Raw genomic sequence first — 57,116 nt, 5'->3', positions numbered from 1 at the left:
TCCGCACGCCCCGCTGTTCCCCCTCGGCCCCAAGAAGGACGACGCCTGAGTCTCGGCACACCACGGCGGCAAACGCGAGTGATCCCGTCATGGTGTGCCACTCAGTGTCCGGGAATGGCGAGAGGGCCGCTGACAACGTGTCACCGGCCCTCTCGGGTCTTCTGATCAGCCGCGGAACGGGTACCGCTGGTCGAGGTCGAGGTTCAGCTCGACCACGTTGACGCGCGGTTCACCGAGGAAGCCGAGGGTACGGCCGCTCGTGTGCGCGTCCACCAGCGAACGCACCTGGTCAACAGAAATGTTGCGCGCCTTGGCAATTCGCGCGATCTGGATATCGGCATACCGGGGCGAGATGTGGGGGTCGAGCCCGCTGCCACTGGCGGTGACCGCGTCGCTCGGCACCGGGGTGTCGACGGGAGCAGCACCGAAGATCGGGACGATCCGCCCCGCCGAGTAGTCCTCGCCGGGCTTGGCGCACTCGACCTGAACACCCTTGTAGGTGGTCAGGAACGGCGTCGCCGGGCACGCCTCGTTGACGCTCACCACCTGGGTCGGATGCGAAACCTGACCGTCGGTATCGCGCGGTCCGATCACCGAGAGCACCGCGCCGACACCGTCTTTGGTGCAGAACGGACGTCCGCCGTCGACCCCCTCACGGTCGCCGACCTCCTTGCTGCGGGCGCACACGGTGGACAGCAGGCTCAGCTTCACGTTCTTCGGGTCGGCGTCGAGGGTGTCCACGATGCTCTCGGGCCCGAGGTTGCTTGCCGCGGTGGCCATCGGGTCGTATCCGTTGCTGCCCGCCGCGGACGGACGGCTCTGGAAGTACTGCACCAGCGCCTTGCCGTCGGGGTCGGTGAAGGACTGCCCGATCAGGCTGGAGCCGACCACCTTGTCGTCGACCTTGATCAGCGACCCGTCTGCCTTGTCGTGCAGGCCCGGTATCTGAGCGACCGCGAAAACCGCTAGGGGATAGACGATTCCGGTGATCACGGTGAGCACGAGCAGCGCACGCAGTGCGGCCAGGTGCTGCCGGATCCAAGTTGAAAACTGCATGTCAGGACATCCCAGGGAGGAGTTGGACGACGAGGTCGATGATCTTGATGCCGATGAACGGCGCGATAATGCCGCCGAGGCCGTAGATCAACAGGTTGCGGCTCAACAACTTCGACGCATTGGACGGCGTGTAGTTCACGCCGCGCAGCGACAGCGGGATCAGCGCGACGATGATGATCGCGTTGAAGATCACTGCGGACAGGATCGCCGACTGCGGGCTGTGCAGCCGCATGATGTTCAACGCGTCCAGCCCGGGGAACAGCGCGATGAACAGCGCGGGCAGGATCGCGAAGTACTTGGCGATGTCGTTGGCGATCGAGAAGGTGGTGAGCGCACCGCGGGTGATGAGCAGCTGCTTGCCGATCTCGACGATCTCGATCAGCTTGGTCGGATCGGAATCCAGATCGACCATGTTGCCTGCCTCTTTGGCCGCCGAGGTGCCGGTGTTCATCGCGACACCCACGTCGGCCTGGGCCAGCGCCGGTGCGTCGTTGGTGCCGTCACCGGTCATCGCGACCAGCCTGCCGCCGTCCTGCTCCTTCTTGATCAGCGCCAGCTTGTCCTCCGGCGTGGCCTCGGCGAGGAAGTCGTCCACGCCCGCCTCGTCGGCGATCGCCTTGGCGGTCAACGGATTGTCGCCGGTGATCATGACGGTGCGGATACCCATCCGGCGCATCTCGTCGAAGCGCTCCCGCATGCCTTGCTTGACAACGTCTTTGAGGTGGATCACGCCGAGCAGCCGGGCGGTGCCGTCCCGGACCTCGCCGACGACCAGCGGCGTGCCACCGGAGGCGGAGACGCCGTCGACGGTCACGCCGGCCTCGGTGGGCACGTTGCCGCCTTGCGCGCGAACCCATTCGATGACCGCGCTGGCCGCACCCTTGCGCAGCTGATGCCCGTCGTTCAGGTCGACACCCGACATCCGGGTCTGCGCGGTGAACTCGACCCAGGTCGCGCCCTTCAGCTCGCCGGGCGTGCGCTCGCGCTTGTTGAACGCCTGCTTGGCGTACACCACGATGGAGCGGCCCTCGGGCGTCTCGTCGGCGAGGCTGGACAGCTGCGCCGCGTCGGCCAGCTCGTCGGCCGAAATGCCCGGCATCGGAACGAAGTCCGAGGCCTGCCGGTTGCCGAGGGTGATGGTGCCGGTCTTGTCCAGCAGCAGCGTGTTCACATCGCCCGCGGCCTCGACCGCGCGGCCGGACATGGCGAGCACATTACGCTGCACGAGCCGGTCCATGCCCGCGATGCCGATCGCGGACAGCAATGCGCCGATGGTGGTCGGGATGAGGCACACGAGCAGCGAGACCATGACGATGCCGGTGATGCCGTTGACGTCCAGCGCCGAAGTGTCCGGCACCCCAGGGTTGTTCGCCTTGGAGAAGATCGCCAGCGGCTGCAGGGTGACCACCGCGAACACGAAGATGATCGTCAGCGAGGCGAGCAGGATGTTGAGCGCGATCTCGTTCGGCGTCTTCTGCCTGCTCGCGCCCTCGACCAAGGCGATCATCTTGTCGATGAAGCTCTTGCCGGGCTCCTGGGTGATCTTGACGACGATCCGGTCGGACAGCACGGTGGTGCCGCCGGTCACCGCGGAACGGTCACCGCCGGATTCCCGGATCACCGGCGCGGATTCACCGGTGATCGCCGATTCGTCCACCGAGGCAATGCCTTCCACGACATCACCGTCGCCGGGGACGACCTGTCCGGCCTCGACGACGACATGATCGCCGCGCTGCAGTTCCGGTGCCGCGACACCCTCCTCGACCACCTGGCCGCCGGGCGTCCAATCCACCAGACGCCGGGCGATGGTGTCGGTCTTGGCCTTACGCAGCGTGTCGGCCTGCGCCTTGCCGCGCCCCTCGGCCACCGCTTCGGCGAGATTGGCGAAGATCACGGTGAGCCACAGCCACACCACGATCGCCCAGGCGAAGAAGGTGGGATCGGCGATCGCGAGCACGGTCGACCAGACGGCGCCGAGCTCGACGATGAACATCACCGGGTTGCGCCACATGGTGCGCGGGTCCAGCTTGCGTACCGCGTCGGGCAGCGAGGTGAGCAGCATCTTGGGATCGAGCGCGCCGCGAGGGACGCGACCCGACTTGCTGTCCAGCTGCTTCTTCGACTCGTTGAACTCGTCGGGAACGGTGATTTCGGTAGTGGGACTGGTCATTTCAGTGGATTCCTTCGGCGAGCGGCCCGAGCGCGAGTGCGGGCAGGAAGGTGAGCGCGACCAGGATCACGGTGGTGCCGACGACCATGCCGATGAACTGCGGCCGGTGCGTCGGCAGCGTGCCGATCGACTCGGGGGTGTTGCCCTGCTTGGCCAGCGAACCGGCGAGCGCGAGCACGAAGATGATCGGCAGGAACCGGCCGAAGACCATCGCGAGGCCGAGCGCGGTGTTGTACCACTCGGTATTGCCGGTCAGGCCCGCGAACGCGGAGCCGTTGTTGTTCGCCGCGGAGGTGAAGGCGTACAACACTTCCGAGAGCCCGTGCGGCCCGGAGTTCGCCATTCCGGCGCGCTGTCCCGGCATGGCCATCGCGATCGCGGTGCCTATCAACACGATCAGCGGGCTGACCAGGAAATAGGAAGCGGCGAGCTTGATCTCGCGCGGCGTGATCTTCTTGCCGAGGTATTCCGGTGTGCGCCCGACCATCAGGCCAGCGACGAACACGGTGATCACCGCGAGGATGAGCATGCCGTAGAGGCCGGAACCCGTTCCGCCCGGCGCGACCTCGCCCAACTGCATGTTGAACATCGTCATCATGCCGCCGAGGCTGGTGTAGGAGTCGTGGAACGAGTCGACCGCACCGGTGGACGTCAGCGTGGTCGCGCCGGAGAAGGTCGCCGAATCGGCTACGCCGAAACGGGTTTCGACGCCCTCCAGGGACGCGCCGATCGCGGTGGGCACCGTGCCGTGGTGCGCCAGCTGGAAGATGTTGCTCAACGTCACGCTGATGATCGCGATGGTGCCCATCACGGCGACGATGGCGACGCCCTGCTTCTTGCTGCCGACCATCCGGCCGAAGGTGCGTGGCAGCGAGAAGCTGACCACCAGCAGCAGGAAGATCTCGATCCAGTTGGTCCAGGTGGTCGGGTTCTCGAACGGGTGCGCAGAGTTGGCGTTGTAGAAGCCGCCGCCGTTGGTGCCGAGCTCCTTGATCACTTCCTGGCTGGCCACCGGCCCGCCGGTGATCGTCTGCTCGGTCCCGTTCAGCGTCTGCGCGACCTGATCGTGCAGGTGGAAGTTCTGGATCACACCACCGGCGACCAGCACGATCGCGAACACGAACGCGATCGGCAGCAGGATGCGGATGGTACCCCGCACCAGGTCCACCCAGAAGTTACCGAGATCGCCGGTGTGCCTGCGGGCGAAGCCGCGCACCAGCGCGACCGCCACCGCCATGCCCACGGCCGCGGAAACGAAGTTCTGCACGGCGAGCCCGGCCATCTGCACCAGGTGACCCTGGGTCGATTCACCGGAATAGTTCTGCCAGTTCGTATTCGTGACGAAGCTGACCGCGGTGTTCCAGGCCAGCGCCGGAGTCATCTCGGTGCCGGGGTCGTTCAGGTGCAGCGGCAGCTTGCCCTGGACCAACTGCAGGAAGAACAGGAACAGAATGCTGACTCCGGAGAACGCCAGCACACTGCGGGCATACACGCCCCAGGTCTGCTCGACCTCGGGCTGCACGCCGATGGCCTTGTAGAGGACGCGCTCGGCGCGGGAGTGCTTGGTGTTGTTGTAGACCCGGAACATGTAGTCGCCGAGCGGTACGTGCACCAGGGCAAGCGCGATGATCAGGGACGCCCCGAAGGCAATCCCTGCGGTAGTCGTGTTCACCTAGAACCTCTCGGGGAAAAGCAGCGCCGCGACCATGTAGATCGCGACAGAGATGGCGAGAACCAAACCGATCAGGTTCGCGATCACAGCTTCTCCACCCCTCGCTGGATCAAGCCCAGCAGGGCGAAGATCGCCACTGTGAGCACCGTGAACACCACGACAGACATGTTTGACCAACCTCCATCAAGCGCTCGTGTTGTGGAGCGCGCCTTGGCGAGTCAAGTCTTCGATCCGGCGCGTGCCGAGGTTCCTTACGACTCCTTTGCGCGGCGAATGGTTGCCTTTGCGCTTCGTTTACACCCCGCATTCGATAGCTGAAAGGATGCCGTCAAAGTCTGCGGCGATGCCGTCAACACACCGTAAAGATCGGCGCGATCTTGCGATGTGGCGGTAGTAGTGGAGGGCCGGCCAGGCGGACCACTCCAGCGCAACCGGTTGTTCGCATTGGTCGCAAGAGAGGATCGAAATGTCGGCTGTCACCGTCGCCGTCATCGTGGGATTCGTGTGTTGCGCGCTGCTCATTCGCGCGCTGGGGGCACGGAGCGAGGACAGGGACGTGCAGAGCGTTGTCGTCGAGGACGACCGCGTGCGGGCGTTTCGCGCCCCGGATCGGGCACCGTTCGATGCGTGAGGATCTGGCGCAGCGCGCCGGTACGTCCGAGGGGTACTCGGTTCGGGGACCGCGACGCGCAATGATGAACGAGTGAAACGCGGGCAACTCCGCATCTACCTCGGCGCCGCGCCGGGAGTCGGCAAGACCTACGCCATGCTCGGCGAGGCGCACCGGCGGATCGAGCGCGGCCGCGACGTGGTGGCTGCGGTAGTGGAAACACACGGGCGGGCCAAGACCGCCGCCCTACTGGAGGGCATCGAGCGGATTCCACCCAAGGTGGTGGAGTACCGCGGTGCCGAGCTGTCCGAGCTCGACGTCGACGCGGTGCTGCGGCGTCATCCGACCGTGGCACTGGTGGACGAGTTGGCACACACCAACGCGCCGGGCGGCAAGAACGAAAAGCGTTGGCAGGACGTCGAAGAACTCCTGGATGCGGGCATCGACGTGATCTCGACGGTCAACGTGCAGCACCTGGAAAGCCTGAACGATGTCGTCGAGCAGATCACCGGCATCCAGCAGCGCGAGACGGTGCCGGACGCGGTGGTGCGCGGCGCGGATCAGGTCGAGCTCGTCGATCTCACGCCGGAAGCGTTGCGGCGCAGGCTGTCTCACGGAAACGTCTACGCCGCCGATAAGGTGGATGCCGCGCTGCGCAACTACTTCCGGCCCGGAAACCTCACCGCGCTCAGGGAATTGGCGCTGCTGTGGTTGGCCGATCAGGTCGACGCCGCGTTGTCGAAGTACCGGGCCGACCACAAGATCACCGATCTGTGGGAGGCCCGCGAGCGGGTCGTCGTCGCGGTGACCGGCGGGCCGGAGTCGGAGACGGTGGTGCGCCGGGCCAGTCGCATCGCGAGCAAGGCCAGCGCCGAACTCGTGCTGGTGCACGTGGTGCGCGGCGACGGATTGGCCGGGGTGTCCACCGAACGGCTGGCCCGGTTGCGTGAACTCGCGGCCAGCCTGGATGCGTCGCTGCACACGGTCACCGGTGACAACGTGCCGACCGCGCTGCTGGAGTTCGCCCGCGAGGTGAACGCGACGCAGCTGGTGCTCGGTACCTCGCGGCGGTCCAGGTGGGCCAGGATGCTCGACGAGGGCATCGGCTCCACCGTGGTGCAGCAGTCCGGCAAGATCGACGTGCACATGGTGACGCACGAGGAAGCCCACCGCGGTCTGCGCCGGTATTCGCTCATGCCGCGTCAGCCGATCCGGGCCTGGCTCGCCGCGGTGCTGGTGCCGCTCGCGGTGTGCGGATTCAGTTACGCGTTCCTCGACGGCTACCTGCAGCTCGGCGGCCTCAGCGCGGTGTTCTTCATCGGCGTCGTCGCCGTCGCGTTGCTCGGTGGTGTTGTGCCGGCGGCCTTTTCGGCGCTGCTGTCCGGTCTGCTGCTGAACTGGTTCTTCGCCGATCCGCGCTATAGCCTGACCATCGCCGCGCCGGACAGCTTCGTCACGGTGGTGGTGCTGCTGTTCGTCGCGGTCGCGGTGGCGGCACTGGTCGACGTGGCCGCGCGGCAGACCCGGCAGGCGCGCCGGGCCTCGCAGCAAGCCGAATTGCTGACGCTGTTCGCCGGTGCCGTGCTGCACGGCGCGGATCTGCCGAACCTGCTAGAGCAGGTCAGGGAGACCTATGGGTTGCGCGCGGTCAGCATGCAGTGCGGTGAGCAGGTGATCGCCGCGGTGGGCACGAATCCGCCGCAGCGGGCCGCCGACGCCGACACCGCGATTCAGGCCGGCGACGCGTCGAGCTGGCTGCTGCTGGCCGGACGGCCGCTGGCCGCCGCCGACCGGCCGGTGCTCAACGCGGTCGCCAACCAGGCGGCCGGGCTGGTGCGCCAATCCAGGCTCGCCGAGGAGGCCAGCGCCGCCGCCGCACTGCTCGAGGCCGATCGGTTGCGCCGGGCGCTGCTCTCCGCGGTCAGTCACGACCTGCGCACGCCGCTGGCCGGGGCGAAGGCGGCGGTGTCCAGCCTGCGCAGCGACGACATCGAGTTCTCCGCCGAGGACACCACCGAATTGCTGGAGACCATCGAGGAATCGGTGGATCAGCTGACCGCACTCGTCGGCAACCTGCTCGACTCGTCCCGGCTCGCCGTCGGCGTGGTGAAACCGCAGCTGCACCGGGTGTACATGGACGAGGTGGTGCATCAGGCGCTGGTCAGCGTCGGCATGGGCGCGCGCGGGTTGCGGCGCGCGGCGATGGATCGGGTGAAGGTGGAGGTCGGCGACGTCTCCGTGCGCGCGGACGCCGGGCTGCTGGAGCGAGTGGTGGCCAACCTGATCGACAACGCGCTGCGGCACGCCACGCGCGACACGCCGGTGCGGGTCACCGCCGAACGCGAGGGCGACCGCGTATCAATCGCCGTGGTGGATGTCGGTCCCGGCGTGCCGCAGGGCACCGAGGAACAATTGTTCGAGCCGTTCCAGCGGCTCGGCGACCGTGACAACACCACCGGCGTCGGGCTCGGCCTCTCGGTGGTGCGCGGTTTCGTCGAGGCAATGGGCGGCACCGTGCACGCCGAACCGACCCCTGGCGGAGGATTGACCATGATCGTGGACCTGCCTGCCGACGAAACGGAAGCGAGCAGCTGATGATGAGTACATCGACAGTGGGAGCACCGCAGCCCCGGACCACACAGGAAGCCGTGATGACCGACAAGAAACAGGATGCCCCGGCGATCAAGGTGCTGGTGGTCGACGACGAACCGCAGATCGTGCGCGCGCTGCGGATCAACCTGTCCGTCCGCGGCTACGAGGTGATCACCGCGGGAACCGGCGGCGCCGCGCTGCGTGCGGCCGCCGACAAGCACCCCGACGTGGTGATCCTCGATCTCGGGCTGCCCGACATCGACGGCATCGAGGTGCTCGCCGGGTTGCGCGGCTGGACCTCGGCGCCGGTGATCGTGCTTTCCGCGCGCACCGACTCGGCGGACAAGGTCGAGGCGCTGGACGCGGGCGCCGACGACTACGTCACCAAGCCGTTCGGCATGGACGAGCTGCTGGCCCGGCTGCGCGCCGCGGTCCGGCGCGGCGCCGCCGACACCGACTCGTCCGATCCGGTGGTGGTGACCTCGTCGTTCACCGTCGACCTCGCCGCCAAGAAGGTGACCAAGAACGACGAGACGGTGCATCTCACACCGACCGAGTGGGGCATGCTCGAGATGCTGGTGCGCAACAAGGGCAAACTGGTCGGGCGCAAGGAGCTGCTGCGCGAGGTGTGGGGTCCGTCGTACGCGACCGAAACCCATTACCTGCGCGTGTATTTGGCGCAGTTGCGGCGCAAGCTCGAGGACGATCCGTCGCACCCCAAACACCTGCTGACCGAGGCGGGGATGGGGTACCGGTTCCAGGAGTGAGTGGGCGAGATCGCGCCGTCCGCCGGAATGCGTGCACGCCCTCGCCGCGTTGCCACGCGTGAGTGGAACCCGACGAGAATGGCAGGATCGAGCTCATGGCTGAACAGACACCCGCGACTGCGGCAACACAACCGACCGAACTATGGGTCGAGCGCACCGGGACGCGGGCGTACACCGGGCGCAGTTCGCGCGGCGCCGAGGTATTGATCGCTTCACAGGGCGTGCCGGGCGCTTTCACCCCCGGCGAGCTGCTGAAGATCGCACTGGCCGGTTGCTCGGGGTTGAGCGCGGACTTCTCGCTCGCGCGCAAACTCGGCGACTCCTTCGACGCGACCATCCGGGTGTCCGGTGACGCGGATCGGGAGAACGAGCTGTACCCGCAGCTGGACGAGACGTTCGAGCTGGACCTCAGCGAATTGGACCAGGAGGCGAGGGAGCGGTTGCTGGTTACCGTGCAGCGCGCCATCGACAAGGCGTGCACAGTGGGCCGGACTTTGCAGGCGGGGACGAAGGTGACATTGTCCTTCGATATCGAAGCCTGATGGGCGAAGCCGCTGAGCTGGTCCGGCTGAGCGCGTGGGTGCACGGCCGCGTCCAGGGCGTGGGATTCCGCTGGTGGACGCGGTCACGTGCGTTGGAGCTCGGGTTGACCGGGCACGCGACCAATGCGCGGGACGGGCGGGTGCACGTGGTCGCGGAAGGGCTGCGAGACGACTGCGAGCGGTTGCTCGAACTGCTACGTTCCGGTGATACTCCTGGTCGGGTGACCTTGGTTGTGGAAAGCTGGGAGCCCGCGCGGGGTGATTTGACCGGATTCGAGGAGCGGTAGTGGTGGGCCGGGATAGGACGAGGACTCGACAGTGAGCACGCACAATCCCGGTGACGAGCGTCCGGGAAACGAGCCGAACGAACCCGCCGCCGCGGCGGAGCAACCGTCGAGCACGCCCGGGACGCACGAAGCGAATACTCCCGGACCTGGCAATACGGCCGCCTCCGGCGCGGACGATCCGACTCCCGGCGCGGCGCCAGCGCCCGTCCCCGGACCGCCCACCGTGATTCCGGAATCTTCTGCACCGCAACAGGTCCCACCGCGCCGCGGTAGCGTGCAGCGGCAGGAGCCCGGCATCACCCAGCCGCGCCCGCCGACGGTGGCCGAGGCGCGGGCCCGGGACAAGGCGCGCAAGCGAGCCGAGGAAGCGCAGCAGGCCGCCGTCGCGGCGGGAGAGGCCAAGAAGCGCACGCGCAAGCGGGTGATGATCGGCGGGGTCGCGATCGTCGGCGTCGCGGCGCTGGTCGGTGGCGGGTACCTCGGCTACCGGGCGTTCACCGCGCCCGACAAGGTCACCGCGTCGTGCGTGAAGACCGAGAACGGTCAGGACATCGTCGTCGACGACCGCTTCTGCGGGGACGGGCGTCAGGGCTTCGTCAGTGACGGCGGCATCGGACCCGGTCTGATCCTGCTCGGCGGTGGCCCGCAATACCGCTACTACTACGGCGGCACGCCGACCATCGGCAAACCACCGACCGGCGGCACCACTGTGAAGCCCAAGAGCGCGGAGATAAAGACCAAGAGCGGCACCACAATTCAGCGCGGCGGACTGGGTAGCAAGAGCACCGGCGGAGGGTCGTAGTGCGGCGAGTACGCAGTACGCCCCGGCCGGATTGGCAGCAGATCACCGAGAGCCAGGGCCTCGTCTACGGTGTGCCCGGCCGCGATGCCGGCGGTCGGCCACGGCCGTACTGGGACGAGTCGGTGTACTACGAGTTCGAGATGAACGAAATCCTCGCGCTGGAAGCCGATGTCGAGTTGCTGCACTCGATGTGCCTGGACGCCGTCGAGCACGTCGTGCTGACCGAGCGGTTCAAGGATTTCGGTCTGCCCGAATGGAGTTGGGGGCCGATCGCCGAATCCTGGCGGCGCAACGACCCTTACGTGTACGGACGGTTCGACCTGCGCTACGACGCGCGGCGTCCGGCGAAACTGCTGGAGTACAACGCCGATACGCCGACCTCGCTGCTGGAGGCGGCGATTGTGCAGTGGCACTGGCTGACCGCGCTGTACCCCGGCGGTGATCAATGGAATTCGTTGCACGAGAAGCTCGTCGAGCGCTGGACCGAGCTGCGCGACATCCTGCCGACCGCGCAGCTGCACTTCAGCTGGTCGGGGGCCGACGCCACCGGTGAGGACAACGTCACCACCGCCTATATGCAGGAGACCGCGGCCGAGGCCGGGTTCGACACCATCGCGTTGCCGATCGAAGAGGTCGGATTCGACACCGAGCTGGCACGTTTCGTCGACCTGGCCGAGGCGCCGATCGAGGCGATCTTCAAGCTCTACCCGTGGGAATGGGCCCTGGACGACGACTTCGGCAAGCGGGTGGTGGGCAGCCTGCCGCAGACCATGTGGATCGAACCGCTGTGGAAGACGTTGCTCAGCAACAAGGCGATCCTCGCGATCCTGTGGGAGATGTACCCCGGGCATCCGAATCTGTTGCCCGCCTACCTCGATCAGCCCAACGAGCTCACCGAATACATCCGCAAGCCGAAGCTCGGCCGCGAGGGCGCCAACATGACCATCGTCGGCGCAGGCCTGGAAACCGCCACCGGCGGCGTCTATGGCGAGGAGGGCTACGTCTACCAATTGCTCGATCCGCTACCGGAATTCGACGACATGCGGCCCGTGCTGGGCGCCTGGATCGTCGGCGACACCGCCGCGGGCCTCGGCATCCGCGAGACCGCCGGACTGATCACCGACGACGGCTCCGCCTTCGTCCCGCACCGCATCGCCCAATCCGCCTCGGAAGGATCATGATGACCACAGTCGCCCTCGAATCGGGGTACTGGAGCTCGCTCGGCGAGGGCGTGGGAGCGATCATCCTCTACGCCCTGATCGGCTTGGTACTGATGCTCGTCGGCTTCTACGCCATCGACCTGACCACTCCCGGCAAGCTGCGCGCACTGGTCGTCCAGGGCAAGCCCAACGCCATCATCGTCGCCGCCGCAGGCATGATCAGCATGGCCTTCATCGTCGTGCTCGCCATCCTCGCGGTCGGCACCGGCGGCAAACTCTCCGAAGGTCTCATCGCCGCCCTCATCTTCGGCCTCGTCGGCATCATCGCCCAGGTGGTCTCGGTCCGCGTCATCGAAAAGGCCCTCGGCATCGACATCGGCGCCACCCTGCACGCCGACACCTACACCACCGAAGTCCTGTTAGTAGCCGCCGCCCACTTCGCCCTCGGCCTAGTAGTAGCCTTCGCCATCCTCTAACCGCTACCTCCCGGCGTTACCCGTCGCTGCTGTTCAGCCCCACTTGTCGGACCCACCCCCTAACCTGCAACCGCATTCGCTAGATCAATCCTTATCAAGGAAATCCTTGAATCGCGGACGTTGGGGCGATACTGTCACTCATCTGACCGAGCGAGCTGAGGGGTTGCACCGATGACTACCCACCGTCGCTGGCGCGACACCGGACATCTCGAACGCGCGATCGAGGCCGCGGGCGGGCCGGAGGCTTTCGAAGAAGGCGTCGATCGCCTGAAAGACCGGGCCCGTGGCTGGCGACTTGCCGAACTCCGCAAACATCGTGGCCTGAGCCAGAAGCAGGTAGCGGAACACATGGGCGTGTCCGTGGCGCGTGTATCGCAGATCGAACAGGGCGAGGTATCCACCCGAGAGGTGTTGGACCGGTACGTATCCGCCCTCGGCGGCGTGCTGAAGCTCGTCGCCGACTTCGGCGACGAGCAACTGCGCGTTGGCTGACCGCGCGTAGCGCACCCAATTAGTGGCCGCGGGCGATCCAGTCTGCGAGAGAAGGCTTTTCGGTGCCGATGGTGGTGGTGTCGCCGTGGCCGGTGTGCACGGTTGTTTCGTCGGGGAGGGTGAGTAGGCGGTCGCGGATCGAGTCGATGATGGTGTCGAAGTCGGAGTAGGAGCGGCCGGTGGCGCCGGGGCCGCCGGAGAACAGGGTGTCGCCGGTGAAAAGGGCGGCGGCTTCGGGGAGGTGCAGGGAGACGGAGCCGGGGGAGTGGCCCGGGGTGTGCAGGATGTCGATGTCGGTGCCGCCCAGGGGGATTCGCGGTGTGTCTGCGAGCGAGCGGTAGTCGACGTTGGGGTGGGTCATCCGCCAGAGGGGTTCGTCGGCGGGATGCAGGAGGATCGGGGCGTCGAGGCGAGTGCTCAATTGAGGTGCGACGGTGACGTGGTCGTTGTGGCCGTGGGTGCACAGGATGGCGACGACGTTGCGGTTGCCGACGGCGTCGGCGATCGCGTCCGCATTGTGTGCGGCATCGATGACGAGGACGTCGTGGTCGTCGCCGATGAGCCAGACGTTGTTGTCGACGTCCCAGGTGCCGCCGTCGAGGGAGAAGGTGCCGGAGGTGATGACGCGGTCGATCCTCACAGGACCACCACCGAGCGCAGCACATCGCCGGCGTGCATGGCGGTGAACGCGGCCTCCACCTGGTCGAGCGAAATACGTTCGGTGACAAAGCGTTCCAGTGGCAGCCGACCCTGCAGGTGCAGGTCGATCAGGGTGGGGAAGTCGCGTTCGGGCAGGCAGTCGCCGTACCAGGAGGACTTCAGCGCGCCGCCGCGGGAGAACAGGTCGATCAGCGGCATCTCGATGGTCATGTCCGGCGTGGGAACGCCGACCAGGACCACGGTACCCGCCAGGTCGCGGGCGTAGAACGCCTGCTTCCAGGTTTCCGGACGGCCGACCGCCTCGATCACAACGTCGGCGCCGAAGCCGTCGGTGTACTCCTGGATCTTCTCGACCACGTCCTCGCTGGTCGCGTCGATGGTGTGGGTGGCGCCGAAGTCGGTGGCCCAGGCCAGCTTTCGGGCGTCCCGATCGACCGCGATGATGGTCTTCGCGCCGGCCAGCCGCGCGCCGGCGATGGCCGCGTCGCCGACGCCGCCGCAGCCGAGCACCGCGACGGTGTCGCCACGGGACACGTTGCCGGTGTTCATCGCGGCGCCGATACCCGCCATCACGCCGCAGCCGAGCAGCCCGGCCACCGCGGGATCGGCCGCGGGATCGACCTTGGTGCACTGTCCTTCGTGCACCAGCGTCTTGTCGACGAACGCGCCGATGCCGAGCGCCGGGCTCAATTCGGTGCCGTCGGTGAGCGTCATCTTCTTGCTCGCGTTGTTGCTCGCGAAGCAGTACCAGGGCCGACCGCGCTTACAGGCCCGGCATTCACCGCATACGGCCCGCCAGTTCAGGATGACGAAATCGCCGACCACGACGTGGGTGACCGCAGCACCGACGGTCTCCACGATCCCGGCGGCCTCGTGCCCGAGCAGGAACGGATACTCGTCGTTGATGCCGCCCTCGCGGTAGTGCAGATCGGTGTGGCAGACGCCGCAGGCCTGCACCCGCACGACCACGTCGTTGGCGCCGGGATCGGGAATCACCACGTCGACGATCTCGACCGGCGCGCCCTTGCTACGGGCGATGACACCGCGCACGGTTTCCGACACCTATGCCTCCTAGGGGTTTTCGTCGACGCGAACCCTGACCGCCCGCGCGCTGAGCATCGTCCATACTGCCGCGCCCGGGGTGGTGACACCAGCGCCGGGTCTGGTCCGGCGGCAAAGGGTTGACATTCCACATTGGAGGATGCATTGTTGTGGACATTCCACTATGGAGGGTGGAACCGTCGACAAGGAACCGCAGATGGAAATCTCGACTGGTACCCGCGCCTCGAACGCCGAACGTGAGAAGGTGGTGCGCCTACTCGCCCGGCACCTCGACGATGGGCGGATCGACCTCGCCGAGTACGACCAGCGCACCGCGCAGGTGTATGCGACCACTACAACGGAGGATCTGCAGCTGGTGCTGTCGGATCTGCCCAAGTTGCCGAAAGAGTCTGCCGGCAAGGCGGATTCGTCGCCCAGGATGCCGATCTGGCAGAAGATCGAGGGCTCGAGCTGGCTCGGCGTGAGTGTGCTCGTCCTGTTCATCTGGGGCGCGATTTCGCTGAGCGTCGGCGAATTCACCTATCCGTGGCCGATCTGGGTGATCGGACCGTGGGGCGCGGTGCTCGTGTTCCGCATGCTGACCGGGTTCGAATCCGGTCGGTGCGCACGTCGCATCAGCTGACGCGGCCTACGGCCAAGGTGGCGTAGCGCTCTGCGATGTCGCGTGGCGGCCCGAGCCCGCCGAATTCGGTGGCGGGCTCGACCGGCGGCGACGCGCGGGCGGTTCGTCGGGCTGGTCGGTCCATGGTCGGGTGTAATCGTCACGCGGCTGTTCCCGTGGCGTCTGCCGCTGGCGTGGCATGGATCGCTCGGGCCAGGACGGTTCCGGGTTCGGCGCGGGTCGTTGCCGGGGCGGCGAAGGTTGCTCGTATCGGCCCGATTCCGCGTAATCGTGCGGCAGGGCCGAACTTCCTCTGCGCTGTAGCGGCAGGTCTGGTTCGCCGCGCCGCGAATCATATTGGGGCTGTGCGGTTTCCCTGTGATATGCCCGTGACGGCTGCTCCGGCGAAGGTTGCTCCAGTTGCGACTGGATGGCATCGAGCCGTCGGCGCCGCGCCCAGGCGTCGGCCGGGTCCTCGTAGGGAGACTGCGCGGGTGCGTCGTCGTCGCGAGACCACTCGTTTGCCGGTTGCGCGGGCTGTGACCGTGTGCGCCGCTCGAGTGGGGGCCGTGCGTTGTCGTCCCGGACCGGCCAATGCGGTGCGGGATCCTCGTAGTGGGGTGCGGGCTCGTCCTCCCATCGGGCCGGTTCCTCGTACGGGGTGGGTCCGAAATCCTCACGCGAGCGCGCGGGGACGGAGGAAGGCCACTGCGAGCGTGCCGGCTCGGCCTGCGGGGCGGCATCCTCGTACGGTGACCGGGCGGGTTCGAATTCCGCACGCGGCAAGCGCACGGGCGCGGCGGGACGCCACCGCGCGTGTGCCGGTTCCGGTTCGTCGAACGGTGAGCGCACTGGTTCGGCCTCCTCGTACTGAACCCTGGAGGGCGCGAGGGGATCTCGCCATGCGCGTGCCGGCTCTGGGTAGTCGTATGGTGGCTGCGCCGGTGCAGAGTCGTCGTGCCGGGACCTGGAGGGCGCGAGGGGATCTCGCTGTGGGCGTGCCGGTTCCGGTTCGTCGTATGGTGATCGCGCCGGTTCGGCGTTTTCGTGCCGGGACCTGGAGGGCGCGAGGGGATCTCGCCGTGCGCGTGCCGGTTCTGGTTCGTCGTACGGCGACTGCGCAGGTTCGACGTCCTCGTATCGGGACCTGCCGGATGTGATCGGATCTCGCCGCGAGCGTACGGGCGTGGCCGGAATGGGGGCCGACTCTTCGTCGAGCGGTGCGGCATTCCGCGGCTCGGGACGGGAGCGCTTCGCTGGCAGCTCGTTTCGGTGTGCCCGTGTCGAAATGGGTTCCGCACGCCGGGGTGTCGGGCGGGGGAGGCCGGGCTGCTGGATCGGGAGTTCGCGGGTCTCCTGAGTCGCGCTCACGCCCTTCTCGCGATAGGTCGCCGGGATGTCGTGGGTGCGCAACCAAGCGCCAGGGTCGTGCCTGCCATGTCGATCTAGTTGCGGGACAACCTCTTCGAGCAGTTCGAGGATCTCACCCTCGTCATCGCCGAGGGCGGTACGGATGTCGGGGAAAGTTTCGGGGTGGAAGACCCACATCCATTCGTAAGGGGGATAGGTACCACCCAGGTCGTGGCCGTGGAAGACGAGGTCGCCGGACCGGGCGATCTTCGCGCGCATCGACCACCCCTCGGATTCGACCAGGAACTCCCGCGTCCCGGCCCGGTCGGCGAGCGGCTCACTGTCGTCGGCCCGGAGTATGCCGGGTATCCATCGGCTCTTGCTCGTGCGGCCATGCGTTGCGCCACGGACTTCCGCACGACCTTTGGCGTGGCCCCGGCGAGTCCCCACGCTGTCCCTGCGGTTTTCGGCGCGCTCCGCCTCGAGCTCGTCTTCGTCGTCCTCGCGATAGTCGGTCAACTTGATCTCGAACCACGCCGCACCGAGCCCGGCGGCCAACAACGCACCCGCGATGGCGACCTCGACCCACTTGTCCGCCAGCAGGGCACTCTTGCTGTTCTCGCACGCGTACAGAAACAACAGGCTGCCGAGCACGAGCGCCGCGATTCGGGCAAGCCGGAACGCCGTACTGGTCCCGGCTGGGGCTGGCATCCTGTGGCGCTCCAAACATTCCCGCTGGCGAATCAGACTGGATCGTATGCGGCGAGATCGCCGGGCGTCAGGGCGTGCGGCGAGTCCGTCGTTCTGTTGGTGTAAAGGTTCCGCTGACGTCTCGAGTTCGTTACCTGCGGGCATCGGCACGGCCTATGCTGGCGGGCTATCGTCCTGCATGTGGTGGGCGCGTCGGTCGCCGCGCCGGATCCGGTGCGGTAGACAGTAGGACGACGCGTCCGGCAAACCTCGGGCACATCGAAATACGCGATATCGCGGGATGACTCGATAACCTACGTGTATCGCCGAAGCACCATACGGTCACCCGCGCCGTCCCGCGTCGGGGGTATTCGACACTCGACGGATACCATGGCTGGTCGCCCGCGTCTGCTGACCAGGCAGAATACGGCGGCATGCGCGACGGGCAGGCGCGCGGAACCGACGAAGGCCGCCAATCGGAAACGGAAAGGTCGTCGAACTTGCATCTCAAGAGCCTGACGTTGAAGGGCTTCAAGTCCTTCGCGTCTGCGACGACGCTGCGGCTGGAACCCGGTATCACCTGTGTGGTCGGTCCGAACGGATCCGGCAAGTCCAACGTGGTCGACGCGTTGACCTGGGTGATGGGCGAGCAGGGCGCGAAGGCGCTGCGCGGCGGCAAGATGCAGGACGTGATCTTCGCGGGCACCGCGGGCCGCGCACCGCTCGGCCGCGCCGAGGTCACCCTCACCATCGACAACTCCGACGGCGCGCTGCCGATCGACTACGCCGAGGTGTCCATCACCCGGCGGATGTTCCGCGACGGCGCGGGCGAATACGAGATCAACGGCAGCTCCTGCCGGCTGATGGATGTGCAGGAACTGCTCAGCGACTCCGGCATCGGCCGCGAGATGCACGTCATCGTCGGACAGGGCCAGCTCTCGGCCATTCTGGAATCGCGCCCGGAGGATCGGCGCGCGTTCATCGAAGAGGCCGCCGGCGTGCTCAAGCACCGCAAGCGCAAAGAGAAGGCGGTCCGCAAGCTGGACGCCATGCAGGCCAACCTGGCCCGGCTCACCGACCTCACCACCGAACTGCGCCGCCAGCTCAAGCCGCTCGGCAGGCAGGCCGAGGTGGCCCGCCGCGCGCAGACCGTGCAGGCCGACCTGCGCGACGCGCGCATGCGCCTGGCCGCCGACGACCTGGTGACTCGTCGCGGCGAACTGGAGAGCCAGCAGAGCAAGGAAGCTTACGCGCGCGAGCAGCACATCACCGTGCAGAGCGAGCTCGACGCCGCCAATGCCGCACTGGCGCAGCAGGAATTCCAGCTGTCCAGGCTGACGCCGAGCGCCGAGGCCGCCGCGCAGATCTGGTTCCAGCTTTCCGCGCTGGCCGAACGGGTCAACGCGACCATCCGGATCGCGCAGGACCGCGCCCGTCATCTCGACACCGAAACCCCGGTCGGCAGCGGGCGTGACCCGGAACAACTGGAGGCCGAGGCCGAGCGGGTGGAGGCCGAGGAGGCCGAGCTGCGCGAGGCGGTCGAGATCGCGACCGAGACCCTCGAAGCGGCCAGGGACGCGCTGGGCGAACGCGAGCAAGCCGCCAAGGCCGCCGAGCAGGCGCACCTCGCCGCGGTGCGCGCGATCGCGGACCGTCGCGAAGGCGTGGCGCGACTGGTCGGCAAGGTCGACACGTTGCGCACCAGGGCACAGTCTTTCGATGGCGAGATCGCCCGGCTGACCACGTCGATCGCCGACGCGCGGCAGCGCGGCGAGGCCGCGCAGGCCGAATTCGACACGGTGCAGACCGAACTCAGCGAGCTGGACGCGGGCGAGGCGGGCCTGGACGCGCAGCACGAGCACGCGACGCAGGCGCTCGCGCTGGCCGATCAGCGGGTGACCGAACTGCGCGAACAGGACCGCGAGGCCAGCAAGCGGGTCGCGTCCTTGTCGGCACGGATCGAGGCGCTCGGCATGGGCCTCGCCCGCCGCGACGGTGCGGCCTGGCTGGTCGAGCATCGGTCGCAGGGGCTGCTCGGACCGCTGTCCGGACTGTTGCGGGTGCACGGCGGGTTCGAAGCCGCGGTTGCCGCCGCGCTCGGTCCGCTGGCGGACGCCGTCGCGGCGGACACCGGTGAATCGGCGCACGACGCCATCCGCGCGTTGAAGGACGCCGATGGTGGCCGTGTCGCACTGGTATTCGGTGCCGAGGGCGGCAGTCGCCCGCAACTCGGCCCGCTGCCCGGTGCCGCCCGCTGGCTCGCCGACGTGGTCGAGTGCCCGGACAGTGTGCGCGGCGCGATCACCGCGCTGACCGCGGGCATCGCCGTCGCCGACGACTTGGCTACCGCCAGGTCGGTCGTCGCGGCCCGCCCGGATCTGCGGGTGGTCACCTCCGAGGGCGATCTCACCGGAACCGGTTGGCTCCTCGGCGGATCCGACCGCGCACCGAGCCAGCTGGAGATCCAGGCCGACATCGACGGCGCGAAGACCGACCTCGTCGCGGCGCAGCGGCGAGCCGAGGAACTCGAGGCGGCACTGTCCGGCGCGCTCGCCGAACAGGCCGATCGCAAGGACGCCGTCGACCAGGCGCTGCTCGCGCTGCACGAATCCGATCAGTCGCTGGTCGCCATCTACGACCGGCTCGGCAGGCTCGGCCACTCGGCCCGCACCGCGCAGGCGGACAGCGAGCGACTGCTCGCCCAGCGCACGGAAGCCGAAGCGAGCCGGGAGGAATCGCTCACCGCGCTCGCCGAAATCGAGGACCGGCTGCGCAATGCCGAACTCGAACAGTCCGAGATCGACTCCGACGGCACCTCCGCGGGCACCGAGACCGCGGGCCGCGAACGCGAAGAGGCCGCCGCGGCGCTGGCCGAGGCCCGCTCGATGGAGGTGGAGGCGCGACTGTCGGTGCGCACCGCCGAGGAACGCGCGGAATCGGTGCGTGGCAAGGCGGATTCGCTGCGCCGGGCCGCGCGCGCCGAACGCGAGACCCGCGCGCGCGCCGAACGCGCCCAGGCCTCCCGCAAGAAGGCCGCCGAAGTCGCTGCGGCGGTTGCCGAATCCGGTGCCCGGGTCGCCGCGGAGCTGGAAAAGGTGGTCGCCGAGGCGGGTACCCGGCGCGACGATCTGGTGCGCCGGCGCGGCGAAGCGGCCGCCCAGGTCGAGCAGGTCAAGGAGCGGGTGCGGGTGCTGTCCACCCAGCTGGCCCAGCTCACCGACGCGGTGCACCGCGACGAAGTGGCGAAAGCCCAAGCGGCGCTGCGCATCGAACAGCTGGAGACGACCATCTCCGAGCAGTTCGGTATCGCCCTCAACGACCTGATCGCCGAGTACGGCCCCGACGTGCCGCTGCCGCCGACCGACCTGGAATGGCAGGAGTACGAGCAGGCCAAGGAGCGCGGCGAGCAGGTCACCGCGCCCGCGCCGATGCCGTACGACCGGCCCACCCAGGAACGCCGCGCCAAACGCGCCGAGAAGGACCTCACCACCCTCGGCAAGGTGAATCCCCTTGCGCTGGAGGAGTTCGCCGCGCTAGAGGAGCGCTACAACTTCCTGGCCACCCAGCTCGAAGACGTCAAGAGCGCGCGCAAGGACCTCCTAGAAGTGGTCGCCGAGGTGGACGCCCGGATCCTGCAGGTGTTCACCGAGGCATGGGAGGACGTCGAGCGTGAGTTCGTCGGCGTGTTCGCCAAGCTGTTCCCCGGCGGCGAGGGCAGGCTGATCCTCACCGACCCGTCCGACATGCTCACCACCGGCATCGAGGTGGAGGCGCGGCCGCCGGGCAAGAAGGTCAAGCGGCTGTCGCTGCTGTCCGGTGGCGAGAAGTCGCTCACCGCGGTGGCCTTGCTGGTGGCCATCTTCCGCGCCCGCCCGTCCCCGTTCTACGTGATGGACGAGGTCGAGGCCGCGCTCGACGACACCAACCTGCGCCGCCTGATCGGCCTGTTCGAGCAGCTGCGCGAGAAGAGCCAGCTGATCGTCATCACCCACCAGAAGCCCACCATGGAAATCGCCGACGCCCTCTACGGCGTGAGCATGCGCGGCGACGGCATCACCCAGGTCATCTCCCAGCGCCTCCGCGGGCAGAACGTGGCCCCGGCCCCCGTGGGCGCCGCCGCCAGCTGAGCCGCACACCCGCTGACCTCCCGCACCGGGTGGGCTCCGCCGCACCATTTTTGGTTTGCCGCACCGAGAATCGCATGCGAAATTCGGTGCGGGAAGTTGGAAGGCGTGCGACTGGCGTTAGTGTGCTGCGCTGGCTCGGTCGCCGTCCAGCAATGACTTGATCTGGGCGGCACCGGTTTCGGTGAGCCAGGTGTCGAAGGTGCGCAGGCCGGGGTGGATTTCGCGGATGGCGGCGATGTCGGCGCGCCAGCCGCCGGTGGCGCGGATCAGGCGCCAGGTGTGTGCGATCGAGTCGCCGAGTTCTGCGGCGGCCGCCTCGTCGAGCTCCTGGTAGCGGACCTGGTGGCCGGTGGCCTTGGTGATCGCTTCGGCTGCGGTGGGCGGGGTGAGTGCGTCGCCCGCGAGTTCCAGGGTTTTGCCGTGCAGGCGGTCCGGGTCGGCGAAGGCCAGGGCCGCGATGTCGGCGATGTCGGCCAGGGCAATGACTTTCATCGGTTGATCGGCGGGGAACAGGTGCCGGTGGACACCGTCGACGATGCCGTCGACCGGGAAGTCACGCATGAGGTAGTTCTCCATGAAGCGGACCGGGCGCAGCAGGGTGTAGCGGGTGCCGCTGGCGGCGATGGCGGCCTCGATCCGGTTCTTGCCGCTGGCGCCCCACGTGTTGTCGCCGTTGAACGAGGCGATGCCGGTGAAGACGATCTGTTCGACGCCGGCGCGGCGGGCGGCGTCGACGAGTGCCTCGCCGCGTTGCGCTTCGAGTTCGACATCCCAGCCGTGCGGGCCGTAGGCGGCGGGCGGCACCGCGAAAAGCGCTGCGGCACCAGCGAGTGCGGCGGGCAGGGTGCCGGGAGTGTCGAAGTCGCCGACGGCTAGTTCCGCGCCCGCTGCGGCCAGTGCCCGCGCGGCGGGGGCGTGCGGATCGCGGACCAGCGCCCGCACCGCCCTGCCGTCCGCGAGCAGCCTGCGGGCGGTCGCGCCGCCCTGCTTGCCGGTGGCTCCGGTGACCAGGACGAGGTTGTGCTGAGGGGACATGCTTGCCTTCTCTGTCGATAGAATCGGGTCGGACAACCCGTATTTCGGACCATACGGGTGCCGTGACCCGGTTGACCAGGTCAGGCAAGGGAAGGCCGTAACGAAATGACCGCTTCAGTCGACGCCGCACCGGGTACCTCGGCGCGTGCCGACGCCCGACGCAACCGCGCTCTGGTGCTCGCCGCCGCGCAGCGGGCGTTCGCCGAATACGGACCCTCGGTGTCGCTGGCGGAAGTGGCCCGCCGGGCCGGGGTCGGTGCGGGCACGGTCTATCGGCACTTCCCGACGAAATTCGATCTGCTGGAAGCGGTTATGCAGCAGCGCGTCGACCGCCTGGCCAAGCTGGCCGCCGACCACCTCGACGCGCCGGATCCCGGCGCCGCCTTCTTCGACTTCTGTACCGAGGTAGTGGCGTCGACGCCAGGCAACGAGGCGCTCTGTGAACTGATGCAGTCCGATGACGGTTGGCCGCGTGCGCTGCTGATGAGCGCGGGTGCGCGTTTCCATAAGGCGCTGGGTGGGCTACTGCTGGCCGCGCAGCGTCAGGGCACGGTGCGCGCCGATATCGAGGTGTCCGATGTGCTGGCCATCTTCACCGGATGTGTTGCCATCCAACGTCTTCAGCAGTCCAAAGGCCGGATCGATCGCACTGCCGCGATCGTCCTCGACGCTATGCGCGCCACACCGGGCGTGACGAATCGTGGCACTGAAGCCAACCCGCGTAACGAATCATCGGATCGTAACGAATCCGGCGACCGCCACTGCCCCGTATGCGACGCGACGGTTCGGCACACCGGAACCGGCCGCCGCCCTCGCTACTGCTCGGCCGCTTGCCGTCAGAAGGCGCACCGGCAACGCGTCGCTGCCCGAGCCTGACTCGTCGGCAACCGCCGCGCTCTGGGGATCTGCGCCACTCACGGGCACCCACGGTGGGTGCGGATACCGCGAGCTGGCGCAGATTCGCGGCGATCAGCAGCGGTTGCGTGATGTGAATCGCATTGAGCGGGGACGAGTTCGGATGGCACAAAAGTGACGTAGGTCAGAATCGGACGGTACCGGTGGACAGGGCCGGTCGGCAGCCGGGGCGTGGGCCACGGGCTGCCGCCGGGAATGGGCGATTTACAACAGGTCGCTGACGTCGTTGGGCACGTCCACGGCGTATTTGCGGAGGATGTCCATCGAGATCACTTCCAGGGCGTTTTCGTGCGTTGCGGCCAGCACCACGGGTGCGGCGACACCGTCCTCATGCGCATGCAGCCATCGCACCGCCACCACGCACCACCGGTCTCCTGGTTGTAGGCCCGGGAAGTTGTTCTCCGGGCGCGGCGTACTCAGATCGTTGCCGATGGACGCCTGGTGCTCCAGGAATTCGGCCGTGACGACGGTGCACACGGTGTGGCTACCGAGATCCTCCGGCCCGGTGCTGCAGCAGCCGTCCCGGTAGAAGCCGGTGAGAGGATCGGTGCCGCACTCTTCCAGCGGCCCCCCAAGCACGTTTCGATCGGTCACGTCGCCGATCCTATTGCCACCTCGCGAGAAGTTCCGCAGGACAAGAAATCTCGGGGGTTGTGTCTCGGCCCCGGGGCGGCGTGGTAAAGCAGGTCGCTGCGTTCTGCAAGGATGGGCGCGTGAGTTCCGAAGCCTGGATCCTGATCGCCGTCGTCGCCGCCCTGCTGCTGGTGGTGCTTGTTGTCGGATTTGTCCGGTACAAGCGCTCCCGGGTCTCGCTGACGCCGCCGCCCGTCGACAAAGAACTGACCGACAAGTCCGGTGGTTACTCGGCGTCGGGGGGATTCAGCTTCAGCCAGGGCGGCACCGCGACCAAGGAGCCGCAGCCGGTCGAGCGGACAGACACGGACGGTCAGCCGCACGTCGGCGACGACGCGGCCATCCCGCGCGACGCGCCGAAGCGGGGGATCACGAATGTCACGCTGCCGGAGACCGACGTCGCCGAGGTGCCGGAAACCGAATCCGGGGCGACTGCGCCCAAGAGAACGGACGCGACCCAGTCGGTACAGACGGACACGACTCCGGGCACTGCCGAATCGGGCACCGCGTCGTCTGAATCGGGCACGGCGTCGTCTGAATCCGGCACGGCGTCGGCCGAATCCGGCACTGCGCCTGCTGAGTCGGGCACTGCGTCTGCTGAGTCGGGCACTGCGTCTGCTGAGTCGGGCACTGCGGCCGCTGAGTCGGGCACTGCGTCTGCGGAATCGGACACGGCTGAGACGGGTACCGCCCAGACCGAGACAGGCGCTCCTCCGACTACGACAGGCTCAACCACAACGGGTGCATCCCCGACCGGAGCTTCCCTGAGCGGAACGGATGCGGCTCCGACCGCAACCGCCGCCCCCGACACCGCCGCAGGCGCCGAAGCCCCGATCCCCCTCGAAGACATCGATCCCACCGCAGGCCGCCTGGTCCGCCTGCGCGGTCGCCTGTCCCGCTCGCAGAACGCGGTCGGCAAGAGCCTGCTCGGCCTGCTCGGCGGCGGCGACCTCGACGACGACTCGTGGGAAGAGGTCGAGGACACCCTCGTCCTCGCCGACCTCGGCACCGCGAGCACCGCCGCCGTGGTCGAGCGGCTGCGCGCCGAGATGGCCGCCCGCAGCGTCCGCACCCCCGACGCGGCCCGCGCGGTCCTGCGCGATGTGCTGATCGAGGCGCTGCGCCCCGAGCTCGACCGCTCGATCCGTGCCCTGCCGCACGCCGACCACCCGTCGATCCTGCTCGTCGTCGGCGTCAACGGCACCGGAAAGACCACCACCACCGGCAAACTCGCCCGCGTGCTCGTCGCCGACGGCCGCCGTGTGCTGCTCGGCGCGGCCGACACCTTCCGCGCCGCCGCCGCCGACCAGCTGCAGACCTGGGGCGAGCGGGTCGGTGCGGACACCATCCGCGGCAAGGAATCCGCCGACCCGGCCGCCGTCGCCTTCGACGCGGTGACCGCCGGTATCGAGCGCGGCGTCGACGTGGTGATGATCGACACCGCAGGCCGTCTGCACACCAAGACCGGCCTGATGGACGAGCTCGGCAAGGTCAAGCGCGTCGTAGAGAAGAAGGCCGCCGTCGACGAGGTGCTGCTGGTGCTCGACGCCACGGTCGGCCAGAACGGCCTGATGCAGGCGCGCGTTTTCGCCGAGGTGGTCGACATCACCGGCGTGGTGCTCACCAAGCTCGACGGAACGGCCAAGGGCGGCATCGTCTTCCAGGTCCAGCACGAACTCGGCGTCCCGGTGAAGCTGGTCGGCCTCGGCGAGGGCGCCGACGACCTCGCCCCCTTCGAACCGGGCGCCTTCGTAGACGCCCTCCTCGGCTGACTCACCCGGTACCCCCAAGATCTGCACCCTCACTCGGGATCGGCACTCGGAATAGGGCCCTAGAGCCGGTGCGGCTCCCGAGAGAGAGTGCGGATTCTGCTTTCGATGCGCGGAATTCTCCTACGTTCGAGTTCGTCCTGGAATTGGGCTCGGGATCCGTGGTGTTTGCGGTAAATCGCATCGAATACGGAATGTTTGCTAGCTGTACTGGCCGGTAACCGCTTATCCCTTTTGTCCGGAGCTAGCCGCCGATCCGCCCGAAAACTCGGGGCGTAAACCACGAAACGTGGAAGCAACACAACTGGCCCATCCGTTCACGCAGGTGAAACACGCCAGCTCTGTGGATGAAACACCAAGTGACCACCCTTCTGTGCAGGTCCATTTGCCGGAGTCGGCAGGGCCCGAGATGAGGAGGACTTCAAGGTGGCTTTTCCCCTTACCGGTGCACCGGACACTGGTGACACCGCATGGATGCTGGCGAGTTCAGCGCTTGTGTTGTTGATGACGCCCGGTCTGGCATTTTTCTACGGCGGCATGGTCCGTTCGAAGAACGTGCTGAACATGATCATGATGAGCGTCAGTGCCATGGGTTTGGTCGGCGTCCTGTGGTCGCTGTACGGATACTCGGAGGCATTCGGCAACAACAAGTTCGGCGTGATCGGTGACCCCGCGCAGTTCTTCGGACTGAAGGGTCTGATCGGCGGCAACTCGGTTGCCGAGGTCAAGGACGCCAGCGGCGCGGTCACCACCGCGGCGGTGAACATTCCACTCGCGGGCACTATCCCGATGAGCGTGTTCGTCGCCTTCCAGCTCATGTTCGCCATCATCACGGTTGCTCTCATCTCGGGTGCGGTCGCCGACCGCCTGAAGTTCGGCTCGTGGCTGCTCTTCGCGGGCATCTGGGCCACGGTCGTCTACTTCCCGGTCGCGCACTGGGTCTTCGACTTCGACGTGAAGGACGCGGACGGCACCGTCGTGCACGAGGGCGGTTGGATCGCGAACAAGCTGCAGGCGGTCGACTTCGCCGGCGGCACCGCGGTGCACATCAACGCCGGTGCGGCCGGTCTCGCGCTGGTGCTGGTGCTCGGCAAGCGCAAGGGCTGGCCGACCACCGCGTTCCGCCCGCACAACCTGCCCTTCGTCATGCTCGGCGCCGGTCTGCTGTGGTTCGGCTGGTTCGGTTTCAACGCGGGTTCCGCGGTGAGCTCGGGCGGCCTGGCCGGTTCGACCTTCATCACCACCACCTTCGCGACCTGTGCGGGCATGCTCGGCTGGCTGCTGGTGGAGAAGTTCCGTGATGGCAAGCCGACCTCGCTCGGTGCGGCCTCGGGTGTCGTGGCGGGTCTGGTCGCGATCACCCCGTCCTGCTCCTCGGTGAACGTGCTCGGCGCGCTGACCATCGGCGTGGTGGCCGGCGTGCTGTGCGCCCTCGCGGTGGGCCTGAAGTTCAAGTTCGGCTTCGACGACTCGCTCGACGTGGTCGGCGTGCACCTGGTCGGCGGCATCGTCGGCACCCTGATGGTCGGCCTGGTCGCCGCGCCGGAGGCGGGCGCGGGCAAGACCGGCCTGTTCTACGGCGGCGGCATCGATCAGCTGTGGCGGCAGGCGGTGGGTGCCGGTGCGGTACTTGCCTTCTCCTTCATCGCCAGCCTGATCATTGCCTATATCGTGAAGTTCACCATTGGGCTGCGAGTCAGCGACGAAGCCGAGGCAGTGGGCTTGGACGAGTCCGAGCACGCGGAAACTGCCTACGATTTCGCCGCGCTGGGCAGCACGGCACGTTCGGCCGTCAAGGAGGCATGACGAACATGAAACTGATCACCGCAATCGTCAAACCGTTCACACTCGAGGACGTCAAGACCGGGCTCGAGCAGGCGGGCGTGCTCGGCATGACTGTCAGCGAGGTGCAGGGTTACGGCCGCCAGAAGGGTCACACCGAGGTCTACCGAGGTGCCGAGTACTCCGTGGATTTCGTGCCCAAGGTCCGGGTCGAGGTGGTCGTCGACGACGCGTCCGTGGACAAGGTCGTCGAGGTGATCGTCGAGGCTTCCCGCACCGGCAAGATCGGTGACGGCAAGGTCTGGGTGACTCCGGTCGACACGATCATCCGGGTGCGGACCGGCGAACGCGGTACCGACGCTCTGTAACGAATATCGATCGAGCGGCGGCCCCGCCTCCCACCGGAGCACCGGTCGGGGCGGGGCCGCCTTGCATGGACGGGTGGTGGGTTGTGGGCAACAACGAGCACGGCGCCGGAGAAAGCAACGGCGGCAAGGTATCCAATGGAGCGGCCGACCTGGTCCGGGCCCGAAACCAATTGCTCGACGGCGGTATGCCGCGCAACCCACGACTCGATGCCGAATCCTTACGACAAGCCTTGGTCGACCTCTATGAACTGTGGCTTACCAGCAAGGGCACCGAGCTCGGCATCACCAAGGAGAGCGGCCTGGCCGTGGTCGCCGTCGGCGGGCTCGGCCGCAGGGAGATGCTGCCGTACTCCGACCTGGACCTGGTGCTGCTGCACGACGACGTCGACCCCGCCAGGGTCGCCGAGGTGGCCGACCAGCTCTGGTATCCGCTGTGGGACGCCCACATCAAGCTCGACCACAGCGTGCGGACCGTCCCGCAGGCGCTGCGGGTGGCCGCCGACGATCTCATCGCCGCGCTCGGCATGCTCGAGGCCAGGCATATCGTCGGCGACCACGACCTGAGCAATCTGCTGATCGGCGGCGTGCGCCGGGAGTGGCGGACCGGAATCCGTTCGCGGTTCGACGAATTGATCGCCCAGGCCGAGGCGCGGTGGCAGCGCAGCGGCGAGATCGCGCATCGCGCCGAACCCGATCTGAAGAACGGGCGCGGCGGCCTGCGCGATATCCAGCTGCTCGACGCCCTCGCCATCGCCCAATTGACCGATGCCATGCCGGGACTCGGTCCGGAAGTACCGGGAGGTGGCCTGAAACAGGCCCATCGTCGTTTGCTGGATGTTCGCACCGAGTTGCACCGGGTGGCCGGTCGAGCCCGTGACCAGCTACGAGCCCAGGATGCCGACGAGATCGGGGCCGCGCTGCGCATCGGCGACCGGTTCGATCTCGCCCGCACCCTGAGCGATTCCGCGCGGACGGTGAGCTATTCAGTGGATGTCGGATTGCGTACCGCGGCAAACGCTTTGCCGCGGCGCGGGCTGGCCCGCCTCCGTCGCATGCCGGTGCGCCGACCACTCGATGAGGGGGTGGTCGAGCACGCGGGGGAGGTGGTGCTGGCCAGGGACGCGCGGCCGCAGCGCGACCCCGGCCTCATCCTGCGGGTGGCGGCCGCATCGGCGCAGACCGGGCTGCCGATGTCGGCCACCACCCTCAACCGGCTCTCCGAAGACGCGCCCGAGCTACGCGAACCGTGGCCCAAGGACGCGCTCAACGACCTGCTCGTGCTGCTGGGCGCGGGCCGCGGCGCCATCGATGCGATCGAGGCGCTCGATCGAACGGGCTTGTGGGGCAGGCTACTTCCGGAATGGGGCGCCGTCCGCGACCTGCCGCCGCGCGACGCTCTGCACACCTGGACTGTGGATCGGCACCTGATGGAGACGGTGTCCTATGCCAGCGCGATGAGCACCCGGGTCGCTCGGCCGGACCTGCTCGCCCTTGGCGCGCTCCTGCACGACATCGGCAAGGGCCGCGTGGGCGACCACAGTGTGGTGGGTGCCGAATTGGCCACCCACATCGGCCGTCGCCTCGGCCTGTGGCCGTCCGACGTGCGCACTCTGAGTGCCGTTGTGCGCCACCACTTGCTGCTTCCCGACACTGCGACTCGTCGCGACCTGGCCGATCCTGCCACCGTCCAACACGTCGTCGACACGCTGGGCGGCGATCCGGAACTCCTCGAACTGCTACACACCCTGGCCGAAGCGGATTCCCTGGCCACCGGTCCCGGCGTATGGGGCGACTGGAAGGCCTCGCTGATCGGCGATCTGGTCCGGCGTTGCCGCCTGGTCATGGCGGGCGGCGAGCTGCCGACACCCGAACCGATCGCGCCGGAACTGGTCGCCAAGGCCAAGGCGGGCGGCGTGCACGTCGAATTGAAGCCGGGGGAGGGCAAGTACACCTACACGGTCACCGTGATCGCGCCGGACAGCGCGGGCCTGCTCTCCGACGCCGCCGGGGTGCTCGCACTGCACTCGCTGCGGGTGCTCTCGGCCTCGCTCGGCGTCGAAGGTGATTCCGCCTTCGACACTTTCGTGGTGTCGCCGAAGTTCGGTGACCCGCCGGATGCCGGACTGTTGCGCCAGGAACTCATCCGCGCCATCGCCGGTGACCTGGACGTTCCCGCCGTGCTCGCGAAACGCGAGCGCGAGGCGGGCGGCATCGGGCCGAGCCAGTACGCGCAGGCCCAGCCTCGGGTGCTCTGGTCCGGTACCTCGGTGCCCGGTCAGGTGCTGCTGGAACTGCGCGCCGAGGACCGGATCGGTCTGCTGAGCAGACTCGCCGCCGCGTTGGAGGACTGCGGCGCCGACGTCCGCTGGGCCAAGGTGGTGACGATGGGTTCGGCCGTTGTCGACACCTTCTGTCTCGACCTCGGTTCCGCGGACAGTCCGGACCGCAGGGCGGACATCGACAAGGCGATCTTGGCCGTCGTCCCGCGACCGGCGCCGAAGAAGCCCGCGGACGGCATGCCCGGCCCGGAGATCATCGGGTCCTGACCTTCGCTACCAAGTAACCAATCTGTTGCACATGATTTGCTGGAACCGATATCTCGAGGGTCCCTCACGTTCTAGTATCAGAGCGTCTGGCTATCGCTAGCATGAGGGGAGCACGTCGGTGGCAATTGAAGTTGTTGCGGCGTCGATGATGACGAGCGACGAAACCACGCACATGGCGCGGTGCGTCGGCGGGGATCGCTGGGTTGTCTCCTGGCTACCGGGTCGGACATTGACCGGACAGCAGGCTGTGACCGCCATGACCATCGCCTCCACGGTCGCCAACTCACGCATCCCCACCACCACGGAATGGGCCATCCTCGACGACCTGGCACTCGAGCTGGGACTGACCGCACGCGAGGCGGTATACATGGTGGCCAAGGAGAATCACGACTACCGCAAGACGGCCAAACCGCGTCGCCGTTCGCTCGAATAAGACCGGCCGTCAGCGTGGGAAATCCGGCGACCGGGCAGCGAAACGCCCCGGTCGCTTTTCCGTGCGTTCATCCCCGTGCGCAGAACTGTCGGCTATCCCATTACCCTGGGAGGCAATTGACGTCCCCCGAGATCAGGAGCGCGATCGGTGTTCGAATCCCTGTCCGACCGGCTTACCGGTGCCCTCAAGGATCTGCGTGGTAAGGGGCGTCTGTCACCGGCCGACATCGACGCCACCTGTCGTGAGATCCGGCTTGCCCTGCTCGAAGCCGACGTCGCGCTGCCGGTGGTGCGTGGTTTCATCGCCCGAATCAAGGAGCGCGCCAAGGGCGCCGAGGTCTCCGCCGCGCTGAATCCGGCGCAGCAGGTCGTCAAGATCGTCAACGAGGAACTCGTCGGTATCCTCGGCGGCGAGACCCGCAGGCTGACCCTGGCGAAGAACCCGCCGACCGTGATCATGCTCGCCGGTCTGCAGGGTGCCGGTAAGACGACCCTCGCGGGCAAGCTCGCCAAATGGCTGAAGGGACAAGGACATCAGCCGTTGCTGGTGGCCTGCGACCTGCAGCGGCCCGGCGCCGTCACGCAGCTGCAGGTGGTCGGTGAGCGCGCGGGCGTGCCCGTGTTCGCGCCGCACGGCGGCACCTCCATCGGTGGCGGCGACAACGCGCTCGGTGTCTCGGCCGCCGACCCGGTCGAGGTCGCCCGTGGCGGTATCGAAGAGGCCCGCGCCAAGCAGTACGACGTGGTCATCGTCGACACCGCCGGTCGCCTCGGCATCGACGAAGAACTGATGCGCCAGGCCGCGGGCATCCGCGACGCGGTGCAGCCGGACGAGACGCTGTTCGTGCTCGACGCGATGATCGGTCAGGACGCGGTCGCCACCGCCCAGGCCTTCCGCGACGGCGTCGGCTTCACCGGCGTCGTGCTCACCAAGCTCGACGGCGACGCCCGCGGTGGTGCCGCGCTGTCGGTGCGCGAGGTGACCGGCGCGCCGATCATGTTCGCCTCCACCGGTGAGAAGCTCGAAGACTTCGACGTCTTCCACCCGGACCGGATGGCCAGCCGCATCCTCGGCATGGGCGACGTGCTCAGCCTGATCGAGCAGGCCGAGCAGATCTACGACCAGGAACAGGCCGAGGAAGCCGCCCGCAAGATCGGCAGCGGCGAGATGACGCTCGAGGACTTCCTCGATCAGATGCTCGCCATCCGCAAGATGGGCCCCATCGGCAACCTGCTCGGCATGCTGCCCGGCGCCGGCCAGATGAAAGACGCGCTCGCCGCCGTCGACGACAAGTCGCTGGACCGAGTGCAGGCCATCATCCGCGGCATGACCCCCGCCGAACGGGACAACCCGAAGATCATCAACGCCTCCCGCCGCCTGCGCATCGCCAACGGCTCCGGCGTCCAGGTCTCCGAGGTCAACCAGCTCGTCGACCGCTTCTTCGAAGCCAAAAAGATGATGGCAATGATGGGCCGCCAGATGGGCATGCCCGGCGCCCGCCGGTCCAACAACAAAAAAGGCAAGAAGGGCAAGAAGGGCGGCCGCGGCCCGACCCCGCCGAAGGTGCGCGGTGGTCTGCCCGGCATGCCCGCTGGCATGCCCGGACTGCCCGCAGGCATGCCGGACATCTCGAACATGCCCGCCGGCCTGGACCAACTGCCGCCCGGCCTCGAAGGTTTCGATCTTTCGAAACTCAAGTTCCCCAAGAAGTAGACCGACTTGTTGCGCCGCGCACGAATTGGCTAGTTGATTCGTGCGCGGCGCGAGAAGCGATGCGCAGCGCTGTCGCTCTTGCCGAGGTCTGGCTGCTGTCAGCAGCGTGACGGGTCCGGCAGGTCATCAGCGCCGCCGAGCTCCCGCGCGCGTTGTGTTGCGCCGCGTCGGAATTCGCTAGCTGATTCATGCGCGGCGTGCGAGTCGGTGCGCGGCGTCCTGCTGGGCGGCGTTCGATCGGAAGTCTGCCGATAGCTACGGTCTGCCGTGGCGGTGGCCCTGAGTCGCGGTAGTTCTCGGGCGGTCTGGTGCGTGACGGTCAGGGGGATGGACGTTAGGTTGGTGGGAGCCGACGACGTCCAGGAGGTTGCTGTGCATCTGCGGGGTGTGGTTCTCCCTGGTGAGGAAGTCCGCGATCTCTGGGTGCGGGATGGGCTGGTTTCGTTCGAGCCGGTGCCGGAGGCTGAAACACTGTGTCGCACAGGGTGGATCGTGCCCGGGCTGGTCGATGCGCACTGTCACGTCGGGATTCGGTATGGCGGGGGAGACGAGGATCGGGACGGGGCCATCGCGCAGGCCGAGACCGAACGGGACGTCGGTGCGTTGCTGTTGCGTGATGCCGGGTCGCCGATCGATACCCGGTTCATCGACGATCACGAGGAACTGCCTCGGATCATCCGCGCGGGCCGTCACATCGCCCGTCCCCGCCGCTACATCCGTGAACTCGGTATCGAACTCGACGACGAACGCGACCTGCCGGAGATCATCGCCGAACAGGCCCGGTTCGGCGACGGTTGGGTGAAGATCGTCGGCGACTGGATCGATCGCTCCGTCGGCGACCTGCGTCCACTGTGGAGCGACGCCATCCTCAAGGAGGCCATCGACGCCGCCCACGCCAACGGCGCCCGCGTCACCGCACACGTCTTCGGCGAGGACGCGCTGCCTGGCCTGATCGACGCGGGCATCGACTGCCTCGAACACGGCACCGGCCTCACCGACGACACCATCGAGATGATGGTCGAACACGGCACCGCCCTCGTACCAACCCTCGTCAACATCGACACCTTCCCCGAAATCGCCGACAGCGCAGGCAAATTCCCCACCTACGCCGCCCACATGCGCGACCTGCACCGCCGCGTCCGCACCACCGTCGCCAACGCCCACGACGCGGGCGTCCCCATCTTCGCGGGCACCGACGCGGGCGGCTCCATCCGCCACGGCCGAATCGCCGACGAGATCACCGCCCTGTCCGGCGCCGGTCTATCCCCGCACGACGCCCTCGGCGCCGCCTCCTGGAACGCCCGAACCTGGCTGCGCCGCCCCACCATCGAACCCGGCGCTCCCGCGGATTTCGTTGTCTACCAGGAAGACCCACGCCTCAACCCCGAGGTCCTGAACACCCCCTACGCCGTCATCCTCCGCGGCCGCCTCTACGCACACCACAACCCCATCACCGGCCACCGCTAGCACAGGCACTCTCCAACGAATCCTCGTCTCAGCAGCCCATCGAGCGCTGCCCCGGCGGGCGACGGTGCCGCCGAGATCTGCACTCTGTCTCGGGATCTGCACTCGGAATAGGGCCGAATTCTCAGTGCAGATCCCGAGTGAGGGTGCAGATGTTGCTGAGTCTGCGAGTTCACGAGCGGCGGTAGGGCGAGTTGGTCCCGGGGGCGGGGTAGCTTGGCGGTTGCGCCGCCGGGCGGATCGCGGGCGCGCGTATCGTCGGGCGGTATGAGCATTCGTCTCGGTTATCAGATGCCCAACTTCAGCTATGGACAGCCGGTTTCTGAGCTGTTCCCGACGGTCGTCGCGCAGGCCAGGGAGGCCGAGGCGGCGGGGTTCGACACCGTGTTCGTGATGGACCATTTTTATCAGTTGCCTGGTATCGGGACGCTGGAGGATCCGATGCTGGAGTCCTACACCACGCTGTCCGGGATCGCGGCGTCGACTGAGCGAATTCAGTTGTCCGCCTTGGTGACCGGTAACACCTACCGCAATCCGGCGATGCTCGCGAAGACCGTCACCACGCTCGATCTGGTCAGCGCGGGCCGTGCGATTCTCGGCATCGGGGCGGGCTGGTTCGAGCTGGAGCACAAGTCGTTCGGTTTCGAATTCGGCACCTTCACCGATCGTTTCGAACGCCTCGACGAGGCCTTGCAGATCATCAAGCCGATGCTGCGCGGGGAGCACGCCACCTTCGACGGCAAGTGGTATCACACCGACAACGCCATCAACGAGCCTCGGCTGCGCGACGATCTGCCGATCATGCTCGGCGGCTCGGGCGAGAAGAAGACGTTCGCGCTGGCGGCCCGCTACGCCGACCACCTCAACATCATCTGCAACGCCTCGGAACTGCCGCAGAAGATCGCGGCCCTGCATCAGCGGTGTGCCGAGGTCGACCGTGATCCGGCCACCCTGGAGGTCAGTTACCTGTGCTTCCTGATGGTCGACGAGGACGGCGATCAAGCTCGCAAGGAACAGCGAGACATGTTGCGGGGCATCGGCGTCGACGTGGACAACCTCTCGGAGGAGGAACGCAAGCAGAGCATCGCGGACCGCCAATTCGTCGGTGCGCCCGACGAAGTCGCCGAGCAGTTGCAGACCAGGGTGCTCGACCACGGCGTGCAGGGCATCATCGTCAACATGATCACCAACGGCCACCAGCCCGGCGCGGTCGATCTCGCCGGACGCACCCTCGCTCCGCTGGTCCGCTGAGTATTCGAGCCCTGAAAAGTGTTGGGGCGCGAAATTTCTCGAGCTCGATACAATCGGCCTTGTGACGGCGAACACATCGCGGCGGGCGTCCTACGGTTTCGACGCGCCGCCCATCATGCTCATGCTCGGTGTCCTCGCGGTCGGTTTCCTGGTCGCCGCGATCGTCAACGCGCTGGTCGGCAATGCCGTACCGGCCTGGGTGACGTTCCTGGTCGGCCTCGCCATGGCCGCGCAGTTCGGACTGTTCCTGCATGCGACCAGGCGCGGCAAGTTCCGCGCCTGGGACGGCCTGCTCGACGACCTCGCCCTGCGCGGCGACGAACGCCTGCTCGACCTGGGCTGCGGCCGTGGCGCGGTGCTGCTCGCCGCCGCGAAACGGCTGCCCGAGGGACGTGCGGTCGGCATCGATCTGTGGCGCTCGGTCGACCAGTCGGGTAACAGCCTCGCCACCACCGAACGCAACGCCGTCGCCGAAAACGTCGCCGACCGAATCGAATTGCACACCGGCGACATGACCGCGCTGCCGTTCCGCAACGGCGAGTTCGATGTGATCGTGTCCAGCCTCGCCATCCACAACATCAAAGCCTCCGCGGGCCGAGCCGCCGCGGTGCGCGAGGCGCTGCGGGTGCTGCGGCCGGGCGGGCATCTCGTGCTGGTCGATATCGGCCGGACCGGCGAATACGAGACCACGCTCACCGCCAACGGCGCCCAGACCCTCACCGCGCGTTCTCTCGGCTGGCAACTGTGGTGGGGCGGGCCGTGGACGCAGACCCACGCCCTCACCGCCGCGGCACCGGGCGCATGAGACACCGATGAATTCGGTTGGGGTGGCGCGTCTTCAGTAGGAGAGATTACCGGCTGAAGGAGCGACGATGCGGGATCTGATAGTCACCGAGAACATCACGCTGGATGGCGTGATCGAAGCCGCGGAGTGGTTCAACGTGGCCAACGCGGAGGGGGTCGATCAGTCCGACCTCAACGCGGTGCTGAGTGCGCACATGGCGAGCTCCGACGCGGTGTTGTTCGGGCGGATCTCGTTCGAGCAGATGCGCGGGTACTGGCCGAACCAGACCAACGACACCAGCGGTGTCACCGACCACCTGAACAAGGCGACGAAATACGTCGTGTCCAGCACCCTCGACGACCCCGAGTGGGCGAACACAGTGATCCTGCGCGGCATCGACGAGATCCGCGCGGTGCAGGATCGGCCGGGCAAGGACATCGTCGCGACCGGCAGCATCCAGTTGGTCCATGCGCTGATCGCCGCCGACCTGGTCGACGAGTACCGGCTGTTCGTCTACCCGGTCGTCCAGGGAGCGGGCAAGCGGTTGTTCGCCGACGGCCTCGAGATTCCGGCGCTGCGACTCGTCGAGACCCGCCCGTTCAAGTCCGGGGTCGTGCTCCTGCGCTACCGGAAGTCGTCGCGATAGCTTGTGGTCGACCAGGGGCCGGACCTAGCGGCTGATTCCCGGCGAGTTGCCCCACCGCGTCCGAGCCGGACTCGGAGATCCCACAGTTGAGGGTGGTTGGGAGCTTGCTCTAGGCGACCCCCTGATTTCGTCAGGACATGGGTAACTCACCGGGGACCGGCTAACTCCCTCATTCCCTCGCCGCCGGTCGCCGACGCTACAGTCGACGCACCTGAGTCTGGCCTGAAGTCGCGGAGAGGCGGATAGGCCGATTTCAGGTGAACGCGGCCCATCTGGCAGAATGAACAACCGTCCTTCCGGACAAGTGTCAGCCCGTCTCCGGTTACGTACCGCGCGGCGGTCACACACTCCATGCGCTAAACCGGGCTCGCAGACCGTGCGGGTCGCTGAATTGCGCCGTGACCAACCTACGAAAGAGGCAGAACAAGCATGGCTGTTCGCATCAAGCTCACCCGCTTGGGCAAGATCCGCAACCCGCAGTACCGCATCGTCGTCGCCGACGCGCGCACCCGCCGGGACGGCCGGGCCATCGAGTCCATCGGCCTGTACCACCCGAAGGAAGAGCCGTCGCTCATCGAGATCGATTCCGAGCGCGCTCAGTACTGGCTGGGTGTCGGCGCGCAGCCGACCGAGCCCGTGCAGCGCCTGCTGGAGATCACCGGCGACTGGCAGAAGTTCAAGGGCCTGCCGGGCACCGAGGGCACCCTGAAGGTCAAGGCCGAGAAGACGTCCAAGCTGGACCTGTTCAACGCCGCGCTGGCCGCCGCCGACAACGCCCCGACCGGCGAAGCGGTCACCCCGAAGAAGAAGGCCGCCAAGAAGGAAGAGGCCGCCGAGGCGCCCGCCGCTGAGGCCGCCGAGTAATGAGTGCCGTCGTCGCCGATGCCGTCGAACATTTGGTTCGCGGCATCGTCGCCAATCCGGATGACGTCCGCGTCGAGCTGATCACCGGCCGCCGCGGACGCACCGTCGAGGTGCACGTGCACCCCGACGACCTGGGCAAGGTGATCGGTCGCGGCGGTCGTACCGCGACCGCGCTGCGCACCCTCGTCGCCGGTATCGGCGGCCGGGGTATCCGGGTCGACGTGGTCGACACCGACCAGTAGATGGAACTTGTCGTAGGACGGGTCGCCAAGTCGCACGGCGTGCGCGGTGAACTGGTCGTCGAGATACGCACCGATGAGCCGGAGGCCCGGTTCGCGCCGGGTAGCACGCTGCGCGGGCGGCTGGCCCGGTCCAAGGAAGTCCGCGACTTCACGGTGGAGTCGGCCCGAGAGCATTCGGGCCGGCTTCTGGTGTTTCTCGCCGGAGTCGGCGACCGGGACTCGGCCGACGCGCTGCGCGGCACGCTGTTCTTCGTCAACAGCGAGGATCTGCCGCCGGGCGACGACCCGGACGAGTACTACGACCACGAACTCGAGGGGCTGACCGTCCAGCTCACCGACGCCACCGTGGTCGGCACCGTCAGCGAAGTGCTGCATTCCGCTGCGGGAGAACTGCTTTCGGTGAAAGCCGCCGACGACGGCCGGGAGATCCTGATCCCGTTCGTCAACGCCATCGTGCCCACCGTGTCGCTCGCGGACCGGCTGATCGTCATCGATCCGCCCGAAGGACTCCTCGACCCGGAATAGCCGGGTGGGCTCGGGTACCTACTCAATGTCCCGCAGAACACGGGGGATCCCATGAAGCTCGACGTAGTCACGATCTTTCCGGAATACCTGGAACCGCTGCGAACGGCGTTGCTCGGCAAGGCAATCGACAAGGGCCTGATCTCCCTCGACGTGCACGACCTGCGTGGCTGGACCCATGACGTGCACAAGTCCGTCGATGACTCGCCCTACGGCGGGGGACCGGGCATGGTCATGAAACCCACCGTCTGGGGCGACGCGCTCGACGAGGTCTGCCCCGACGACGCACTGCTCGTCGTCCCCACGCCCGCCGGCGTCCCGTTCACCCAGCAGACCGCGCACCGCTGGGCCACCGAGGATCACCTCGTCTTCGCGTGCGGCCGCTACGAGGGCATCGATCAACGCGTCTTCGACGATGCCGCCCGCCGGGTCCGCGTCGAAGAGGTCAGCATCGGCGACTACGTCCTGATCGGCGGCGAGGCAGCCGTCCTGGTCATGACCGAAGCCGTAGTCCGCCTCCTCCCCGGCGTCCTCGGCAATCAACAATCCCACCAAGAGGATTCGTTCTCCGACGGCCTCCTCGAAGGCCCCAGCTACACCCGCCCCGTCACCTGGCGCAACCTCGAGGTCCCCCCCGTCCTCCTCTCCGGCGACCACGCCAAGGTAGCCACCTGGCGCCACCAACAATCCCTGGACCGCACCCGAGCCCGCCGCCCCGACCTCCTCCCCGACGCGGACTAACTGCCAAGCACACGCACGCCTCTTGATTTCCCGCACCTGGAATCGCATGCAATTGTCGGTGCGGGAAATCAAGAGGCGTGCGGCATTTCGTTAGGGGAGGAGGCCGTGGCGGCGGGCGGTGACGACGGCTTCGTGGCGGGAGTGGGCGTCGAGTTTGGTCATGGCGTTGCGGAGGTAGCTTTTGACGGTTTCCGGGGCCAGTGAGAGGCGTTGGGCGGCTTCGTGATTGGTGCAGCCGAGGGCGATCTGGGAGAGGACGTCCAGTTCGCGGCGGGAGAGGTGCGGAGCGTCGGGGAGCGGGTCGCCGACCATGACTCGGGTGAGACGTTCGCAGACAGTGTGCAGGCGACCGCGCAGTTGGTCGTCGCCGGCTGTGCGCGCCATGCCGCGGAGTTCGGCGTGGATGTCGCGCAGTTCCTCGGAGACGGCGGGGGCGGTGTCGGCGGTGGGGATGGTCGTTTCGAGCAGCCGCAGGCGGCGGTCGACCTCGTCGCGGATGGTGATCTCGGAAGCCAGGCGGCGACCGGCCTGCACCACGAGGTCTGCGGTGCGGTCGCCGAGCGGACTCGCGCTGCGGGTGGCGGCGTAGAGGACGGCCCGCGAGCGTTTGTCGACGACCACCGGCACCGCGACGATCGAGCGGAGACCCTCGCCGGAGACCGGGCCATCGTAGTGGTGGGTGATGCTGGAGGTGTTGACGTAGTCGGCGACCGAAGCGGGCCGCCCGGAATCCATCACCCGGCCGCCGAGGCCCGAGGTGCGGAGCACGGAAAGCCCGCGCAGCCCGTTGGTCAGCGTGCCGACGAACTCCGACAGCAGCAGCGCGTCGTCGTGCACTTCGCCGCCGAACGCCACCGGCACCCCGGCCGTGCCCGCTACCCAGCGGATCTCGGCACGCAACGCGTCCGCGTCGCGCGGCCGCAGCAGGGCGGTGTATGTCATGACTCCCTCGCTGCGCTCGGTCATGTCACTCACCCCTTTTCGGGGGTAGTAGCGGAATCGGTGTGACCCACATCCTATTGGGTGAGCTGGATCACGATGAGGAGTGGCGAAGATGGGTACCGACCTGAAGCCCCGGGTGCGCGAACTGCTGGACATGTATGACCGGCCCGAGGCGTCCGCGGCGGATCTGCTGTGCGATCGGCATCCGGCGGACGGCATCGCTTTCACGATCGTGGAGCGCGATCTGTCGTCGATCGACCTCACCTACGGCGAGCTGCGGGCGCGTTCGACTCGCTTCGCCGCGGGATTGGCGGAACTCGGGATCAAGCGGGGTGACCGCGTCGCCACGTTGATGGCGAAGTCGACCGACCTGGTGGTGGCTTTGCTCGGGATCTGGCGTCTCGGGGCGGTGCATGTTCCGCTGTTCACCGCGTTCGCGCCGCCCGCCATCGCGTTCCGGCTGGAAGCGAGCGGCACCTCGATCGTCATCGCCGATGCCGACCAGGCGGTCAAGCTGGCCCCCGGCCCCGACATGCCCGCTGCCGCGACGTGGCAGGTCATCGTCAGTGGCGACGCACCCGAGGGCACGCTGGGCATGGTGGATCCGCAGGCCGACGACGCGCCCCACCAACCGGCGGCGGCGGTCGGCGGCGACGGACTGCTGGTCGAGCTGTTCACCAGCGGCACCACCGGCACCCCGAAGGGCGTGCCGATTCCGTTGCGCGCGCTGGCGTCGTTCCAGGCGTATCAGGAGTTCGCGCTGGACGTTCGCGCGGACGATGTCTTCTGGAACGCGGCCGATCCCGGCTGGGCGTACGGCCTGTACTGGGCGATCATGGCCCCGCTGGCCAGCGGCGTCCGCAGCATTCTGTTGCACGCCCCGTTCTCGCCGACGCTCACCTGGCAGGTGCTGGAACGTTTCGGCGTCACCAACTTCACCGCCGCCCCGACGGTGTACCGCGCACTCCGCGCCGACTCGGCCGCCGGGCCGCTGCATGCCACGCTGCGCCGCGCCTCGTCGGCGGGGGAGCCGCTGACCCCCGAGGTCGTCGCCTGGTCGCGGGAGCATCTGGGTGTCGCCGTGCGCGACCATTACGGGCAGACCGAGCACGGCATGCTCATCTGCAATTCCTGGCACGACGCGCTCGACGCCGACGTCCCCGCGGGCTCGATGGGCCGATCGCTGCCCGGCTGGACGTGTGCGGTGCTGTCCGACAACACCGACACCATCGCGCCGACCGGTGAGCTCGGCCGCGTCGCCATCGACACCGATAACAGTCCGCTGCTGTGGTTCCTCGGCTACCTCGACGCCCCGGAACGCACCGCCCAGCGCTACACCCCGGACGGTCGCTGGTACCTGACCGGCGACGCTGGCTCGCAGGACGAGAACGGCTTCTTCCGCTTCTCCGCCCGCGACGACGACGTGATCATCATGTCCGGCTACCGGATCGGCCCGTTCGAGGTGGAAAGCGTGCTCGTGCTGCACGACAAGGTCGCTGAGGCGGCCGTCGTCGGCATGCCGGACGAACTGCGCGGCGAGGTGCTGGAGGCCTTCGTGGTGTTGCGCGACCATTCCGTGATCGGCACCGCGCTCGAGGCCGAATTGCAGGATCTGGTGAAGAAGAAATTCGCCGCGCACGCCTACCCGCGCACGGTGCACTTCGTGACCGAATTGCCGAAGACACCGAGTGGCAAGGTGCAGCGATTCGTGCTGCGGCAGAGGGGAAACAAGTGATGCCGAACCCGAGCTATGCGTCCGGCGCTTCGGATACGCCGCTACTAGGTGACACCATCGGCGGCAATCTCGACCGCGCCGTTGCCGCCTTCCCCGACCGGGAAGCGTTGGTGGACAAGCCGTCCGACCGTCGCTGGACCTACCGCGGGCTCGGTGCCGCGATAGACGCGCTCGCCACCGGACTCGCCGCACGCGGCATCGGGAAGGGCGACCGGGTCGGCATCTGGGCGCCGAACTGCGCGGAGTGGTTCTTCGTCCAGTACGCGACCGCGAAGATCGGCGCGATCCTGGTCAACATCAACCCCGCCTACCGCACCAACGAACTGGAATATGTGCTGCGCCAGGCGGGTGTGCGGGTGCTGGTCGCGGCGCCGGAGTTCAAGACGTCGAACTATGTCGCGATGATCGACGAGGTCCGCCCGAACTGTCCCAAGCTGGAGCAGGTGCTGGTGCTCGGCACACCGGAGTGGGATGCCCTGGCGCAGACGGTGATCGATGCGGACCGCTTGGCCGGCGTCGCTGCCGAACTGTCCATCGATGACCCGATTAACATCCAATACACCTCGGGCACAACGGGTTTCCCTAAGGGCGCCACGCTGAGCCACCACAACATCCTGAACAACGGCTTCTTCGTCGGCGAGCTGTGCGGCTATACCGAAGTGGACCGGATCTGCGTGCCGGTGCCGTTCTACCACTGCTTCGGCATGGTGATGGGCAACCTCGCCAGCACGAGTCACGGTGCGACAGTGGTGATTCCGGCCCCGGCGTTCGATCCGAAGGCGACACTGGCCGCCGTCGAGTCCGAACGCTGCACCTCGCTCTACGGCGTGCCGACCATGTTCATCGCGCTGCTCACCGAATTGGATTCCGTCACACCGGATCTGTCCAGCCTGCGCACCGGCATCATGGCGGGCTCGCCGTGTCCCGTCGAGGTGATGAAGCGGGTGATCGACCGGCTCGGCATGGACGAGGTGTGCATCTGTTACGGCATGACCGAAACCTCGCCGGTCTCCACCCAGACCCGCCGCGACGACGGCATCGACCGGCGCACCGCCACCGTCGGCCGGGTCGGCCCGCACCTCGAGGTCAAAATCGTCGACCCCGCAACGGGTCTCACGGTGCCGCGCGGCGAGCCGGGCGAACTCTGCACCCGCGGCTACTCGGTGATGCTCGGCTACTGGAACGACGAGGCCAGGACCGCCGAGGCCATCGACACGGCCCAGTGGATGCACACCGGCGACATCGGCGTGATGGACGACGACGGCTATCTGGCGATCACCGGCCGGATCAAGGACATGGTCATTCGCGGCGGCGAGAACGTCTACCCGCGCGAGATCGAGGAATTCCTCTACACCCACCCCGACATCTTGGACGCCCAGGTGATCGGCGTGCCCGACCCGAAATACGGCGAGGAACTGATGGCCTGGGTCCGGATGCGCGAGGGCGCAACGCCGTTGGACGCCACCGCGGTCCGCGAGTTCTGCGCGGGCAAGCTGGCGCACTTCAAGATTCCGCGTTATGTGCACGTGGTGGACGAGTTTCCGATGACTGTCACCGGCAAGATCCGCAAGGCCGAAATGCGCGAGCTGTCCCGAGCACTGCTGGGGCTGTTCGACGAGACCTGATATCGGGTGCCCCGATTACTGCGGTCATGTGGCTCCACGAGGTAACACATAGGGTGAGACAAGTTCGTTCGTCGGGGATCTGATTTATCTGGTCGCGAAAGGGCTTACATGTCAATCGGTTCGTTTTCTCGTGTCGTGTCCTGTGTCATCGCCAGCGCCGCACCACTTCTCGTCTTGGCACCGGCCGCAGTCGCTCAGCCGGGTAGCCCGTACAGCTGCTCGGGCCTTTTTCTGACCAGTGATGGTTCCGCGGAAGTGGAATCGTGCATTTATGCAGAGAACGGTGTGCCGCGCGCATTCGGTGGACTCAATATCAAAAATGATTCCATCAACGACAAGAATTGCACCATGGTCGTTACCGTCGTGGATAAAGACGCATATGCGGGCGGCGGCACCAATGAACAAATCGCAACCAGCGGTCCGTTCCCTTGCCTGAACGGCAGGTACCCTTCGCCGCCACTGACGGTGGACGCGGTATTCGCCAAGCCGGGGCATCGGTACGTCAGCTTCACCGCCGTCACCAAGAACGGTCAGACGTTCAGTCCCATCTACAGCCCGGAATTGGTCCTGCCGTAGGCAATACGGATGCGTTGGAGTTTCCGAACCAGGCCGAGCACGCTCGGCCTGGTTCGGTGCGGCCTGCCGCCGGACCAGCGCTGATGCGGCACGCGCGACCCGGTTCCGCCGGGTGTGAGCCTCATGTCAGGCGGTCCCGGTAGTGTCTCCGGACGTGACGACAGCGCCCGAGACCGCCAGTGCAGAGTCCGACCCCGCCGTGCTTCCACCCGCGACGTCCGCCGGTGTCATGAGCCAGGCCAGCGTGAACCGTCGCATCGCCGACGAGCTCGCGGTGCGGGAGAGCCAGGTGCGTGCCACCGTCGAGCTGATCGATGGCGGCTCGACCGTGCCGTTCATCGCGCGATACCGCAAGGAGGTCACCGGCGGTCTCGACGACGCGCAGCTGCGCCTACTGGACGAGCGGCTGCACTACATTCGCGAACTCGACGAGCGCCGCGGCGCCATCCTCGAATCCATCCGCGGCCAGGGCAAACTCGACGACGCGCTGCACCAGCAGATCATGCTCGCCGAGACCAAGGCCCGGCTCGAGGACATTTACCTGCCGTACAAGCCGAAGCGGCGCACCAAGGCGCAGATCGCGCGCGAAGCCGGCCACGAACCGGTCGCCGACGCGCTCATCAACGACCCGACCACCGATCCCGCGCAGTACAACGCCGAGCAGCTCGACGGTGCGCGGTCGATCCTGGTCGAGCGTTTCGCCGAGGACGCCGACCTGGTCGGTGAGCTGCGCGAGCTGATGTGGAACCGCGGTCAGGTCAAGTCGACCGTGCGCCCGGGCAAGGAGGAGGCGGGCGCCAAGTTCGCCGACTACTTCGAGTTCGACGAGCCGTTCACCAAGCTGCCCTCGCACCGGATCCTCGCGCTGCTGCGCGGCGAGAAGGAAGACGTCCTCTCGCTGCACCTCGAGCCGGACACCGAAGAACTCGAGCCGGGCGAGCGGTCCATCTACGAGGGCCGGATCGCGATCAAGTTCAACATCGCCGAGAAGGGCCGCGCCGCCGACACCTGGCTGCTGGACACCGTGCGCTGGGCGTGGCGGACCAAACTGCAAGTGAGCCTTGGCATCGACACCAGGATGCGGCTGCGGCAGGCGGCCGAGAAGGACGCCGTCGACGTGTTCGCGGCGAACCTGCGCGACCTGCTGCTCGCCGCGCCCGCGGGCACCCGCACCACCATGGGCCTCGACCCGGGCTACCGGACCGGCGTGAAGGTGGCCGTCGTCGACGCCACCGGCAAGGCGGTCGCCACCGAGGTGATCTACCCGCACAAGCCGCAGGGACAGACCGAGAAGTCCCTCGCCGTGCTCGGCGCGCTGGTCGCCCGATTCGGGGTCGAGCTCATCGCCATCGGCAACGGCACCGCCTCGCGGGAGACCGATGCCCTTGCCACCGAACTGATCTCGCGCATTCCGGAGAACAAGCCGACCAAGATCGTGGTGTCCGAGGCGGGCGCCTCGGTGTACTCCGCCTCGGCGTACGCCACGCAGGAACTGCCGGACATGGACGTATCGCTGCGCGGCGCGGTGTCCATCGCGCGGCGCCTGCAGGACCCGCTCGCCGAGCTGGTGAAGATCGACCCGAAGTCGATCGGCGTCGGCCAGTACCAGCACGACGTGTCCGAGACGCTGCTCGCGCGTTCGCTGGGCGCGGTGGTCGAGGACGCGGTGAACGCGGTCGGCGTCGACGTCAACACGGCCTCGGTGCCGCTGCTGTCGCGGGTCTCCGGCATCGCCGGGTCGGTCGCGGAAAGCATTGTCGCGCACCGGGATCAGCACGGCCCGTTCCGCAGCCGGACCGCGCTGCTGGAGGTGCCGCGGCTCGGCCCGAAGGCGTTCGAGCAGTGCGCGGGCTTCCTGCGGATCCGCGGCGGCGACGACCCGCTGGACACGTCGTCGGTGCACCCCGAGGCCTATCCGGTGGTCCGCCGGATCATGGAGACGACCGGACGCGACATCACCGAGGTCATCGGCAACACCACCGTGCTGCGCTCGCTGCGCGCCGACGACTTCACCGACGAACGCTTCGGTGTGCCGACGGTGACCGACATCATCACCGAGCTGGAGAAGCCGGGCCGCGACCCGCGACCGGAATTCAAGACCGCGGAATTCGCCGCGGGCGTGGAGAAGGTGGCCGACCTCGAGCCGGGCATGGTGCTGGAAGGCGTCGTCACGAACGTCGCGGCCTTCGGTGCTTTCGTCGACATCGGCGTGCACCAGGACGGACTCGTGCACGTTTCGGCCATGTCGCACAACTTCATCAAGGATCCGCGCGAGGTGGTGAACACCGGCGACGTGGTCAAGGTGAAGGTGCTCGAGGTCGATGTGGCTCGTCAGCGCATCGGGCTGTCGCTGCGGCTGGACGACGAGCCGGGCGCCACCGCGAAGGGGGAGCGGGGCGAGAACCGGCAGCGTGGCCAAGGTGACCGCAAGGGCGGCGCGCCCGAGCGGCAGAATGGACAGGGCAAGACCCAGCAGGGCCGCAACCAAGGGCAAAAGGGCCAGGGCCAGGCACGCGGCGGCGGCAACCAGCGCCGCAACGCGCCCGCGCCGACCGGTTCGATGGCGGATGCGTTGCGCCGGGCAGGTTTCGGGCAGTAGGTCGGACGGAGGTTTCAGGCGGCCATGCGACGATGGCTCAGTGAGGATGTGATCGCGCAGGGCAGGCTTCCGCTGCTGTGCTTCCTTCTAGGGTTCATCGTCGGCTTCCTGTTGATCCGGCTCAGCGTCCGGCTGATCCGGAAAAAGGTGCGCTGGTGGCCGGGCAACCTGCGCTCCGGCGGGGTGCACATCCACCACATGGTGTTCGGGGTGATTCTGGTGCTGGCGTCCGGCGTCGGCATGGTCACCCTGTATCAGACCGCCAGTGTCACCACGGCCGCCGTGCTCGCCGCGTTCTTCGGGGTCGGTGCCGCGCTGACCCTCGACGAATTCGCGCTGATCTTCTACCTGCGCGACGTGTACTGGGAGGAGCAGGGGCGGACCTCGGTGGACGCGGTGTTCGTCGCGCTCGCGGTCACCGGCTTGCTGCTGCTGGGTTTTCATCCGCTGTGGTTGCTCGACATCAACGACTTCCGCAGTGACCCGAGCATCGAAGTCCGGGTGTTCGTCGTCTTCTTCGCGGTGGTGAACCTCGCGCTCGCCGCGATCGTCATCGCCAAGGGCAAGATCTGGACCGGCCTGTTCGGCATGTTCTTCCTGCCGCTACTCGTAGTCGGCGCGCTCCGGCTGAGCCGACCGGGCGCGCCATGGGCCCGCTGGCGCTATGCCGACCGCCGCCGCCTCATGTATCGCGCCATCGTCCGCGAACGCCGCTACCGCCGCCCGGTGATCCGCGCCAAGATCTTCGTCCAAGACCTGGTCGCCGGTAAACCGGACGTCGAACACGTCCGCACCGCCGCCGAGGCCGAGCTGACTCGTACCGTGGTCCCGGCCCCACCGGCTCCCCACCGCCACCACCTCTCCCTCTTCTCCTCCGACGAAGAGCCCGAACCCATAGCCCACGGCTCTGATCGAGACTGAGCTCCACCGGGGCGGGCTGTTACCTTCGCGCCTCGCCTTCCGTCAGACAGATAGCAACGCTGACGGAAGGAACGAATCATGAACACCAAAGACCTTGCACTGCGTGTCGCCTACCTGGGTGCGACCGGTGTCGTGCTCACCGAATCGGTCGTCGGCTCCTACTGGGACATTGCCCGGATCGATTACGTCCGTGAGGTTTTCGATCGACTCGAATACCCGATGTACTTCGCGACGATGCTCGGCGTCGCCAAGGCGGCGGCGGTGGCCGCAATTGTGCTGCCCGGTCACCCGCGCGCAGAGGAATGGGCTTATGCCGGATTGACTTTCGTCTACGGCGGCGCGGCGGTGTCACACGTCGCGGCCGGTGACGAGCCGAAGGCGTGGATCGGGCCGTTGGTGTTCGCCGGTCTCAGCCTGGCGTCCTGGGGGCTGCGCCCGCCCGTTGGTCAGCGCAATCCGCTGTCGCTGCTGCGTCGTTCGACGGCCGCCTGACAGCGCGGAAAGGAGCACAACTGTGAACGACGTATATGGCACTGTCGCACCGGGATTCGAGTCTGTCCGTGACGAATTCGCCGAGGTAGTCGCCGAGGAGAACGGCGAATCCGGTTCTCAGCTGGCCGCTTTCGTGCATGGCAGGCCGGTGGCCGACCTGTGGGCCGGTGCGCAGGTGACCGGCGATACGCTGACCGGCTTGCTGTCCTCGACGAAGGGGGCCGCGACGCTGGTCGTCGCTCTGCTGGTGCAGGACGGAATGCTCGATGTGGATCGTCCCGTCGCCGCGTACTGGCCGGAATTCGCCGCCGCAGGCAAGGCCGCCATCACCGTGCGACAGGTACTCACCCACGAATCCGGCGTGATCGGGGTCGACGGCGGTTTCACCCGCGCCGAACTCGCCGACGACCAGCTCATCGCGCGACGCCTCGCCGATCAACGCCCGTTCTTCCGGCCCGGCGCGGTGCAGGGCTATGGCGGCTTCGTCACCTTCGCCATCCTCGACGCGGTGCTCCGCCGCTTGCTGGGCAGCTCGATCCAGGAGTTGTTCGAGGAACGCGTCAGAGCCCCCTATGGAGTGGACCTTCATCTCGGATTGCCTGCGGCACTGGAGGATCGGTATCTGCCGATCCTGCCGTGGTCGGCAACTCCGGAGATGCAGGCGGCATTCGAGGCGAATTCGCCGAGCCCGCAGAGCATTCCGGGCATCTCCTACAATCTGAACGCCACCGGATTCAGCCCGAACGATGTGCTCACCCTGCCCAATGATTCCGAGTTGCGGGCCAACGGTCCCGCCTCGATGGGTGGTGTGGGCAGTGCGCGTGGCTTGGCGACCATGTACGCGGCAGCGATCTCCGGAATCAACGGCCGGTCAGCGCTGTTGAAGCCCGACACGCTCGCCGTGTTCACTACCGTTCAGACCGCAGGCCACGACCTGGTCCGTGGCGACAACTCGCCCTATCTGATCGGGTTCGAGGCCAAGGGCCTGCACTACCCGTTCCTCGGCGCGAACGCCTTCGGTCACACCGGCGCCGCCGGTTCCGACGGATTCGCCGACCCGCACAGCGGCCTGGCCTACGGATACACCCGCCGTCGCGCCGCTTTCGCTTTCAACGGTGCGGAAAACGCGAGACTGGCCGCGGCGCTGCACCGCTGCGCTCGAAATATGGAGGGCTAGAAGGAGATTCGCCGCATGCGTGGCGGTGTGGCCGTGTCGTCCGGCGTCAGCGCAACGTGCATGCACGCGGCAATCAGTGCGGTCTCGGCTACCGCGCAGAGCAGTGACTGCGCCAAGGGGGCTCCCGGGTCGGCGGTGACCACGTCGAACCACAGGTCGATCACCGCGATACCGCCGACCGCCGACGCCACCAGCCGTGCTCGGGAGTCATTGCAGCGCAACAATCCTGTGGTCAGCGCGCATCCCGCGGCCAGAAACAGGTCCAATCCGACCCACGCCGCCGACCAGTTCCGCACTTGCACGGTGCCCGGCAGCGTATTCCAGAGGACCGCGGCAAATGGGATGAGCGCGAGCGCGCTGGCGGCGATGAACCAGCGGGCCCTGTCTCGGGCGTAACGGGTTCGGGAGGGGAGAAGTGCTGTTCTTCGCATGACGGCTACGCTACGTCCGCAAAGATTTCTTTGCAAACATTTATTTGCAAAGAACTCTTTGCTATCCTTCCGCGTATGGCACCGCGTAAACCTGACGACATGACCAGCGCCGAGCGCACTGCGCTCTATCGCACGCTGGCTCATCCCTTGCGTGGCCGAATCCTGCAGTACCTGGGCAAACACGGCGAAGCCAATTCGGCGACGCTGGCCGAGGTGCTCGGCGAGAGCACCGGCAGCACCAGCTACCACCTGCGCAAACTCGCCGAACTCGGCCTCATCACCGAGATCGCGGAGAAATCGGCGGGCCGGGAGCGCTGGTGGAAGTCGCTGCCGTTCGAGCACACCATCCCCGACCCGGCGACCATGGAACCGGCCGAGTACGCGGCGGCCGAGCATCTCGGCAGGTTGAAGGCGGGCCACGATATCGACCTCTACCTGCGGGCGGTACGCGAATGGACGGGCCCCGACGGCTGGGCGCAGGTGCAGCGAACCGGAACCTACATGGTGAAGGCCCAGGTGAGAGAGTTCGTCGAGGAGTACAAGGCGTTGCTCGCGCGGTATAGTTTCAGTCGCGAAGACGCGCCGGCGGATGCCGAGCCGATGAGCGTTCGACTGTTCGCGGTACCGGACAAGCCGGCCTGATCCAGGGGCCGATTTTTCCCGCGAGCCGCTGATCTGGCACAATACTCAGGTTGCCCTGGGAGAGTCTCTGCCCGGCGCACCCCCTTAATCGGAGCATGAACCGGTCGAGCACGTCCCGTGCCGCCAGGGTCCTCTGTTCGCGCGAACCCATAAGGATGGAAATGAACACCCTTGACTTCGTCGACGAGAAGTCGCTGCGCAGCGACGTCCCCGACTTCCGGCCGGGCGACACCCTCAATGTGCACGTAAAGGTCATCGAAGGCTCGAAGGAGCGCATCCAGGTCTTCAAGGGCGTCGTCATCCGACGCCAGGGCGGCGGCATCCGCGAGACCTTCACGGTCCGCAAGGTGTCGTTCGGTGTCGGCGTGGAGCGCACCTTCCCGGTGCACACCCCGAACATCGACCACATCGAGGTCGTCACCCGTGGTGACGTCCGCCGCGCCAAGCTGTACTACCTGCGCGATCTGCGCGGCAAGGCCGCCAAGATCAAGGAAAAGCGCTGATATAGCTTTTCCGCACGATAGAGCGTCTGGTAGCCCGGCGTCGGAACTCAGTTCCGGTGCCGGGCTACTGTTTTCGGTGTGACAGAGCACAGTGCGTCCGCGGCGGAGCCGGGTGACCAAGGGGCAGGCCGTCGGCGCGGGCGGCGCGGGAAGAAGCAGCGGCCGTTCTGGCAGGAGCTGCCGGTCCTCGTCGTGATCGCGGCGGTGATCGCCGCGTTGCTGGTCAACTTTGTCGGGCGGCCGTATGTGATCCCGTCCGAGTCGATGGAAACCACGCTGCACGGCTGCGCCGGTTGCACGGGGGACCGCATCTACGTCGAGAAGTTGAGCTACTACTGGGGCGACCCGCAGCCGGGCGACGTCGTGGTGTTCGTCGGGCCGTCGTCATCGTGGAATGACACCTACCGGTCGACGCGTTCGAGCAACGCGGTTGTTCGTGGCGTCCAGAACTTCTTTTCCTTCTTCGGTCTGGTGCCGCCGGATGAGAACGATCTGGTGAAGCGGGTGATCGCGGTCGGTGGCCAGACGGTGCAGTGCTGTGATGCGCAGGGCCGCGTCCTGGTGGACGGCAAGCCGCTTGACGAGCCCTACGCCACGTACACCATCCCGTACACGCCCGGCCAGCCGTTCGGCGCCGGCGGCGGGCGGGAGTTCGCGCCCATCAAGGTGCCCGAGGGCAACCTGTGGGTGATGGGCGACAACCGCAACAACTCGCGCGATTCCCGCGCGCACACCCGTGATGAGCTCCACGGAACCGTCCCCGTCAGCAACGTTCGGGGCAAAGCGGTGTTCAAGATCTGGCCGCCGAGCCGGATCGGGCCGGTGCGTTCGCAGGACCCGCAATCGAAATAGTGTGACGCCGATCGCCCGGCGTCGGACGACTCACAGGGTGCCGGGCTAATCTGTTCGGCGTGGCAGACGAAAGTGGGTCGGTGTCGGTGTCCGATTCGGACGACGAGGGGGTGCGTCCACGTCGCGGCAGGCGGCGGCGGGAGAAGAAGCAGCGGCCGTTCTGGCAGGAGCTGCCGATCCTCGTCGTCATCGCGGCGGTGATCGCCGCGCTGATGGTCAGTTTCGTCGGACGCCCGTACGTGATTCCGTCGCAGTCGATGGAAACCACGCTGCACGGTTGCGCCGGGTGCACCGGCGACCGCATCTACGTGCAGAAGCTGAGCTACTACTGGGGCGATCCCAAGCCGGGCGACGTGGTGGTGTTCGTCGGGCCGTCGTCCTGGAACACCCATTACCAGTCGATCCGCTCCGACAACGCCGTCATGCGCGGTGTGCAGAACTTCTTCTCCTTCTTCGGCCTGGTGCCGCCGGACGAGAACGATCTGGTGAAGCGGGTGATCGCGGTCGGTGGCCAGACGGTGCAGTGCTGCGACGCGCAGGGCCGCGTCCTCGTCGACGGCAAACCGTTGGACGAGCCATACGCGCGCTACCTGCTCCCGTACGTTCCGGGTCAGCCGTTCGGTGCCAGCGGCGGACGCGAGTTCAAGCCGGTCAAGGTGCCCGAGGGGAACCTGTGGGTGATGGGCGACAACCGCAACGAGTCCGCCGATTCGCGCGCCCACATCACCGACGAACTGCAGGGCACCGTGCCGGTGGACAACGTCCGCGGCAAGGCCGTCTTCAAGATTTGGCCGCCCAGCCGGATCGGCCCGGTGCGCTCACAGAACGCCCAAGCGAACTGATCATCAGCGGCCGCAGCATAATTGGACGGTGGGGCAGAGCCGAGTGGTACAGAGCAATGGGTGGCCGCCGCGCGTGGTGATGCGGAAGGCGAGTGGGTTACGCACGCTCGAGGCCGCGTTGATCCGCAGCGGGCTCGGCCCGGTCGCCGGCGTCGACGAGGCGGGTCGCGGACCGTGCGCGGGGCCGCTGGTCGTCGCGGCCTGCCTGCTCGCGCCCAAGGCCTACGACAAGTTGTCCGGGCTCGACGACTCGAAGAAGCTCACCGAGGCCGTCCGGGAAGAGCTGTACCCGGTGATCATCCGGTTGTCCCTGGCCTGGAACGTGGTGGTCATCCCGTCCTGGGAGATCGACTCGATCGGCATCCACGTCGCCAATATCGAGGGCATGCGCCGCGCGGTCGCCGGGCTCGGCCACCCACCGGGATACGTGCTGACCGACGGATTCCGGGTGCCCGGCATCCCCGCGCCGTCGCTGCCGGTGATCGGCGGTGACGCGGCCGCGGCCTGCATCGCCGCCGCCAGCATCCTGGCGAAGGTCACCAGGGACCGGATGATGGTCGAGCTGGACGAACGGTTCCCCGGCTACGGTTTCGCGACCCACAAGGGCTACAACACGCCCGACCACCTCGCCGCCCTGCGCCGCCTCGGTCCCAGCGACGAGCACCGGCGTTCCTGGCGCAATGTGCGGGAGCTGGCGGGCCTGCGGCCGGTCGCCGCGGTGGCCGATGAGGCCGACGCCGTGGTCGCCGGCGAGGCCGACCCGATGCTGTTCGATGAGTTCCACGACGTGCGTCCGGATAGCCGAGTGGCTACCGGCGCTACCCATGCGCGATGATGTCAGCACACGACGCAGCGCGGCGAGAAGGAGGACGTCCCACCCGATGAGTGCCGAGGACCTCGAGAAGTACGAAACCGAGATGGAGCTCTCGCTGTACCGGGAGTACAAAGACATCGTCGGTCAGTTCTCGTACGTGGTGGAGACCGAGCGCCGCTTCTACCTGGCCAACTCCGTGGAGTTGCGCCCGCAAAACGCCGACGGCGAGGTGTATTTCGAGGTTCGGATGAGCGATGCCTGGGTGTGGGATATGTACCGCCCGGCCCGCTTCGTCAAGCACGTCCGAGTGATCACCTTCAAGGACGTCAACATCGAAGAGCTCGAAAAGCCGGACCTGCGCCTGCCGGAGTAACCGCCTAGCACGGCCCACCGACAACTCGGCGTGCTCAGATCCTCACGCATCGCGAGTTGTGCACAGGGCAGCGGCTATCCCCAAGGCCGGTATTTGCCCAGGTCGACGCCCGGAGTCGCGGCGCGGTGCCGAGCACGCTGGCCGAGTGACAGACAGAAAAGCGCTCGGCGCGCACGGAGAAGAGCTGGCGGCACGGTTCCTGCAGGCCGCCGGGATCGAGATCGTCAGCAGAAACTGGCGATGCAAATACGGTGAACTGGACCTGATCGTCCGCGACGCGGGCGTCACCGCGTTCGTGGAGGTGAAGACCCGGTCCGGGCTCGGGTTCGGCATACCGGCCGAGTCGGTCACCTTCACCAAGCAGCAGCGGATTCGGCGGCTCGCCCTGCTATGGCTGGCCGAGCAGGACGGCCCGTGGCGGCACATCCGGTTCGACGTCGTCTCGGTGCTGCTCACCCGAGGGCACGAGCCGGTGATCGATCACCTCAAGGCGGTGTTCTGATGGCGCTCGGCCGAGCCCACTCGGTCGCGGTGACCGGGGTCGACGGCCTACTCGTCGAGATCGAGGCCGATATCGGGCAGGGTCTGCCCTCGGTGCACCTGGTGGGGTTGCCGGACACGGCGCTGCAGGAGTCCCGGGACCGGGTGCGTTCGGCGGTGGCGAACTCGGGGGAGAAGTGGCCGGACGGACGGGTGATTCTCGCGCTCTCGCCTGCGACACTGCCGAAGATCGGCAGCGTTTACGACCTGGCCCTGGCGATCGCGGTACTCGACGCGTCGGGCGCGGTTCCGTCGGAGCGGCTGGCGAAGACGGTGTTGCTCGGTGAGCTCGCGCTGGATGGCCGGGTCCGGCGGGTGCGCGGCATCCTGCCCGCGGTGATCGCGGCCCGCAACGCGGGGTGGCCTGCGGTCGTGGTGCCGGAGGAGGCGTTGGCCGAGGCCGGATTGGTCGACGGGGTCGCGGTTTTCGGGGCATCGAGCCTGCGCGCCGTGGTGGCCTGGTTGCGCGGCGAAGGCACGCTGCCCGAACCGAGTGGGCAGCTGCCCGAGCCGGAGCGGTCCGGCGGTGATCTGAGCGAGGTGGTCGGGCAGGACGAGGCGCGCTGGGCGTTGGAGGTTGCCGCGGCCGGCGGGCACCATCTGCTGCTCACCGGTCCGCCCGGCATCGGGAAAACGATGTTGGCGCAACGTCTTCCCGGCCTGTTGCCACCGCTGTCGGAGTCCGAGTCGCTGGAGGTGACCGCCATCCACTCGATGGCGGGGGTGTTGTCCGGTGATCATCCGCTCATCACCATGCCGCCGTTCGTCGCACCGCACCATTCGACCTCGGTGACCGCGATGGTCGGCGGCGGGTCGGGCACCGCCCGGCCGGGCGCGGTGAGCAGGGCGCATCGCGGCGTGCTGTTCCTCGACGAGTGCGCGGAGATCGGCACCAAGGTACTGGAGGCGATGCGAACTCCGTTGGAAGAGGGCGAGGTTCGCATCGCCCGCCGCGATGGGGTCGCCCGGTACCCGGCGCGATTCCAGCTGGTGCTTGCCGCCAACCCCTGCCCGTGCGCGCCGGCTCGGGACGTCGACTGCATCTGCGCGCCACTGGCGCGGCGCCGCTATCTCGGGAAACTGTCCGGGCCCCTGATGGATCGCATCGACATCTGGGTGCAGATGCGCGGCCAGTCCGGCGCCGCGTTCAGCACCGAAGAGGCGGAAAGTAGTGCGGTGGTGCGGGATCGGGTCGCCGTGGCGCGGCAGGCGGCGGTGCGGCGCTGGCAGGAGCACGGCTGGCTGACCAATGCCGAAGTGCCCGGGCACATTCTGCGCCAGCAATTCCGCCTGCCGCGCGAGGCGATCGCGCCGGTCGAGACGGCACTGCGCCTCGGACGGATGTCCGCCCGCGGTGCCGATCGCGCGATCCGGGTTGCCTGGACCATTTCCGACCTGCGTGGTGCGCAGCTGCCGACCGCTCAGGATGTGCTGGCGGCGTTGAACTTTCGGCAGCGGGGTACGCAGTGACCGCGGTCGCCGCGAGCGGTGGGCCCGCACTGTGTCAACGCGGCGGGATCGAGGACGAAGTGCGTGTTGCCGGAAGCAGTTCCGCGCCCTTCGATATCGATGCCTACGCGCGGCGGTTGGCGTGGGTGTATCTGTCCCGGGTGGTGACGGGGCCGTGTGCGCCGCTTTCGGCGTTGATCGAGTCGGTGGGAGTGGTCGAGGCCGCGCGTGCCGTGCGCGAGTGCGCGCTACCGCAGTCGTTGCGCGGACCGACCGAGCAACGGCGCGGAACGGATTCGGCCGCACGGGATCTGGAGGTGATGGAGCGGATCGGCGGGCGGGTCGTCACCCCCGACGATCCGGAATGGCCGTCGTGGCGGCTGCTGGGCCTCGCCCAACTCGATCCGAGCCGGGACCGAGACTGCGCCGTGCCACTGGTGCTGTGGGTGCGCGGTCCGCGGTCGCTGCTGGAATCGAGCGACCGGGCCCTCGCCGTTGTCGGCGCGCGATGCAGCAGCGGGTACGGAAACCAGGTCACCGGCGAAATCGCAGGCGATCTCGCGGCCAAAGGCTGGACGATCGTGTCCGGGGCGGCCTTCGGGATCGACGGGATGGCGCATCGCGCGGCACTGGCCGTCGGCGGCCCCACCATCGCGGTGCTGGCCTGCGGTGTCGATCGGCCCTATCCCGCGCAGCACGATCGGCTGCTGGCCGAGATCGCCGAGACCGGGCTGGTGGTCAGCGAGTATCCGCCGGGAACCACCGCGCACAAGCACCAGTTCCTGGCCCGCAACCGGCTCGTCGCCGCCTTGGCCGACGGCGTCTTGGTCGTCGAGGCGGGACTGCGCAGTGGGGCGCGCAACACGGTGAAATGGGCGCGGCGCCTTGGTCGTCCGGCATTGGCGGTCCCCGGCCCGGTCACCTCGGCCGCCTCGGTCGGCTGCCATCGGATGATCCGCGAGGGCGAAGCGCTGCTCGTCACCCGCGCCGAAGAAGTGATCGACGAAGCGGGCCCCCTCCGCCTGCCACTGTCCGGATCCTCGGGTCAGGCCAGCTGCCCTGAGGATGCACTGTCCGGTGACGAAGCCCTCGTCTTCGCCGCGCTGCCGAAAATCGGTTCCCGCCTGCCGCGCGACCTGGCCCAACAGTCCGGTCTTTCGCTGCCCGCCGTTCGTTCGGCGCTGCCCGCCCTCGAACTCGCCGAACTGGTCGGCACGGACGAGGGCGGTTGGTACCGAAAGCACACCGCTCACCGGCCCCCAGAGGACAAGTGACCGAATGCCCCTCACCCCAGAAAAGGAAGCTACCCACCATGTATGGCACTGGTACCATAACCACCATGCTGAAAAAGACGACAGTGATGGTCGACGAAGAGGACTTGGCCCTCATCAAGGCGGCTGCCGCACGGGAGGGCAGGCCCGAGTCCGAGATTTTCCGCGAGGCATTCCACATCGCCGCACTGCGCACCAAGCGCTGGGACGACGAGTGGGACATTCCGACACTCAATTCCGGCAGGTCGCGGACCGCGGAAGAAATGCGTCAGGTGGTGCACGAGGAGATCGTCCGGCGGAACAGTTGATCGTCATCGGCGATACGTCCGCTCTGGTCGCCGCTTTCGACATCGCTCATTCCGAACACGAACGCACTCGGACCGCATTGGCCGCGGCATCGCTGACGGTTGTCTGCTCGCTCGTGCTGCTCGAGATCGAACACATCGTGACCCGGGATTTCGACCGGCCGACGGTAGGCGTCATCAACGACTGGCTGCTCGCGCAGGAA

56 protein-coding genes (2 of these 56 cut by a window edge) are annotated in these 57,116 nt (G+C 67.5%); 45 read left to right on the top strand and 11 right to left on the bottom strand.

Translation table 11 applies throughout. The annotated features are described in order from the left end of the window. Positions 1-49: the 3' portion of a VOC family protein gene (locus ACFWF1_RS09795; RefSeq protein WP_379284765.1), read on the top strand. 350 nt of this gene lie to the left of the window's left edge; the window shows 49 of its 399 coding nt (coding positions 351-399); its start codon lies off the left edge, out of view; it ends in the stop codon at positions 47-49. Positions 50-165: 116 nt separating this feature from the next. Here ACFWF1_RS09795 and ACFWF1_RS09790 read toward each other — a convergent pair whose 3' ends face one another. The 4 genes from ACFWF1_RS09790 to ACFWF1_RS09775 all read right to left on the bottom strand — a co-directional run bounded on the left by ACFWF1_RS09790 (position 166) and on the right by ACFWF1_RS09775 (position 4,985). Then, positions 166-1,056: a potassium-transporting ATPase subunit C gene (locus tag ACFWF1_RS09790; RefSeq protein WP_379284764.1), complete on the bottom strand. Its 891-nt coding sequence runs from the start codon at positions 1,054-1,056 to the stop codon at positions 166-168. Position 1,057: 1 nt separating this feature from the next. After that, a complete protein-coding gene (gene kdpB / locus ACFWF1_RS09785) occupies positions 1,058-3,118 on the bottom strand; it encodes a potassium-transporting ATPase subunit KdpB (protein WP_379284876.1) in 2,061 nt (686 codons plus the stop codon). A 109-nt stretch (positions 3,119-3,227) separates the two neighbouring features. Then, on the bottom strand, positions 3,228-4,898 hold the full coding sequence (gene kdpA / locus ACFWF1_RS09780) for a potassium-transporting ATPase subunit KdpA (protein WP_379284763.1): 1,671 nt from the start codon (positions 4,896-4,898) through the stop codon (positions 3,228-3,230). Continuing rightward, entirely contained in the window at positions 4,899-4,985 is an 87-nt protein-coding gene (locus tag ACFWF1_RS09775; RefSeq protein ID WP_357379335.1) for a potassium-transporting ATPase subunit F, read from the bottom strand. A 379-nt stretch (positions 4,986-5,364) separates the two neighbouring features. Between ACFWF1_RS09775 and ACFWF1_RS09770 the strand changes: the two genes are divergently transcribed. From ACFWF1_RS09770 to ACFWF1_RS09730, 9 genes are all read left to right on the top strand, one after another. Next, a complete protein-coding gene (locus ACFWF1_RS09770) occupies positions 5,365-5,529 on the top strand; it encodes a hypothetical protein (protein ID WP_379284762.1) in 165 nt (54 codons plus the stop codon). A 72-nt stretch (positions 5,530-5,601) separates the two neighbouring features. Next, complete coding sequence (locus ACFWF1_RS09765; protein ID WP_379284761.1) at positions 5,602-8,103, top strand: ATP-binding protein; 2,502 nt, start codon at positions 5,602-5,604, stop codon at positions 8,101-8,103. A gap of 56 nt (positions 8,104-8,159) precedes the next feature. Then, complete coding sequence (locus ACFWF1_RS09760; RefSeq protein ID WP_150405534.1) at positions 8,160-8,867, top strand: response regulator; 708 nt, start codon at positions 8,160-8,162, stop codon at positions 8,865-8,867. A gap of 95 nt (positions 8,868-8,962) precedes the next feature. Beyond that, the gene (locus tag ACFWF1_RS09755; protein ID WP_379284760.1) at positions 8,963-9,409 is read left to right on the top strand and encodes an OsmC family protein; all 447 of its coding nucleotides are present in this window, start codon (positions 8,963-8,965) and stop codon (positions 9,407-9,409) included. After that, positions 9,409-9,696, top strand: a complete 288-nt coding sequence (locus tag ACFWF1_RS09750; protein ID WP_379284759.1) for an acylphosphatase — start codon at positions 9,409-9,411, stop codon at positions 9,694-9,696. Before ACFWF1_RS09755 ends, ACFWF1_RS09750 begins: the two co-directional genes overlap by 1 nt. A gap of 31 nt (positions 9,697-9,727) precedes the next feature. Then, complete coding sequence (locus tag ACFWF1_RS09745; RefSeq protein ID WP_379284758.1) at positions 9,728-10,498, top strand: hypothetical protein; 771 nt, start codon at positions 9,728-9,730, stop codon at positions 10,496-10,498. Further along, positions 10,498-11,679: a glutathionylspermidine synthase family protein gene (locus tag ACFWF1_RS09740; RefSeq protein ID WP_379284757.1), complete on the top strand. Its 1,182-nt coding sequence runs from the start codon at positions 10,498-10,500 to the stop codon at positions 11,677-11,679. Before ACFWF1_RS09745 ends, ACFWF1_RS09740 begins: the two co-directional genes overlap by 1 nt. Continuing rightward, the gene (locus tag ACFWF1_RS09735) at positions 11,679-12,134 is read left to right on the top strand and encodes a DUF350 domain-containing protein (RefSeq protein WP_379284756.1); all 456 of its coding nucleotides are present in this window, start codon (positions 11,679-11,681) and stop codon (positions 12,132-12,134) included. The genes ACFWF1_RS09740 and ACFWF1_RS09735 overlap by 1 nt, the downstream gene beginning before the upstream one ends. A 171-nt stretch (positions 12,135-12,305) precedes the next feature. Continuing rightward, positions 12,306-12,626 carry a helix-turn-helix domain-containing protein gene (locus tag ACFWF1_RS09730; protein WP_379284755.1) on the top strand — a complete coding sequence of 107 codons (321 nt, stop codon included), beginning with the start codon at positions 12,306-12,308 and terminating at the stop codon, positions 12,624-12,626. 19 nt (positions 12,627-12,645) lie between these two features. On the opposite strand, the gene ACFWF1_RS09725 is transcribed toward ACFWF1_RS09730, so the two are convergent. Both ACFWF1_RS09725 and ACFWF1_RS09720 read right to left on the bottom strand, forming a co-directional pair. Further along, positions 12,646-13,266, bottom strand: a complete 621-nt coding sequence (locus tag ACFWF1_RS09725; RefSeq protein ID WP_379284754.1) for an MBL fold metallo-hydrolase — start codon at positions 13,264-13,266, stop codon at positions 12,646-12,648. Then, positions 13,263-14,348 (bottom strand): S-(hydroxymethyl)mycothiol dehydrogenase, encoded by a 1,086-nt coding sequence (locus tag ACFWF1_RS09720; protein ID WP_379284753.1) that lies wholly within the window; start codon positions 14,346-14,348, stop codon positions 13,263-13,265. The genes ACFWF1_RS09725 and ACFWF1_RS09720 overlap by 4 nt, the downstream gene beginning before the upstream one ends. Positions 14,349-14,544: 196 nt before the next feature. Between ACFWF1_RS09720 and ACFWF1_RS09715 the strand changes: the two genes are divergently transcribed. After that, positions 14,545-14,970 carry a DUF1707 domain-containing protein gene (locus ACFWF1_RS09715; RefSeq protein ID WP_379284752.1) on the top strand — a complete coding sequence of 142 codons (426 nt, stop codon included), beginning with the start codon at positions 14,545-14,547 and terminating at the stop codon, positions 14,968-14,970. Between the two features lie 6 nt (positions 14,971-14,976). On the opposite strand, the gene ACFWF1_RS09710 is transcribed toward ACFWF1_RS09715, so the two are convergent. Further along, positions 14,977-17,010, bottom strand: a complete 2,034-nt coding sequence (locus tag ACFWF1_RS09710; RefSeq protein WP_379284751.1) for a hypothetical protein — start codon at positions 17,008-17,010, stop codon at positions 14,977-14,979. Between the two features lie 479 nt (positions 17,011-17,489). Between ACFWF1_RS09710 and smc the strand changes: the two genes are divergently transcribed. Then, positions 17,490-21,116, top strand: a complete 3,627-nt coding sequence (smc, locus tag ACFWF1_RS09705; protein WP_379284750.1) for a chromosome segregation protein SMC — start codon at positions 17,490-17,492, stop codon at positions 21,114-21,116. A 117-nt stretch (positions 21,117-21,233) separates the two neighbouring features. Here smc and ACFWF1_RS09700 read toward each other — a convergent pair whose 3' ends face one another. Then, the gene (locus tag ACFWF1_RS09700; protein WP_379284749.1) at positions 21,234-22,151 is read right to left on the bottom strand and encodes an NmrA family NAD(P)-binding protein; all 918 of its coding nucleotides are present in this window, start codon (positions 22,149-22,151) and stop codon (positions 21,234-21,236) included. A gap of 105 nt (positions 22,152-22,256) precedes the next feature. Between ACFWF1_RS09700 and ACFWF1_RS09695 the strand changes: the two genes are divergently transcribed. Then, entirely contained in the window at positions 22,257-23,027 is a 771-nt protein-coding gene (locus tag ACFWF1_RS09695; RefSeq protein WP_379284748.1) for a TetR family transcriptional regulator, read from the top strand. Between the two features lie 243 nt (positions 23,028-23,270). Here the strand turns inward: ACFWF1_RS09695 and ACFWF1_RS09690 are convergent, their stop codons facing one another. After that, complete coding sequence (locus ACFWF1_RS09690; protein WP_040737431.1) at positions 23,271-23,660, bottom strand: DUF2237 family protein; 390 nt, start codon at positions 23,658-23,660, stop codon at positions 23,271-23,273. 119 nt (positions 23,661-23,779) lie between these two features. Here ACFWF1_RS09690 and ftsY point away from each other — a divergent pair, with 119 nt between their 5' ends. The 14 genes from ftsY to trmD all read left to right on the top strand — a co-directional run bounded on the left by ftsY (position 23,780) and on the right by trmD (position 38,824). Beyond that, entirely contained in the window at positions 23,780-25,471 is a 1,692-nt protein-coding gene (ftsY, locus tag ACFWF1_RS09685; protein ID WP_379284747.1) for a signal recognition particle-docking protein FtsY, read from the top strand. Positions 25,472-25,894: 423 nt separating this feature from the next. Next, a complete protein-coding gene (locus ACFWF1_RS09680) occupies positions 25,895-27,274 on the top strand; it encodes an ammonium transporter (protein ID WP_379284746.1) in 1,380 nt (459 codons plus the stop codon). A 5-nt stretch (positions 27,275-27,279) separates the two neighbouring features. Next, positions 27,280-27,618, top strand: coding sequence for a P-II family nitrogen regulator (locus ACFWF1_RS09675; protein ID WP_040737447.1), 339 nt, complete (start codon positions 27,280-27,282; stop codon positions 27,616-27,618). 65 nt (positions 27,619-27,683) lie between these two features. Next, on the top strand, positions 27,684-30,164 hold the full coding sequence (locus ACFWF1_RS09670) for a [protein-PII] uridylyltransferase (protein ID WP_379284745.1): 2,481 nt from the start codon (positions 27,684-27,686) through the stop codon (positions 30,162-30,164). A 118-nt stretch (positions 30,165-30,282) separates the two neighbouring features. Further along, complete coding sequence (locus tag ACFWF1_RS09665) at positions 30,283-30,597, top strand: hypothetical protein (protein ID WP_379284744.1); 315 nt, start codon at positions 30,283-30,285, stop codon at positions 30,595-30,597. 147 nt (positions 30,598-30,744) lie between these two features. Continuing rightward, entirely contained in the window at positions 30,745-32,310 is a 1,566-nt protein-coding gene (gene ffh / locus ACFWF1_RS09660; RefSeq protein WP_379284743.1) for a signal recognition particle protein, read from the top strand. Between the two features lie 327 nt (positions 32,311-32,637). Continuing rightward, positions 32,638-33,777: an amidohydrolase family protein gene (locus tag ACFWF1_RS09655; protein WP_379284742.1), complete on the top strand. Its 1,140-nt coding sequence runs from the start codon at positions 32,638-32,640 to the stop codon at positions 33,775-33,777. Between the two features lie 264 nt (positions 33,778-34,041). Beyond that, positions 34,042-35,025 (top strand): LLM class F420-dependent oxidoreductase, encoded by a 984-nt coding sequence (locus ACFWF1_RS09650; protein ID WP_379284741.1) that lies wholly within the window; start codon positions 34,042-34,044, stop codon positions 35,023-35,025. A gap of 61 nt (positions 35,026-35,086) precedes the next feature. Further along, complete coding sequence (locus ACFWF1_RS09645) at positions 35,087-35,830, top strand: class I SAM-dependent methyltransferase (RefSeq protein ID WP_379284740.1); 744 nt, start codon at positions 35,087-35,089, stop codon at positions 35,828-35,830. 67 nt (positions 35,831-35,897) lie between these two features. Continuing rightward, positions 35,898-36,455, top strand: a complete 558-nt coding sequence (locus tag ACFWF1_RS09640) for a dihydrofolate reductase family protein (protein WP_379284739.1) — start codon at positions 35,898-35,900, stop codon at positions 36,453-36,455. A 429-nt stretch (positions 36,456-36,884) separates the two neighbouring features. Then, a complete protein-coding gene (rpsP, locus tag ACFWF1_RS09635; RefSeq protein ID WP_379284738.1) occupies positions 36,885-37,319 on the top strand; it encodes a 30S ribosomal protein S16 in 435 nt (144 codons plus the stop codon). Next, positions 37,319-37,561 carry an RNA-binding protein gene (locus ACFWF1_RS09630; protein ID WP_011210690.1) on the top strand — a complete coding sequence of 81 codons (243 nt, stop codon included), beginning with the start codon at positions 37,319-37,321 and terminating at the stop codon, positions 37,559-37,561. Before rpsP ends, ACFWF1_RS09630 begins: the two co-directional genes overlap by 1 nt. Continuing rightward, entirely contained in the window at positions 37,562-38,086 is a 525-nt protein-coding gene (gene rimM, locus ACFWF1_RS09625; RefSeq protein WP_379284737.1) for a ribosome maturation factor RimM, read from the top strand. A 51-nt stretch (positions 38,087-38,137) separates the two neighbouring features. Further along, positions 38,138-38,824 (top strand): tRNA (guanosine(37)-N1)-methyltransferase TrmD, encoded by a 687-nt coding sequence (trmD, locus tag ACFWF1_RS09620; protein WP_379284736.1) that lies wholly within the window; start codon positions 38,138-38,140, stop codon positions 38,822-38,824. A 90-nt stretch (positions 38,825-38,914) separates the two neighbouring features. On the opposite strand, the gene ACFWF1_RS09615 is transcribed toward trmD, so the two are convergent. After that, positions 38,915-39,766, bottom strand: a complete 852-nt coding sequence (locus tag ACFWF1_RS09615; RefSeq protein WP_379284875.1) for a LuxR C-terminal-related transcriptional regulator — start codon at positions 39,764-39,766, stop codon at positions 38,915-38,917. 112 nt (positions 39,767-39,878) lie between these two features. On the opposite strand from ACFWF1_RS09615, the gene ACFWF1_RS09610 reads away from it, so the two are divergent. From ACFWF1_RS09610 to ACFWF1_RS09580, 7 genes are all read left to right on the top strand, one after another. After that, the gene (locus ACFWF1_RS09610) at positions 39,879-41,501 is read left to right on the top strand and encodes an AMP-binding protein (RefSeq protein ID WP_379284735.1); all 1,623 of its coding nucleotides are present in this window, start codon (positions 39,879-39,881) and stop codon (positions 41,499-41,501) included. Continuing rightward, entirely contained in the window at positions 41,501-43,126 is a 1,626-nt protein-coding gene (locus ACFWF1_RS09605; protein ID WP_379284734.1) for an AMP-binding protein, read from the top strand. The genes ACFWF1_RS09610 and ACFWF1_RS09605 overlap by 1 nt, the downstream gene beginning before the upstream one ends. Positions 43,127-43,234: 108 nt before the next feature. Then, positions 43,235-43,702 carry a hypothetical protein gene (locus tag ACFWF1_RS09600; protein WP_379284733.1) on the top strand — a complete coding sequence of 156 codons (468 nt, stop codon included), beginning with the start codon at positions 43,235-43,237 and terminating at the stop codon, positions 43,700-43,702. A gap of 229 nt (positions 43,703-43,931) precedes the next feature. Continuing rightward, on the top strand, positions 43,932-46,301 hold the full coding sequence (locus ACFWF1_RS09595; RefSeq protein ID WP_379284874.1) for a Tex family protein: 2,370 nt from the start codon (positions 43,932-43,934) through the stop codon (positions 46,299-46,301). A gap of 24 nt (positions 46,302-46,325) precedes the next feature. Further along, positions 46,326-47,222: a hypothetical protein gene (locus ACFWF1_RS09590; protein WP_379284732.1), complete on the top strand. Its 897-nt coding sequence runs from the start codon at positions 46,326-46,328 to the stop codon at positions 47,220-47,222. A 78-nt stretch (positions 47,223-47,300) separates the two neighbouring features. Beyond that, the gene (locus ACFWF1_RS09585; protein ID WP_379284731.1) at positions 47,301-47,714 is read left to right on the top strand and encodes a DoxX family protein; all 414 of its coding nucleotides are present in this window, start codon (positions 47,301-47,303) and stop codon (positions 47,712-47,714) included. 22 nt (positions 47,715-47,736) lie between these two features. Continuing rightward, positions 47,737-48,891, top strand: coding sequence for a serine hydrolase domain-containing protein (locus ACFWF1_RS09580; RefSeq protein WP_379284730.1), 1,155 nt, complete (start codon positions 47,737-47,739; stop codon positions 48,889-48,891). Here the strand turns inward: ACFWF1_RS09580 and ACFWF1_RS09575 are convergent. Next, positions 48,888-49,322 carry a hypothetical protein gene (locus tag ACFWF1_RS09575; protein ID WP_379284729.1) on the bottom strand — a complete coding sequence of 145 codons (435 nt, stop codon included), beginning with the start codon at positions 49,320-49,322 and terminating at the stop codon, positions 48,888-48,890. The genes ACFWF1_RS09580 and ACFWF1_RS09575 overlap by 4 nt on opposite strands. Positions 49,323-49,397: 75 nt before the next feature. On the opposite strand from ACFWF1_RS09575, the gene ACFWF1_RS09570 reads away from it, so the two are divergent. The 11 genes from ACFWF1_RS09570 to ACFWF1_RS09520 form a co-directional block, all read left to right on the top strand. Continuing rightward, positions 49,398-49,964, top strand: a complete 567-nt coding sequence (locus ACFWF1_RS09570; RefSeq protein ID WP_379284728.1) for a helix-turn-helix domain-containing protein — start codon at positions 49,398-49,400, stop codon at positions 49,962-49,964. 161 nt (positions 49,965-50,125) lie between these two features. Then, entirely contained in the window at positions 50,126-50,467 is a 342-nt protein-coding gene (rplS, locus tag ACFWF1_RS09565; RefSeq protein WP_029893064.1) for a 50S ribosomal protein L19, read from the top strand. A 78-nt stretch (positions 50,468-50,545) separates the two neighbouring features. After that, entirely contained in the window at positions 50,546-51,319 is a 774-nt protein-coding gene (gene lepB, locus ACFWF1_RS09560) for a signal peptidase I (RefSeq protein ID WP_379284727.1), read from the top strand. Positions 51,320-51,399: 80 nt separating this feature from the next. Beyond that, complete coding sequence (gene lepB / locus ACFWF1_RS09555) at positions 51,400-52,161, top strand: signal peptidase I (RefSeq protein WP_379284873.1); 762 nt, start codon at positions 51,400-51,402, stop codon at positions 52,159-52,161. 79 nt (positions 52,162-52,240) lie between these two features. Continuing rightward, complete coding sequence (locus tag ACFWF1_RS09550; protein WP_379284872.1) at positions 52,241-52,996, top strand: ribonuclease HII; 756 nt, start codon at positions 52,241-52,243, stop codon at positions 52,994-52,996. 46 nt (positions 52,997-53,042) lie between these two features. Then, positions 53,043-53,348, top strand: a complete 306-nt coding sequence (locus ACFWF1_RS09545) for a DUF2469 domain-containing protein (RefSeq protein WP_011210678.1) — start codon at positions 53,043-53,045, stop codon at positions 53,346-53,348. A 145-nt stretch (positions 53,349-53,493) separates the two neighbouring features. Beyond that, entirely contained in the window at positions 53,494-53,850 is a 357-nt protein-coding gene (locus tag ACFWF1_RS09540) for a YraN family protein (protein WP_379284726.1), read from the top strand. After that, the gene (locus tag ACFWF1_RS09535) at positions 53,850-55,358 is read left to right on the top strand and encodes a YifB family Mg chelatase-like AAA ATPase (protein ID WP_379284725.1); all 1,509 of its coding nucleotides are present in this window, start codon (positions 53,850-53,852) and stop codon (positions 55,356-55,358) included. The genes ACFWF1_RS09540 and ACFWF1_RS09535 overlap by 1 nt, the downstream gene beginning before the upstream one ends. A 116-nt stretch (positions 55,359-55,474) precedes the next feature. Continuing rightward, on the top strand, positions 55,475-56,611 hold the full coding sequence (gene dprA / locus ACFWF1_RS09530; protein ID WP_379284871.1) for a DNA-processing protein DprA: 1,137 nt from the start codon (positions 55,475-55,477) through the stop codon (positions 56,609-56,611). Between the two features lie 65 nt (positions 56,612-56,676). Beyond that, on the top strand, positions 56,677-56,916 hold the full coding sequence (locus ACFWF1_RS09525) for a ribbon-helix-helix protein, CopG family (protein ID WP_379284724.1): 240 nt from the start codon (positions 56,677-56,679) through the stop codon (positions 56,914-56,916). Further along, a protein-coding gene (locus ACFWF1_RS09520; protein WP_379284723.1) for a type II toxin-antitoxin system VapC family toxin crosses the window boundary here: on the top strand, positions 56,913-57,116 show its 5' end (the start). 231 nt of this gene lie beyond the right edge of the window; 204 of the gene's 435 nt are visible here — the first part of the coding sequence; its start codon is at positions 56,913-56,915; its stop codon lies off the right edge, out of view. The genes ACFWF1_RS09525 and ACFWF1_RS09520 overlap by 4 nt, the downstream gene beginning before the upstream one ends.

This window comes from Nocardia sp. NPDC060255, from assembly GCF_042727395.1.
Taxonomy (GTDB): Bacteria; Actinomycetota; Actinomycetes; order Mycobacteriales; family Mycobacteriaceae; genus Nocardia.
This window is presented reverse-complemented; position numbering and strand designations above follow the sequence as displayed.

What these genes read in the sequence shown, in the direction of transcription:
- ACFWF1_RS09790 (WP_379284764.1), bottom strand. Translation starts at nt 1,056, where the DNA reads ATGCAGTTTTCAACTTGGATCCGGCAGCACCTGGCCGCACTGCGTGCG.
- kdpB (WP_379284876.1), bottom strand. Translation starts at nt 3,118, where the DNA reads ATGCTGCTCACCTCGCTGCCCGACGCGGTACGCAAGCTGGACCCGCGC.
- ACFWF1_RS09770 (WP_379284762.1), top strand. Translation starts at nt 5,365, where the DNA reads ATGTCGGCTGTCACCGTCGCCGTCATCGTGGGATTCGTGTGTTGCGCG.
- ACFWF1_RS09760 (WP_150405534.1), top strand. Translation starts at nt 8,160, where the DNA reads ATGACCGACAAGAAACAGGATGCCCCGGCGATCAAGGTGCTGGTGGTC.
- ACFWF1_RS09755 (WP_379284760.1), top strand. Translation starts at nt 8,963, where the DNA reads ATGGCTGAACAGACACCCGCGACTGCGGCAACACAACCGACCGAACTA.
- ACFWF1_RS09750 (WP_379284759.1), top strand. Translation starts at nt 9,409, where the DNA reads ATGGGCGAAGCCGCTGAGCTGGTCCGGCTGAGCGCGTGGGTGCACGGC.
- ACFWF1_RS09735 (WP_379284756.1), top strand. Translation starts at nt 11,679, where the DNA reads ATGACCACAGTCGCCCTCGAATCGGGGTACTGGAGCTCGCTCGGCGAG.
- ACFWF1_RS09730 (WP_379284755.1), top strand. Translation starts at nt 12,306, where the DNA reads ATGACTACCCACCGTCGCTGGCGCGACACCGGACATCTCGAACGCGCG.
- ACFWF1_RS09715 (WP_379284752.1), top strand. Translation starts at nt 14,545, where the DNA reads ATGGAAATCTCGACTGGTACCCGCGCCTCGAACGCCGAACGTGAGAAG.
- ACFWF1_RS09710 (WP_379284751.1), bottom strand. Translation starts at nt 17,010, where the DNA reads ATGCCAGCCCCAGCCGGGACCAGTACGGCGTTCCGGCTTGCCCGAATC.
- ACFWF1_RS09700 (WP_379284749.1), bottom strand. Translation starts at nt 22,151, where the DNA reads ATGTCCCCTCAGCACAACCTCGTCCTGGTCACCGGAGCCACCGGCAAG.
- ACFWF1_RS09695 (WP_379284748.1), top strand. Translation starts at nt 22,257, where the DNA reads ATGACCGCTTCAGTCGACGCCGCACCGGGTACCTCGGCGCGTGCCGAC.
- ACFWF1_RS09675 (WP_040737447.1), top strand. Translation starts at nt 27,280, where the DNA reads ATGAAACTGATCACCGCAATCGTCAAACCGTTCACACTCGAGGACGTC.
- ACFWF1_RS09670 (WP_379284745.1), top strand. Translation starts at nt 27,684, where the DNA reads ATGGACGGGTGGTGGGTTGTGGGCAACAACGAGCACGGCGCCGGAGAA.
- ACFWF1_RS09655 (WP_379284742.1), top strand. Translation starts at nt 32,638, where the DNA reads ATGGACGTTAGGTTGGTGGGAGCCGACGACGTCCAGGAGGTTGCTGTG.
- ACFWF1_RS09650 (WP_379284741.1), top strand. Translation starts at nt 34,042, where the DNA reads ATGAGCATTCGTCTCGGTTATCAGATGCCCAACTTCAGCTATGGACAG.
- ACFWF1_RS09640 (WP_379284739.1), top strand. Translation starts at nt 35,898, where the DNA reads ATGCGGGATCTGATAGTCACCGAGAACATCACGCTGGATGGCGTGATC.
- rpsP (WP_379284738.1), top strand. Translation starts at nt 36,885, where the DNA reads ATGGCTGTTCGCATCAAGCTCACCCGCTTGGGCAAGATCCGCAACCCG.
- ACFWF1_RS09630 (WP_011210690.1), top strand. Translation starts at nt 37,319, where the DNA reads ATGAGTGCCGTCGTCGCCGATGCCGTCGAACATTTGGTTCGCGGCATC.
- rimM (WP_379284737.1), top strand. Translation starts at nt 37,562, where the DNA reads ATGGAACTTGTCGTAGGACGGGTCGCCAAGTCGCACGGCGTGCGCGGT.
- trmD (WP_379284736.1), top strand. Translation starts at nt 38,138, where the DNA reads ATGAAGCTCGACGTAGTCACGATCTTTCCGGAATACCTGGAACCGCTG.
- ACFWF1_RS09615 (WP_379284875.1), bottom strand. Translation starts at nt 39,766, where the DNA reads ATGACATACACCGCCCTGCTGCGGCCGCGCGACGCGGACGCGTTGCGT.
- ACFWF1_RS09610 (WP_379284735.1), top strand. Translation starts at nt 39,879, where the DNA reads ATGGGTACCGACCTGAAGCCCCGGGTGCGCGAACTGCTGGACATGTAT.
- ACFWF1_RS09605 (WP_379284734.1), top strand. Translation starts at nt 41,501, where the DNA reads ATGCCGAACCCGAGCTATGCGTCCGGCGCTTCGGATACGCCGCTACTA.
- ACFWF1_RS09600 (WP_379284733.1), top strand. Translation starts at nt 43,235, where the DNA reads ATGTCAATCGGTTCGTTTTCTCGTGTCGTGTCCTGTGTCATCGCCAGC.
- ACFWF1_RS09595 (WP_379284874.1), top strand. Translation starts at nt 43,932, where the DNA reads ATGAGCCAGGCCAGCGTGAACCGTCGCATCGCCGACGAGCTCGCGGTG.
- ACFWF1_RS09590 (WP_379284732.1), top strand. Translation starts at nt 46,326, where the DNA reads ATGCGACGATGGCTCAGTGAGGATGTGATCGCGCAGGGCAGGCTTCCG.
- ACFWF1_RS09585 (WP_379284731.1), top strand. Translation starts at nt 47,301, where the DNA reads ATGAACACCAAAGACCTTGCACTGCGTGTCGCCTACCTGGGTGCGACC.
- ACFWF1_RS09575 (WP_379284729.1), bottom strand. Translation starts at nt 49,322, where the DNA reads ATGCGAAGAACAGCACTTCTCCCCTCCCGAACCCGTTACGCCCGAGAC.
- ACFWF1_RS09570 (WP_379284728.1), top strand. Translation starts at nt 49,398, where the DNA reads ATGGCACCGCGTAAACCTGACGACATGACCAGCGCCGAGCGCACTGCG.
- rplS (WP_029893064.1), top strand. Translation starts at nt 50,126, where the DNA reads ATGAACACCCTTGACTTCGTCGACGAGAAGTCGCTGCGCAGCGACGTC.
- ACFWF1_RS09550 (WP_379284872.1), top strand. Translation starts at nt 52,241, where the DNA reads ATGCGGAAGGCGAGTGGGTTACGCACGCTCGAGGCCGCGTTGATCCGC.
- ACFWF1_RS09545 (WP_011210678.1), top strand. Translation starts at nt 53,043, where the DNA reads ATGAGTGCCGAGGACCTCGAGAAGTACGAAACCGAGATGGAGCTCTCG.
- ACFWF1_RS09535 (WP_379284725.1), top strand. Translation starts at nt 53,850, where the DNA reads ATGGCGCTCGGCCGAGCCCACTCGGTCGCGGTGACCGGGGTCGACGGC.
- ACFWF1_RS09525 (WP_379284724.1), top strand. Translation starts at nt 56,677, where the DNA reads ATGCTGAAAAAGACGACAGTGATGGTCGACGAAGAGGACTTGGCCCTC.